This window comes from Pelosinus sp. sgz500959, from assembly GCF_042610375.1.
Lineage (GTDB): Bacteria > Bacillota > Negativicutes > DSM-13327 > DSM-13327 > CTSoil-075.
This window is the reverse complement of sequence record NZ_JBGJZL010000004.1, coordinates 115,343-173,013: the sequence shown is the minus strand read 5'-3', so window position 1 is coordinate 173,013 and position 57,671 is coordinate 115,343. Positions and strand designations below refer to the sequence as shown.

Below are 57,671 nucleotides of genomic sequence, written 5' to 3'. Positions count from 1 at the left end.
GTTCAACAGAAAATTTAGAACCTCGATCTCGACCTATTTTATTTAAAAAATATTTAAATAAAAGGCGAATATCTTTTACGCGGTTACGCAGGGGTGGAATCGTAATCGAGATAACATTTAGACGATAATAAAGATCTTGACGGAAAGATCCTTTTTCTACACCTTGGGATAAATTTTTATTTGTAGCACAAATAACCCTCACATTGACAGGAATCACGCGGTCACTACCGATACGTGTCACACTTTTTTCCTGCAATACTCTAAGGAGGGCAATTTGTTGTTCCAATGGCATATCACCAATTTCATCTAGAAATAAAGTACCGCCTGAAGCCAATTCAAATTTCCCTGGTTTTCCTCCTCGCACTGCACCAGTAAAAGCTCCTTCAACATAACCAAACAACTCGCTACCAACCAATTCTCGCGGTATCACACCGCAATTCAGTGCCACAAAAGGTCCCTTGCGTTGTTCACTGTGATTATGAATGGCTTGAGCAAAGATTTCCTTGCCAGTACCACTTTCACCTTGCAATAGAATGGTAGATGATGTGACAGCAGCCAGAGAAGCCACCCGTATAACCTCTAATATCTCCACACTCTCACCGACGATATCACTAAATTGTAGCGTTGCACAATAGCCACTAAATCGATTCACTAAATTTTGTATCTGTTTAATTGGACGTAAAATAATAACTCCACCGATCACTTTCCCCTGTTCATCAGTCAAGGGTTCACCAGTTGCAAGACAATGAAATGTACATTTATTGGTATTTACCATAATTTCAATATCTTCATAAGGCTCTTTACTAGCTAACATTTCCTTCGTTAAGTATGATTTACCACCGAAAATCCGATCAATCGCCATACCTAATACTTCTCTTTCACTTCGATTGAGAATTTTTTTTGCTGCTGGATTCAACTGATTGACAATGCCTCGTTCATCAACCATCAGAACTCCATCTGACATTGTATTGAATATGTTGGTCAGACGATGGTTAGATAAGGCCAATTCTTGATTTTTCCGCCTTATATCAAGTTGCGCCATAATTGCTTCCGTTGCTGCTACTACCATACCCAAAGTATGTAAATGAGAGGTGGCAGAAGCCCCAGACATATCAAGTATTCCGATCATCTGCCCATTGTGATCAAAAATAGGCGCTGCCGAACACGTTAGGCAGTGGTGTTTTTGACAGTAATGTTCCTCCCCCGAAACTTGGATCGGTGCTTGAATAACAAGAGCAGTCCCAATGGCATTCGTCCCCGCCAATTCTTCACACCAACCAGCACCTTGGAAGAAATTATTTGTCATTGGGTTCTTTAACGTATCTTTATCACCAAATATTTCCATGACATACCCTTGTTCATCTGTTAATACAACAACAAAACCAGACCCTTGTACAAATTGGTATAAATTTCCCATAATTGGTTTGGCAACTTTTATAAGTTCCTCTTTCTCCGCAAGCCTCTTACGAAGATCAATTCCATCTAATCGACTATGAACCGAATTATTATAGGGATTAACATTAGCTTCTTGGCAGCGGACCCAGGATTCAATGATTTGTGGTCTAAGACCATGTACATGATTTTCTCCACCAATGAAAGCTTTCCAATTAGGAAGTACATGATGTTGGCAGCTGTTAATAGCAGTCATGGCGTCCCCCTTTATGATACACAAAAGAATTTGACTTTACCGGGAACAACTTCAATTGATAGGGGTAGCTTTGGACCCAGTTCCCCATCTAGATCACTATCTAATTCTTCTATACATTCAATGCGAATATTTTGTGCTTGTATATAGGTAACATGTTTACTATTATGATGTATACCTTTCAAGAAACTAATAAATAAACTCATCAATTCCGGTAAATTACACTTATTAACAATCAATAAATCAAGTTTACCATCATCAATCTGAGCATAAGGTACTAAGCGGGGAAAACCCCCAACTGTACCGCTATTCATCACTAAAAATAAAAAAACATCCTCTTCAATAACATGCTCATCAGCCGTAATTCGCATTTTTAGTGCTTTAAAATTAGGTAATTCACCCAATCCCTTAAAATAATAGGCCATCTTACCTAAAGTATTTTTAAGCGCTACATCTGCGCTATGAGCAACAGATGTCATGAGTCCTGCACTCGCTACATTAAAAAAGTATTTATCATTTACTTTCCCTACATCAAAAGTCTTAATAATGCCTCTCACAACAACATCTACACACATATCAATGCTTTTTTCAAGTTGTAAATAGGCTGCAAAATCATTTGATGTTCCACTTGGAATAATTCCTAGTGGTAAGTCTAGATTATGATCAACCATAATATTGATGACTTGATGAATAGTTCCATCACCACCTGATACAATGATTCCTTCAACAGCAAATTCCCGAGTCAAAAGAACAAATTCACTTGTATCTTGTTTATTTGTTATCCGAAAGGGAATAACAATACATCCTTTATGTTGAAAATTTTCTATGACATGATCCAATTTGAATTTAAAACTCGCATCACCTGACACAGGATTATATACAAGGATAAACTTTCGCAACATTTATCTCTCCTTAGTGCTTTGACTATCCTATACTTCACACTTCTTTACTTTATTGTATTTCATGATAGACTGAAAAGTCTATATAAATTATATCCCAAAAAAGTCAGCCAGTGACATCCTGTTCCTGGTTGACTTTTATATAAAATCGAATGTAAAAAACAGAGGTGATACACCTCTGTTTTTTACAAAAATATAAGACATTAACCCGCAGTACCGTTCCCCCGATATGTTCAAACCCTGCTAGTTCGCAGGTGGGTGTTCTAGATTATGTTTTTGCCGTCCTCTCAAGGAGGCATGACATCCGCATAAGTTTAAACTCCCTAAGACAATGAGTAGGTTGAACATAAATGAGAGTGACGTATACCTCAGGTATAATGTTCTTTTCCCATTAGTATGATAACATAGAACCTTTTCCAAATCAAGTTTATTTGATTATTTATCCGCTGGCTAAATTTCGCTACGCTTTAGATAAAATTAGAAATCGTTTAAATCTTAATTTTATTTATCAACATCGCTCACTAATAAATAGATTCCACCTTTATTAGGAATAAGAGGATGCTCTTTGACATCAATATGTTTCACAATTTGAAATTGATTCCGCTCATACGCACGCCGCGCTGTGATGTTTTCATTCATAACCATTAAACTCAATTGCTGATAACCATTTTCCTTAGCTTTTTCTTTCGTCAAGGCAATTAATTTGCTACCAACACCTTGTCCTCGAAATTTTTCATCTACATAAATAGAATCCAAAAACAAACTATTCTCTACTCTGGAATTAAAAAAATCCCCTAAAAAATCTAATCTATCCTGAGGGAAAAATTCTCTTGCCTCATCAGTAATTCCGTGATGCTTAGATGGATAAGAATATACGATACCAACAATCTCCCCCTCGCATTCAGCAACGATTGCATTTTCATAGGATTCATAACCAACTCCGTCACGCAAGAAATCTGCCATCACATCTGCAGCACTAGAATCATTAAATAAATCATGAAATAAAAAAGCTACAATACCACCAGAAGCACGATCAATTCCTTCAGCAATCTTAGAACAATCTTCAATTTTACCTTTACGGTATAAAATATTCATACAAAAATTCAGACTCCTTTCCTACAAGATCGATCTATATGTAAAACAATCTATATGATTACGACTTCGTAATTCATTATAAATTCTCATTCTACAAAAATCAATAGTAAAAAGGCATCTAATCCCCCGCACTACGGGTTATCAAATGCCTTTTTACCTATGACTAACTTACCAATAATTGATTATCCTTGAGCAAGTTTTCTGTATGTTGCTAATCGATCTTTAGCATCTTTTTCAGTTTTAGCAAATAAAGCATCTGCTAATTCTGGATATTGTTTCTTAAGTGATGAATAACGAACTTCACCCATCAAGAACTCTTGGAAATCACCGGTTGGTTCTTTTGAATCCATGATGAACGGATTCTTATCTTGCTCTTTAAGCGTAGGATTGTAGCGATACATTCCCCAGTATCCGCATGCAACAGCATTTTTGATTTCAAGTTGGCTTTTACCCATACCACTTCTCAAACCATGGCTGATGCAAGGAGCATAAGCAATAATGAGTGAAGGACCAGGATAAGCTTCTGCTTCTGCAATTGCTTTTAATGTTTGGTTGTGATCAGCACCCATAGCAATTTGCGCTACATAGACATAGCCATAACTCATTGCCATCATACCAAGATCTTTTTTCTTAGTGGCTTTACCGCTAGCAGCAAATTGTGCAATAGCTGCAGCCGGAGTTGATTTAGAAGCTTGACCACCAGTGTTAGAATAAATTTCAGTATCCATAACTAAGACATTAATGTCTTCACCGGATGCAAGAACATGATCAAGTCCACCAAAACCGATATCATATGCCCAGCCATCGCCACCAAAGATCCATTGTGATCTCTTCACTAAGAAATCTTTATTCTTGTAGATCTCATTCAATACAGCGATATCGCCTTTTTCGTTTTCCAAAAGTGCAGTAATCGCAGCAGTTCTTGTACGACTTCCTTCACCATTATCGATATTTTCTAACCAATCTGCAAAAGCAGCTTTAAGTTCAGCACTGATATCTAAAGTCATAGCTTCTTTAATGTCAGTCGCAACTTTTTCTCTTACAGCTTTCACACCCAAATGCATACCAAGACCAAATTCAGCATTATCTTCAAACAAGGAATTTGCCCATGCTGGACCTTGTCCTAAATGATTTTTTGTATATGGTACTGATGGAGCACTACCGCCCCAGATGGATGAACAACCTGTAGCATTTGCAACCATCATGCGATCACCAAACAATTGGGTAACCAATTTAGCATAAGGAGTTTCGCCACAACCTGCGCAAGCACCAGAGAACTCAAGAAGTGGTTGTTCAAATTGACTGCCTTTAACAGTTTTCTTGTTCATTGGATTTGCTTTAGGAGAAATATTAGCTACATGATCCCACAATGGAACTTGGTTCAACTGTGTGTCAAGAGGTTTCATAATCAATGCTTTTTCTTTTGCAGGGCAAACTTGAGCACAATTACCACAACCTGTACAATCTAATGGAGAAATAGCCAATCTGAATTGCAATTCTTTAGCACCAACAGCTGCTTTTGCAATAAAGCCTTCTGGTGCATTAGCCATTTCTTCTTCATTGACAAGTACTGGTCTAATAACAGCATGCGGACATACATAAGAACATTGATTACATTGGATACATTTATCCATTTGCCATTCTGGAACATTGGTAGCAATACCACGTTTTTCGTAAGCAGCAGTACCAAGTGGGAAAGTACCATCTTCCATACCACCAACAAATGCACTAACTGGTAAGGAATCGCCTTCTTGTCTGTTCATTGGTACAAGAATGTTGGTAATAAATTCAGGTACTTCTTTCTTAGGAGCAGTGTCGCTACATGCGCAAGCAAAAGTAGCTTTATCAGCAGCTTTGTCTGCAACAGTTGCCCAGCTAGCTGGAACATCAATTTTCACAATGTTATTAACGCCAACATCAATCGCTGCATTATTCATGTCAAGAACTTTTTGGCCTTTATTACCATAAGAACCAACAACTGCATCTTTAAGATATTTGATAGCATCTTCCAAAGGAATAATGTTAGCAATTTTAAAGAATGCGGACTGCATGATCATGTTAATTCTACCACCCAGGCCGATTTCCTGAGCAATTTTCACAGCATCTAAAGTGTAGAAGTTAATATTGTTTTTAGCAATATAACGTTTCATAGAACTTGGTAATTTTTCTTCTAAATCTTCTGGACTCCAAATACAATTCAAAAGGAAATTACCATTTGGTTTGAGTCCAGCCAATACATCATATTTATCAACATAAGATTGGTTATGACAAGCAACAAAATCAGCCTTATTGATCAAATATGGCGATCTAATTGGTTTCTTACCAAATCTAAGGTGAGAAACAGTAATACCACCAGATTTTTTGGAATCATAAGCAAAATATGCTTGTGCATACATATCTGTTTTATCGCCGATAATTTTGATCGCACTTTTGTTAGCACCAACAGTACCATCTGAACCAAGTCCCCAGAACTTACAAGCTTTAGTTCCTTCTGGAGTAGGATCAATATCTTCACCAGCTGGTAAAGAGTGATTTGTTACATCATCAACAATACCGATTGTAAAACCATCTTTAGGCTCATCAGCTTTCAAGTTATCATAAACCGCAACAATGTGTGCTGGTATTACGTCTTTAGAACCGAGTCCATATCTTCCGCCAACGATAACAGGACGAGTTTCTCTATTATAGAAAGCAGTTTTTACATCAAGGTATAATGGTTCAGCTAAAGAGCCAGGTTCTTTTGTTCTGTCAAGAACGGCAATTTTCTTAACAGTTTCAGGAATATATTTAAAGAAATGCTCAATTGAAAATGGTCTGTATAAACGAACAACAAGTAGACCAACTTTTTCACCATTTGCATTCATATGTTCGACAGTTTCTTGAATGGCTTCACAGGCTGAACCCATAGCGATGATCATTCTTTCAGCATCAGGTGCACCATAGTAGTTAAACAGGTGATATTCTCTGCCTGTCAATTTAGTAATTTGAGCCATGTAATCTTCAACGATTTCTGGCAGAGCTTCATAATACTTATTGGAAACTTCTCTTTCTTGGAAATAAATATCAGGATTTTGTGCAGTACCACGAAGTACTGGATGATCAGGGTTGAGTGCATTTCTTCTGAAAGCATCAACGTCATTCATATCTAACATTTCTGCTAGTTCAGCGTATTCAATTGTTTCAATTTTTTGTATTTCATGAGAAGTTCTAAAACCATCAAAGAAATTGATGAATGGAACTTTTCCTTTAATGGCTGCCAAATGAGCTACAGCGCTTAAATCCATAACTTCTTGTACACTGCTTTCTGCTAGTAAAGCACAGCCAGTTTGTCTAGCCGCCATAACGTCTTGGTGATCACCAAATATATTAAGAGAATTCGCAGCAAGCGCTCTCGCACTCACATGGAAGACGGCTGGTAAAAGTTCGCCAGCAACTTTATACATATTAGGAACCATCAGTAGCAAACCTTGTGATGCAGTATAAGTAGTTGTTAATGCACCAGCTTGCAGAGAACCGTGAACAGCACCAGCTGCACCAGCTTCTGACTGCATTTCCATTACTTTTACAGTTTGACCAAAAAGATTTTTCTTACCTTGAGCAGACCATTCATCAACAGCCTCCGCCATAGGTGAGGATGGGGTAATTGGGAAGATAGCTGCTACATCAGTAAATGCATAAGAAATATATGCTGCCGCAGTATTACCATCCATAGTCTTCATTTTTCTCATAAGTCTCTCCTTCTCTCTCTCTCTTTATGTTACTAAATGCCACCGTAACCATGTATACAGTATTCATTTTAGTAATGTTTCATAATTATAACTTATAATTATGATTTTATCACTAAAAAAATTACTACCCTTAACGTATTCGACAAAAAGAATGATATTCCTACATATTTTTAAAATTTTTTTAGGAAATTTTGTCAATTTTTGCACAATCTTCTGACAACTTTTTAATTCTACTTTTTTTTAGGAATTTAATAGCTCACTTTATTTTTGACGAACCTAATTTGATAGTAAATGATTTTTAGTGACGATAATTTTTGTATTTTACCCCCTTTCGATCCGAATCATACAAGAAATTAGCTATTCATATCTATAATTCCTGCTTTATAGTAATAAGTTAATTTAATAACTTTTTCCTACAATTTTATGTATTCTTTTCGTTCAGTACGTTGTGGTAATCCAAGTGAATCTTTTCCTCTTAAAGTGACTTCTTTAATGGGAATATTTAGCTCTCGTGCAATGACATCTTGTACTCTTCGACGACAAAAACCACCTTGGCATCGCCCCATACCCGCTCTCGTCCGTCTTTTAATGCCATCAATTGATTGAACATGTATCCCCCGATGTAGCGCATCAATAATTTCAGCTTCGGTTACTTGTTCACACCGACAGATCATTTTTTCTTCAGGAGTAGTTCCATTAATATCTCCTTTAAAATTTTCATCTTTAGGCTTAATAATAGGATGGCGATAAGACTCAAAATCAGGATTTGCTATGAAGGTAATGCCAGTTTCTTTTAGTATTTCTACTACCTTCAAAGCGATGGCCGGCGAAGAAGTCAAGCCTGGTGAGTCAATCCCCACCAAATTAATAAATCCTGGTACTCGACTTTCTTCGATTAACCAATCTTTTTGATTAGCAAAAGGACGATTACCTGAAAATGAAGTAATGGCTTTTTTCATATTAAAATCAGGCACAGATTTTCTGGCTGCATTCACAATTTGTTCTAAGGCTTCTGCAGTCGTACCTACATCTTCTTTGTCACCAATATCCTCCGCATTCGGCCCAATCATTAAATTACCATGATAAGTTGTGGTCACCAAAATTCCTTTACCTAGCTCTGTAGGTACTTGAAAAATAACGGTATTTGCCAAATAATTTTCTTCTTTATCTAAGAGGATATACTGACCACGGCGAGGAGTAATATGAAAATCATCAATCCCTACCATACTGGCTACTTTATCACTATAAATACCTGCTGCATTAATCACGCAACGTCCCTGTATCTCTTCTTTATTGGTAGTTAATTTAAAGTAATCATCTATTTTCTCGATCCCAGTCACTGTCGTATTGAGTTTTAACTCAACTCCATTGGTTATGGCATTTTCAGTTAAGGCAATGACAAATTCATAAGGTGAAGTTACACCCGCATTGGCGCAATAGAGAGCTGATTTTACTTCTTTACTTAAATAAGGTTCCATTTTTCTTGCTTCATCACCATCGATGATTTTAAGACCTCCAACTCCATTTTCAATGCCATATTGGTAGAGTTTTTGGAGAGTGATCATATCTTCATCCCGAAAAGCTAATACTAATGATCCTGTTTCACGATAGCCAAAATTTAATTCTTGATTGAGTTGCTCATACATTCGATTACCTTGAACACAAAGCTTTGCTTTTAAGCTACCAGGTTTGTCCGAATATCCACCATGTACAATTCCGCTATTAGCTTTTGAAGCACCACAACTAACATCTTCATCTTTTTCAATCAGACATACTTTTACTTTATACTTTGCCAGTTCTCTCGCAATATTGGCACCGACAACGCCCGCTCCAATAATACAAATATCATACATAGTAAGTCCCCCTCATTTATTAAATTTATACATATAGTTATGAATTATTTTCCGAATAATTCAATACTATCAAAGCCTATCTGAATGTGCAAGATTCATTTTGAGTGTATAATAGTAACAAAGGTCTAAAAAAATATTTGGGGAGGAAGTATGAATCAACAACGTATACGTATACTCAACGATTCCACTCTGACGACTAAGGGCCCTATCGTCTATTGGATGAGTCGTGATCAACGTGCCCAAGACAACTGGGCACTGCTTTATGCTCAAAAACTCGCCATAGAACGTCAAGAGCAACTATTAGTTGTCTTCTGCCTAGTCCCCACTTTTCTCGAAGCCAGCATACGCCAATACGGATTTATGCTGCGCGGTCTTATCGAAACTTTTAAAGTACTTACAAACAAAAATATTCCTTGCTACCTACTACAAGGAGCCCCCCATCAAACTCTACCCCCATGGCTGGCGCAACATAAGGCCAGCCTACTCGTCACAGATTTTGATCCGCTGAAAATAAAAAGACATTGGAAAGATGAAATTCTTGCGACGATCCAGATTCCTTGCCATGAGGTCGATGCTCACAATATTGTTCCGTGCTGGATTGCTTCTCAAAAATTAGAATATGCAGCTTATACTCTTCGCCCTAAGATCAATAAACTTCTACCCCAATTTTTAGAAGATATACCCCAGATCACCCATCACCCTATTTCTGGAATTATCTCTGCCCCCCTTCCAGACCTTGAGCTATTATTTCCTTCTCTACAGATTAATCACAGTATTAAGGAAATAAACTGGTTAACACCAGGCAGTCAAGCTGCACAACTCTTACTTAATTCATTTATCGAAAAAAAACTACCTTACTACGATACACAAAGCAATGATCCGACCAAAGATATGCAGTCAAATCTTTCCCCTTATTTACACTTTGGACAACTATCGCCCCAGCGAGTTGCCTTATCCATTTTGCGCGGACAAAAAATAACGCCTGCCACTGAATCTTTTCTTGAAGAACTCATTGTCAGACGAGAGTTAGCTGATAACTTTTGCTATTACAATCCTCATTATGATAATATTGATGCATTTCATCCTTGGGCACACAAAACTCTTGCTGAGCATTTTGATGACCTTCGCGAGTATTACTACTCATTACATGACTTTGAGCAAGCCCATACCCATGACGAGCTATGGAATGCCGCTCAACGACAAATGATAACTACAGGAAAAATGCATGGTTATGTCCGTATGTATTGGGCAAAAAAAATTCTTGAATGGTCTGAAACTCCCCAGCAAGCCATGAAATTTGCTATTTATCTCAATGACAAATATCAACTCGATGGCCGTGACCCTAACGGTTATGCAGGAATCGCTTGGAGTATCGGCGGAGTTCACGACCGTGCTTGGGGAGAACGCAAAGTTTTCGGCAAAATCCGCTATATGAACTATAATGGCATGAAAAGAAAATTTGATATAAAAAGCTATATAAACGCTTATAGAGAATGATAATAGTAAGGGAAAGTAGTCCAAAAATACAATAAGAAAAGCTCAAGCATTACTTTTTTGCTTGAGCTTTTCGCTACATTGATCAGATTCTTATCCATCATTCTGTTAAGAGTTTAGCATTTGATTAATGATATAAGCGACACCATTAAGATCATTGGAAATGGATACATACTTACAGATTTCTTTTACGTCTTCCTCTGCATTACCAATGGCAACACTAATACCAACTTTCTTTAACATAGAAATATCATTATAGTTATCACCAATCGCCATTACGTCTGACATGGGAATATCCAAATAGCGAGTCAAATCTTCCAAAGCATTCCCTTTGGAGACAGAAGTATGAATCATTTCAAAAATGTCATTACCCGCGACAGTCATGGAAAGTCCCTGATAGTTTTTAAAATATTCTCTTCCAGCTTCCAATTTATCCTGATCAAAAGTAATGGATACAATACTGCCGAAGGTCAAATCTCGCCCAAGAATATCCTCCATCCCAGTAACTCGTGTCCCACCCGCCCTTGGCTGGCAAAGATATTTAATCGCATGTTGAGCCCTCTCCTCTGTTACCTGAGGAATAAGATTCTTTGCCGTTTTAAATTCATTACTAAGAATAGTCTCCGAGCCAAGGGGGATAAAAGAATGAGTATCTGTGGAGATCGTATAAAAATAATTATTCTTACATAACCAAGTTAAAGCGTATCGTATATCTTTTTTATCCACACCTACTCCTAGAATCTTTTCCCCATCTTTGGTATACACAAATGCGCCATGGTTAGAAATAATATGAGGCCTTAGTCCTACACCTTCACATAAAGCCAAGGCATTACCATAATTGCGCCCTGTAGCAATGGCAATTTCTACACCTTTATCTTGAGCTGCTAGCAAGGCAGCCACATTCTCTGCACTTATTTCTCGTTTAGAATTAAGCAACGTTCCATCCATATCAGTTACTATCAATCTCAAAATATCACCTTCAAAAGTTTTTCATTTATTTATAATTTCGCAACGATTAATATATTTGATGATTGTATCATTATAATCACTTCATTTCCAGAGAAAATAATAAGACCATTACGTATCTGCACAAGTAAGATTAAACCATCATCAATAAAAAACACCAAATAGGCCTGCCCCTTTTTCGAGGAACAGACCTGTTTGTATACAGCTTTAAAAAGTCGATCATGCAATGATTCTAACTAAAAATAACTAAGACTTTTGACTCCATCTGAGAGCTTGACACAAGCACAGTCGTATTTCACTATAAATGTTTTCCATTTTCATAGTATCGATCCCGCTCGAGCACAATAAAAAACAGTTCAACATTTTCATAACCTACAGTACCAATATGCTCCGTGATGGCTGCTGCCGTTTTATCTTGTACCTCTTGCCCTCTGTCAAACCAATTAATTTGAACAAAAGGATCTTTCGAAACTTTCTCCCCATCGACAATAAAAGCACTCTCTACAACTTCAAGTGTAAAATATTCTCTTGGGCAGTCAATAATGATCTCAAGTTCATCAATCATTGGTTTGCTTATTTTTTGTACATCAGCAACACTCATTCCTTTGATCATAATATGCGGCATAAAAACAACTCCTTTATTATTTTACTTATTAATAATGGCTGAACGTAAAAGCACGCTCCCCCAAAGAGCTAATAATATCTAAAGAATGGCTTCCATAAATCTTCCTAATTACCATTATATTTCGATTCCAAATTGGGTATGCTAGAAGCCAATCCTATTACAATAACTCCATGAACAAAAGAAGATCTATGATAATTTAAAACCCATTATAGTAAGCAATAAAATCACTCTAATCTCTCGATATTATATCATAAAAGTCAATAAAGGATGTGTATCTATGGAAATTAATGACTTACTCCGTGATATTTGGCAAACCATTCTGATCTTTATTAGTTTACTCATTTTTGCACGTATTCTCGACAAAACGCAGATTGGACAATTAACATTCCATGAATACATTAGTGGTATCACCATAGGTTCAATTGCCGGCAGTCTGGCTTCCGCTGAACCTAATAAATTTTGGAGTCACTACGTTGATCTTTTTCTTTTTTTTCTACTGACTTATCTACTGTCACTAGTTACAATCAAAAATCGTCCCTTGCGCAAAATTATTGAAGGTTCTCCCAGTATAATCATTGAAAATGGACGTATTCTCAAAGAAAATATGAAGAGTCTGCGCTATGATTTAGATGAACTCAATTCTCAACTAAGAGAAAAAGGGGTCCTCGATATCAGTGAAGTGCAATATGCAACGATCGAACCAACTGGACAATTGAGTGTCATCCTCAAACCCGATTTTCAGCCTTTAACTAAAGGAGATATGAATATCCATCTCCCTTACGCTACTTTTCCTGTTGAATTAATTATGGATGGAGAAATTGTTGAGGAAAATTTAGTGAAAAAAAGTCTGACCCACGACTGGTTGGACAAACAGTTAACGGACAGAAATATCAAAAGCGCAGCAAATGTCATGTATGCAGTCATTGATTCTAAGGGACAATTATTCATCAGTTCTAAAGGGAGCCTTCAATAATAATCTCCATCAAAATTCATCTTAATTTTCTGTATTTTTTTCGTTTTTATGCTACAATGAGAGTATCACTTTCAATATGAATTATAAACGGAGGTGTTACTCATGTTAGAAAAAATTTTAGTTCCGATTGATGGCTCAGAAGCAGCATGGCATGCCTTAGAATACGCCTGTAAATTAGGTGAAAAATTTGATAGTATCATTACAGTCATCCATGTAGTTCAACCTCATTATACCCTCCCAAGTATCGCCCTTCATGGAGAAATACCTTTTTTATCAGTAAATATTGAAGAGGTAGAAGAAACAGGTTATAAACTTATTGAATTAGCAAAATCGGAAATTAAAGATTATGATAAAGTTGAGACCCTCTTAGAATTTGGACATCCAGCAGAACGAATACTTTCCCTCGCAAAAGATGATAACTATAATCTGATTGTTATCGGTTCCCGAGGTTTAAGCGCTATTAGCGAATTTTTCTTAGGCAGCATCAGTGCCACAGTTTCTCAATATTCAACAATTCCAGTCATGATCATAAAATAATTTAAGATCTATAGATAAAAACACAATCTTAGACTCTAAATCTAAGATTGTGTTTTTTATTGTGCTCCAAGGGCATAATGATAAATGGCATGAGCCACACCATCGTTTACATTGGTATTCGTCACAAATTTACAGATTGCTTTAATTTCCTCTTTAGCATTTCCCATCGCCACACTATGTTTCACACTCGCGAGCATTGAAATATCATTAGGACTATCACCAATGGCCATGACTTGATCAAAAGGAATATGCAGTTGAGCTGCCAGTAATTCTAGAGCATTCCCTTTTGAAGCCTGCTCATTGAGTAATTCAAAATTGCTCTCAGCAGAAGAAACCATTTCAAGCTGCTTCATTCCACTAAATTGCTTGACCCCAATTTGGTGTTTTGTTTCATTAAAAGAACATCCAAGAATTTTATAGAATCCTTCCTCGCGATTCATAAACTCTTCATGTTTATTGAAAAATACCATCCCAAATTGCCCGTACATAGCCTTCATCAATCTCTCTAATCCAGCTAATTTAGTCTCATTAGGAGTTCCTTTCAGTTCATCCAATTCACGCTGTAATATTTCTTTCCCCACTGACGGTGTATATATTCCAGTATCAGTCGATACTTCATAATAAAAACGATTTTCATCTAACCAGCTGACGATTGTCCTAACGTCCTGCTTATCCATAGGCATAGAATAGATCGATTGACCTTCTTTAGAATGAATGGCTGCGCCCGTATAACTAATAATATAGGGATTCAGTCCTGCCTTCTCACAAATAGAGCGAGCATCAAAATAAGCTCTTCCTGTGGCAATCACAACTTCTATCCCTTGTTCTTTAGCACGCTTGAGCGCACGACTATTTTCTTCACTGATTTGATGTTTTTCATTTAACAATGTACCATCTAAATCGATTGCAATTAGCTTCATTTCTTTTCACCTTTCTTTGATACAGTCCGTATAACAAATTTAAATAATCTTTCTTTATCATAGCAGGAAAAATACTAATGATAAAGAATTATATTAAGTTAAGTGTTCTATTCTAAGAATTGGTAAAGGTGATTATATGAGTGATTTGTTTAATAATATAAATTTTGATAGTGTTAGACCCATCAGAGATGTTGTTTACGACTATTTACGAACAGCCATTATTAATGGGCTAATCAAACCTGGAGAGCGGCTTGTTGAGAAAGATTATGCGGAAAAATTCAACATTAGTCGAACTCCCGTTAGAGAAGCATTACGTAAACTTGAAATTGAAGGACTTGTAGAAAATATTCCTCGTAAAGGTGATATCGTAAAAGGCATCGCCTTACATGATATGCTAGAAATTTTCGCAATTCGCCAAGCCTTAGAACCCCTCATTGTAAAAACCGCAATCGACAATATGACGCCGGAAGCCATTATTAAATTACAGGAAACAGTCGACAATATGACTTCTGCTGCTCACAATGATGATACAGCAGCAGTACTTGATGCCTTCCAAACTTTCCATGACATTTTGATCAACGTGAGTAATATGCCTCGCCTTTCCGCTATCATTTCTCAATTAAAAGATTATCTGGGCCGTTTTCGCACTATGAGTCTCTCTAATCCTACGCGGCGCACCCAAGCAATTAGTGAACATAAAGAAATTCTACAAGCAATCATTGCGAATGATAACGAAACAGCCGAACAATTAATCTCAAGTCATCTATCCTCTGCACGCCAATCACTGCTCAAAAAAATGCAACATACGGAAGAAGCGCTTAAACCTTTATAAAGGTTATCAAATTATTTACCACAACCTCTTTATATAAGCAGAAAAAATATACTTGATCAAAAGACCGTGAAATCTTAAAAATTTCACGGTCTTTTGATCATTTAAAATCCACTCATCCGATTTACTTAAAGGAAAGAACAATCAGAACAGCTATAATAGCAACCACCATTCCTGGAGCAGTGCGTTTAGCAATCTCCATAGGATTTACACCAGCTATTGTAGCACAGACGATAGCGCCGCCCGCTACGGGAGACATTGTACGCCCTAAACCACCAGACATCGTAGCAAGAGACCCCATATCTGTGATTGTAAAACCAAATTGCGCAGCATGTGGAGTCACTGCACCATTGAAAGCGAGAGCGGCAGCATCACCTGAACCACTCAAAACTGCCAGAAAAAACGGACCGAAGGATGCTGCATATCGAGCAATATCCTGTGATTCTTTCATTTTTTCAATCAATGCACCAGTCAGTCCAATGGTATCCATCCCTTGAGTAAATACAGCGGCTGCAATAATAATACCCATTATTTCTCCATAGGAATCACCCATTCCCTTAAAGAAACTCTTGGATATTTCTTGTGCCTTTCCTAAGGTTACAACAAATCCTAGTATGACACCTATAATCATAGCTTGCGGAACTGTAACCGTAGGAATAAGACCAACCATTTTACTACCTAACACTAATAATACAAGGGGAATGATCGGAATTAGTGCTTTTATAAAATTAACCTTAAATTTTTCCTCATGACCAGAAATTTGAGCAGAGCGTTCAACGCTAGCCCCCTCTTTTCGCAAATAAGAAACAATCGTCAACATCGTTGCCGCAACGGCAAGTGAAACTAGAGCAGCCACAGTATGACCAGCGATTACCGTCATCACATCAACATTGGCTAATTTGGCAACAAATGGATTATGAGCAAGACCTGGACTCATAACACTTCCAATTGTGCCAGACATAACACAAGCAGCAGCCATAGCCGGATGTACACCCGTTCCAATCAACGTAGGTATTAATACAGCACCAACAGCAGCCGCACATCCTGCCGTACTAGGTAAAGCAATATTAATCACCCATGTGATAATGACTGCACCTGGTATCAGGATAAATTGCGCCCTCCGTAGCAAGCTCGTTAATAAGTTTACTAGATGGCTATCGCAACCAGTCAATTTCATTACATACGAAAAACCCATCACTGTACAGATCGTCGTTACAAGCCCTTCATTAACCATTGCTTTGGCAAAAGCATCTATGGTTACTAAAGGTTTACCTACGACTAAAGCCATTGCCACACCTGCTACAAATAAGACCAACCGAGTTTCATAACGTTTAATGATAGCGAAGAATGTTAAAGCTACAATTAAAATACCAATCCAAATCATTCATTAACCCTCCTTAAGCTTTTTCCCCTAATAAGAAAATATCTAAAGCATTACATTCATAAAAAAATAAAGAAAATCCTGCAAATTTCTATTTTTTAAACTAACAATATTATTTATTTAATTTATAAAAATTCTATCACCTCACTAATATAAAAACATGAGCATTTCTTCTTGACCAAGCTTTCGAAATTATAGTTAGCCGTACGCTTTATAACTATTTTATTCTCACAGTAGTACTTAATAGAACCGCTGTCCCTTTGAATGAATAATCTAAAAGGCCGTGAAATCTTCTCAACAAAGATTTCACGGCCTTTTAAGGAATTATAGTGGTTTACGAATGACATCCAAGATAGTACCATCGCGATATTCGACAATTCCAACTATCTCATCACTCACTGGAATATCTTCAGGCTTACCAGCTAAATTGTAGGCAATTTCCTGCAATTCTTCAATTGTCTTGAGGAGCAAGCCTTTACCTTTCAGATTTGCTAATACATCTTGGCGTAATGGATTAACCGCTATACCATATTCAGTGACAATAACATCTACTGTTTCTCCAGGTGTAACAATGGTATGCACCCGATCTCGAATCATAGGCAGGCGATTACGCAATAAAGGTACAATAACCACTGCTAAATTAGCTCCTGCTGCAGTATCGGAATGTCCACCTGACGCTCCCATGATGATTCCATTTGAATCCGTAATAACATTAACATTAAAGTTCAAATCCACTTCCGTTGCACTCAATACAACAACATCTAGATTATTCACAATAGCCCCTTTATTATGAGGATTGGCATAAAAAGATGCTGACATTTCAATATGATTTGGATTCTTTTTGATGGATTCAATCGAAGGAATATCAAAACTTTGTACATCATACAAAACTTTAAATAAACCTTGCTCTAACATATCAACAAATACACCAGTAATACCGCCTGTACCAAAACTGCCAACGATACCATCTTTCAGCATCTTTTCTTTAATAAAACGAGCGACAGCAAGAGATGCGCCACCACTTCCTAATTGCAAAGAGAAATCATTCTTAAAGTATCCAGAATGCTCAATCACATTGGCAGCAAACTCTGCTAATAATAATTGTAAAGGATCTTTTGTAATCCGTAGTGCTCCTGATGCAATCTTACTGGAATCACCAATACTATCAACGACAACAATATAGTCAACTTGTGTCTGTGGAATACTGATTGGGAAAACATGACCCTCGATTAAATTATCTGTAACGGCCACTACTTTATCAGCATAAGCAGCATCAATGGTCGCATATCCTAGTGCTCCGCAAGCTGATTTACCATCACGACCATTCATATTACCATTTTTATCACAAGTAGGCGCACCAATAAAAGCAACATCTATTTTAAGTTCACCAGATTCAATCGCCCGTGCTCTGCCGCCATGGGAGCGAATGAGTACTGGTTGTTTCAATTTACCTGAAGTCAAATATTCTCCTAATTTACCACGAACACCACTGGTTTGAATGGCAGTAATAACTCCAGATTCTAGATGTGGAATAATAGCTTCATGAATCGCTGCCAAGGAACTTGTTGCTAATGTAATGCCTTTAATTCCTTTACGAGCAATGGCATCGACAACTAAATTAAGCAAATAATCACCATTACGGAAATGATGATGAAAAGAAATGGTCATACCATCTTGTAACTGAGCGGCATCAATGGCTTGCTCTAATGATGAAAGAACTTTATTAGAATGTGGTTTCGCCATAGAAATTTTTGGACCAACGATCCTGCCCGTCGGACTCTTAGCAAAAGCTCCTGAATAATTGATAACTACCTCATTACTCATGATTGTTTCCTCCTCTATTGCCATTTACTGCAGCCGCATAAGCAAGAACACGTTCTGCCCGATCCACAATTGGAGTATCAATCATTTTTCCATTGAGTGCTACAACGCCAAGATTACGAGCTAAGGCATCTTGATACGCAACAAGTACACGCTCTGCATAATCGATTTCTTTTGCTGTCGGAGTAAATATTTCATGAACAATGCGCATTTGTCGTGGATTAACAATTGACTTACCATCAAAGCCCATTTCTTTAATCATGAGTGTTTCATTATAAAGCCCTTCATCATCATTGACATCGGAAAATACAGTATCAATGGCCTGAATACCAGCCGCTCGCGCTGCTAAAATCAATTGACCTCTCGCAACAAAAAGTTCACGGCCACTTTTAGTACGAGACGTTTTTAAATCTGCAATAAAATCTTCGCCACCAATGGCAAGAGCAACCATTCGCGGACTTGCTGTTGCAATATCATAGGCCTTCATCAAACCTTTTGCAGTTTCAATCGCACCCATCATTCGAATGGATCCTGTGGGGAAATTATTTTTCACTTCCGCTTCACTAATCAGTTCATCCACTCTTTTAATTTCGTCTGCCGTTTCTACTTTTGGTAAACGAATTAAATCAGGCTTGGATGGTAAAATAGCTTTCAAATCAGCCAATCCATAAGGAGTACTCAAGTGATTGGGACGAACGGCGACTTCACATGGACGAGAAATATACTTAATCGCATTTGCTACCAAATGACGAGCGGCATCCTTTTCTCCAATAGAAACAGAATCCTCTAAATCAAAAATGACAGTATCTGAACCATAGATTCCTGCTGCCTGTAACATTCCTGGATTATTGCCTGGCATAAACATCATACTTCTACGCAATTTCATCTGTATTCCTCCCTTCTTTAGGCCATAGCCCTATCAATTGCTGTATCGACTCGTGCATAAATGGTGCAGTCAAGTGCACCCCGATCATTAATATCCACAATGACATCTTGAAGTTCACGTCGTGTTAAAACTTCAAGTACGGCTGCTTCAATTTTTTTACCATATTGTTTTTTTACTGGACTTTGCAAATTAAGAGTAATACCTGAGTTCACTGGTGCAGGAGAAATCATGATCATTACATCATTTGATTCAACTGTTCCTGCCATCCCTACTTTTGTAATACAAGCCATTAAAATCACCATCCTTATATCAATTATTTTTTCACCATAAATTTAGGGAAACAAATTTTCTCCAGATATCATAAAATTTATTTTAGGATACGGGATACCAAAAACTTTTATAAATTATGTTTTCGCTATGAAATCTAAAACTCCTGCTCAAAATATTATTTTTAAAAAATAATGTCAGAGTTTTTGTATTATTATAATAAGAAACAATGCAAGCAGAAAAATAATCCTAACTTGCATGCTTTATGACGACTTTATACAAATTATCTATTCACTAATCAAGAAACCACGCATGGAAATCGAAGCATTTTGAAAACCTTCATAAGAAAAGATGATCTTTTCATTCTCTTCTTGTAGCCCTAAGCTATATAACATGGGCAAATAATGTTCATTTGTTGGTATGGATAGCACTCCATCCTGGCCTAGGTTTTTATATGCAATTAATTTCTCATGATTTTGTTCAATAATATATTTTTTTACAATATCATCAAATTTAACTGCCCACTCATAAGGTTTAGCATCTAAATTCCAGTCAACCATTCTTAAATTATGAACAATATTACCACTGCCAATAATAAGAACTCCCTGCTCACGTAGTGGGGCCAACTTCCGACCTAATTCATAATGTTCTTGTGGTGTTTTTTTATAATCAAGGCTCAATTCCATAACAGGTATATCTCCATTAGGATACATATGTTTTAGTACTGCCCAACCAGCATGATCAATCCCACGTTGATCATCATATTCAATAGCAGCATTTTTAAATACATCTGAATATTTTTCAATCTGATCCAATACTCCAGGGCATGGATAAGTAACATCATATAATTCTTGAGGAAATCCATAAAAATCATAGATGATCTCTGGCACTCTTCCAGTCGTAATATAAGTTCCTTTAGTTTGCCAATGGGCCGAAACCACTAAAATAGCCTTTGGTAGAGGAAGTGTCTTTCCGAGTTTTACTAAACTGTTAGTAAATGCATTTTCTAAGACAATATTCATAGGCGAACCATGTCCTAGAAATAAAACAGGCATTTTTTTCATAGTGAATCCTCCTTCTCATTTGATTTTATCAGCTAAGAATCACTTCAGTTTAAAGCGATGGGTCGGCCTGCCAACTGGCAAATATTCCAATACCATCTCTAGTTTATCTTCGGCAACTAGATATTCGAGATAACGGCGGACCGTGACCCTCGAAATCCCCATCTCAACAGCTATATCATCTGCAGATTGGCTTGTATCCGTACTCCTTAATAAATCCATAATTGAATTTAACGTTTGGATATGTAAATTTTTAGGTATTTTTTTATCATCTCTTGCCATTTTAGTTAATAAAAGAGCATCGAGCTCTACTTGAGTGAAGTTATCATTTTGTAATAACTTATTTTTAAAATCACGATAGTTCTCTAAAGTACTACGATAACGTTCAAATTTAAATGGCTTAATAATATAATCAATGATACCATAACGCATAATCCGCCCAATCACTTCACTATCATTTGCGGCCGTAACCAAAATGATATCCACAGGTATTTCTTGTTTACGCAACAATGCTAATACCTCAACACCATTAATTTCCGGCATATAAATATCAAGTATAATCAAGTCAGGACGTAGTTCGTTCAACATTTTTAATGCATGATTACCATTTGTTGCGATACCAAGAACTGAGAATCCTGCTATCGCCTCAGTAAATCGTTTATTAATATCAGCAACCATGGGATCATCTTCAACAATTAGTACTTTGATTTTACTCATATCGATCACCTCTATTATTCTGAGAAATTAACACTTCGAAAACAACACCGCCTTCTGGCAGGTTATAATGAGAAATTTCTCCATTATTAATATAAACTTTTTCTGCGACTAAGGCTAATCCATATCCTCTGTTCGCCCCTTTACTGGAAAATCCTCTTTGATAGATCCGTTCACCAATTTCATCGTCAATCCAGGCTCCTGAATTTTTTACAATGATTTTTATTTGACTCGTATCTTCAGTAATACTGACAGTAACCAATTTCACAGGACTTTTAGCCACGGCTTCAAGAGCATTTTCAATTAAATTTCCTAAGATAATCACCATATCTCCACTCGTGAGTTGACCGGGCAAAGATGTCAATACGGTTTCAGTTGCAATAACAAAGTCAATTCCAAGTTCCTTAGCACGACTCATTTTACCTACTAATAGACCAAATGTCACCGAATCTTTTACTGTGCAGCGCAATTTTTCAAATTCATCTTGCTTATTTGCATAACCTTCAACAATTAAGTCTACAGCTTCGTCATAAGAACCCAACTGAATTAAACCAGCAATGACATGAAGCTTATTTTTGAATTCATGGGCTTGCGCCCGCATAATATCGACAAATCGATGAACCCCAGTCATTTCTTCTGCCAACCGCGAAATTTCCGTACGGTCACGAAAGGTAATGACAGCCCCTACCACATCGCCTTCAACAATAATAGGGGTAATATTGGCGAGAACAATAATATTATTAATCCTTTGCTCTGTATCATAAATACCAACGCCATTACGGATAACCTCAGCCAAATCCAGTTGTTTTAAAAATTTATCAATCGATTGTCCATAAGCGTCTGCTGATTTTTGCCCCATAATTGCCTTGGCTTCATTATTAATCAAACGAATTTGCTGATCTAAATCAACTGCAATAACCCCTTCACGAATTGAATCTAAGGTAACCTCTTTCTCCCTAAGTATAGTTGCAATTTCATAAGGTTCCAATCCGTAAATAGCCTTTTTAACATTTCTTGCTACAAGCACTGAGCCAATTATACTAAGTATTAATGCAATCGCTAACGCATATAAAACATTTTTAGCACGTGCTATTAATTTTATATAAACATCATTTAAATAGAATCCCACAGATACAAAACCGATTTGCCGACTTCCATTTAATTCAAATATAGGCACATTGGCTCTTATTGATGGATCTAGGCTACCTTTGGCAACATAAAGATATTCCTGGCCTTTTAGAACTGGAGCACGATACAAATCACTAAGAGGTTTACCTATATTTTCAACAATCGGATGTGATAGACGAATTTGATCCATATTCGAAACGACAATAAAAGCAGCCCCTGTTGAAATGCGCCACGCTTCCGCAATTGGTTGTATTTGGGCGGAAGGATTATCTGAAAGAATCGCCCTTTGTATCATTGGTACCTCAGCAATAATTCGACCAATATTCAACGCTCGTTGACTAATATCATCTTCAAGCCGTTGGTGTATGTCATAAATCACCATTGCACCAGCGAGTGTTAATACCAAACATACCATCCCTATTGTTAATGCCATTACTTTATATTGTAATGGAACTCTTCTTACTTTTTTAAACAAAAAACCACCTCATATCAGCAGATTCAATATTATTTCCACGATTCCTGCTTTCATGCACTGATTGTTTGAATGTAGGATTTTTTATTTGTTACAGGTAGGTAAAACTTTAAGACGAGTCGAATGTACTGAATATGAAGAATAAAACCTACTACAAAGCAATCACTTTTTGTAGTAGGCTATACCATGGAGATGATAAATAAATGCTAAGTACCTTAATAATGGAAGGTTATGGAGAAAAAGAAGATCTTAACTGTGCGGAAAAAATATTATATGGGGCCAACCAAGCTTATCATCTAAATTTGGATCAAGAAGTTTTAAAAATTTCTGCAGGTTTTGGTGGTGGAATGGCTATTGAAAGTATTTGCGGAACCTTAACAGCATCGATTATGGTCCTCGGATTGTTATTCGTCAAAAAGAATGCTCATGAAAGTTCAAAAATTAAGGATCTCACGCAGGAATTATTAAATACTTACAAGCAAGAAATGGGCTCTCTTGATTGCGGTCCACTTAAAGCTAACTATCGCACAGAAGAGCTAAAATGTAAAAATGTAATTTTAAAAGCAGCTCAAATCTTAGATACCATTATTAAACGTGAGCTTCACAGCTAATAAGAAAACTGGTACTGACGTAGTAAAACGCCAATACCAGTTTTCTCACTTTATAAACTTCTCAATTAATTCCGGATCAAACTGTACACCAGCATAAGACTTCAACTCTTCAATTGCAGTTTCATGACTCATAGCCCTGCGATAAGGCCGGTCACTCGTCATGGCATCATATGCATCAGCAATTGCCAAAATTCTACACTCAAGAGGAATTTCTGTTCCCGTTAGACCCAAAGGGTATCCTGTACCATCCCACCATTCATGATGTTTTAAAATGAAGTCTGCAATCGGAAGAAGGTCAGGAGATGATCGAGCTATTCGATGACCAATCTCGGAATGGCCACGCATCTCCTGCATTTCTTCCATTGTTAATACCCCTGGTTTTAACAAAATATTATTAAGAATTCCGACTTTGCCAACATCATGAAATTGAGCGAAAAGACGTAAATTAGCCATTTTTTCTTCGGATAATTCATATTTTTGGGCTAAATCTACTACAATTTTCTCCACTCTGTCACCATGGCCTTCTGTAATAAAATCTCGATCTTCTAAAAGTTTCATCATCGTCTGAACGATAGCGCTACGCGCATTTTGTCCATGACTAAGTTTTTCTCGATACATATTATTATCAGCCTGCTTAAAAAGTTCACGCATTGGTGTAGATGGGTCATCACTGACAGCAAATCCAATGGATAAACTAAGTGGAGGATTATTCTCTAAATTTCCAACTAAAATACGTTTTTGAACGCGCTCACAAACAGCTTTCACTGTCGGTATATCAGCATCATGTAACAGTATGGCATACTCATCACCACCAATCCTAGCGATGACATCTCGTTCACGGAAACAACCAGTCAACAATTTGGCGACATTAATCAGTTGTATGTCACCACAATCATGGCCAAATATATCATTCACTAATTTTAGGCCATCAACATCTAAAATAATTAAGCCGACTGACCCTTCACGTCGTTTATCCATCCGACGCATTTCTTCTTCAAAATACCTACGATTATATAACCCTGAAAGAGAGTCACGAAAACTTAAATATTGTAGACGTATCTCATCCTGCTTACGCCGAATCACCATAGCGACTTGATTCGAAACAAAACTAAGAATATCTTTATCCTTTTGAGAATAAGGAATACTTTCTTTATAAGTTTTCACACCTAAAACGCCAAAAACTTCATTTTTAGCGGTTTTAAGAGGTACTCCCAGCCAATTTACGCAGATCGCACCACTCTTGTCAACTTTTCCTTCACGAATCATACGTGCGTGATCAGCCTGAGAAACACACAACGGTTGTCCTGTTTTAATTACATAATTTGTAAGCCCTCTTCCATTTTCTCGCGTCCCAGGATTCACATCTTTTTCATCCACATGATAAGGAAAATGAACTGTATCGGAATTTTCGTCATAAATAGCAATAAAGAAATTTTCTGCCCTAATAAGTTCACCAATAATTCGTTGCAAGGATATATACATTTTTTCTAAATCAGTAGATGAATGTATTGTTTCAGAAATTAAGTACAATGCATTTTGCAATTTTTCTGCAGCTTTTCGTTCTGTAATATCACTAACGACCCCAATAAAAGCACTTTTTCCTTTATACACAATTTTCGTCAGATTTAGCTCAATCACTTTAAGTTGATTTTGTGTATTGATAATTCTAGCTTCGATGGCAGGAAGAATTTTTTCATTATTCGTTTGCTGTCCAATATAATTTTCAATCCGTATTTTATCTTCAAAATGTATATAGTTTAAGAGGTTAATTGTATCAATATTTTGGGATTTAACACCCAGTAATGCACATAATTTATCATTTGCATAGACAATCTTATCTTCACTATATATATATATTCCATCATGACTCTGCTCTACAATAACCCGATACTGTTCTTCACGTTCTCGCAAGGCTTCTTCTGCCCGTTTTCGCTCAACAACCATTGCGACCTGGGTTGAAACAAAAGTAAGAATCTCCTTGTCCATTTGCTCATAACGAATACCTTCAGCATAAGTTTGTACTGCTAAAACACCAATCACCTTACCTTGAGCGGTTTTAAGAGGTACACCCATCCAGTCAATAGCAGGAACTCCAGTCTTTTCAACTTTATCTTGCTCCAATAGTTCTGCATAAACGCTTGGTGAAACAAGAAGAGGTTGACCTGTTTTAATTACATATTCTGTTAATCCCCTCTTCCCCTGACGTTGAATAGGGTTTTTCACAATTTCATCAATATAATAGGGGAAATGAACAGTATCAGTCACTTCATTATAGAGTGCAAAAAATAAATTTTCTGCTGGAATAAGTTCGCCAATAATTTTGTGAATCGCTGGATAAAGTTCATCCAAATTAAGGGCTAAATTTGCAGTTTCAGAAATCAGATAGAGGGCTTTTTGCAATTTATCAGTCTTTTGATATTGACTCACGTCTCCCATCACTGACTCTGAACAATGATGTTCATTCATGACACTCCCCCCCTAAACTAGCAGTACTTTAAATTCAAGTAAATATATTATCATATCTCATATCTTAGTATTATAAATTCGTTACATACTAAGCAAATCCTTCTATTTATAAATATTTTCCATTATATAACTTTTGCTACTATTTTTTATATAAAATCTTCTATTTCACAATTGTTTCAGGATGATCGTTAAAGGGATTCTTCCTCATTGCCAAAGAAAATAAATAAGGATAGTCCTTTTGTAAATGTTGCATATAAGCTAACCATTCATAAATCACTAACCCATATACTCGTTCAATATCGCCTGCAATATGACCATAATCAGAAATTGACAAGTCTTCTACACTCTCACGATGGGCTAATTCTTCTGCCAAATGAAAGACTGCCCATAATAATTCAGTAAAAGAATCATGTTCTAACAGATTAGGGTTTTCCAATAATCCTAACAAGAATTGACGTTTACTGAGTAAATAGTCTCGTATCTTTGTTAAATCTCCCTTTTGCCCATCAATTTTATAATCATGTTTTTGAAGAACTTGGTATGCATGTCGAAATTTTTGTGTACTCCACTCAGCATCTATCATCATACTTTTTTTTAGTTGATCACTATGATGATCAAAATCACAACAAGTTTTCAATAAATCAATTCCAATTTCACTAAAAAACACACCAATGACCATATTCATTTTTTTGAGCATCACACGTTTTTCCCGCATACTTAATAATTGATTCACTAATAAGGTTACTAATAAAATCTGCACCGGCATAAAAGCTAAATCTTGTAGTAAATAAAACAAGGTATCACGTACATTATCAAAAATAATAATTTGCAGATAATAAAGAACGCCTGATAAGATCATTAGTGAACAGCCAACTAATAACTGCCAATTCCAATCACTCATAATTTCACTCCCATTATATTTATATATAGCATTAAAGATTCTTAATGACAATCGTCAACGATGAAAATATATTTCCTAATGATGAATGACTCTCAACAGGAATTCTATTGAAAAAGGTTAATTATATATAAAAATGACATAAAAGGAGTTCTACATCATGCGCATTCTATTTTGGGACATTGATGGCACATTATTAAAAACGGCCAAAGCTGGTCTCTATGCTTTCGAAGAAGTCATCCAAGAAACTTTTCATACTCCCTTTGATTTCAGCACGATCAAGGCAGCTGGTATGACTGACTATTATATTGCTCATCAAGTCATTGAACATGCCACTGGACGAGAACCAGTACTTTCTGAAATCTGCCATCTTATTGCTCGTTATGAGGAAGTTTTGCCCCGCCATCTAGCACTCCGCCAAGGTCATTTAACACCTTCTGTAAAAGATATCTTAGCCCATCTACACACTCAAGAAGATTATGTTTCTCTTCTCTTAACAGGTAATACAGCAATTGGCGCCAACACAAAATTAACTCATTATGGTTTGGCTGATTTTTTTGACTTTACTAAAAGTGCTTTTTGTAGTAATTGCTTTAATCGCACTGAAATATCAACCCAAGCCCTATCCATCGTAAGAGAACATTTTCCTTCTGTGTCCCTAGATGAAATATATGTCATTGGTGACACGCCTAATGATATCCACTGTGGAAAAGCCATTGGTGCACGTACTATTGCAGTGGCTACAGGTACCTATTCTGTGGAAGAACTAGAACTTCACACCCCTTGGTGGCTAGTTCCTTCTTTACCTTCGCCCATAGAATTTATAGAACACATCAATCAGAAATAAAGAAAAGCGCCAGTATATTCTGGTGCTTTTCTTTTGCCCAAATGTATAACCGTTTAAAATAGGATCAGACTTCTTTATTTAAGTTGCAAAACAATATCTTTCAATTTAAGTTTGGGCACATGATGTACTTGATTTTCATCACGCCAATATTTAACATCCTCACCTACATTAATATCTTCAACTACGACTACTTCTTTAGGTTTTCCAAGAGCAATGACTAATAATATTTCATATTGTTCAGGAATCGCAAGAGCTTCTGCTAACTCTGAACGCTTAACACTTGCAATCATACAACCGCCTAGACCTATTTCTACAGCACCTAATACAATACTTTGTGCAGCAATTCCATGATCAACGCCGCCGACCATTTTATTATTTTTATCTTGCAAAATAATTACATACCCAGTCGGTCTTTCACCTTCTACTGGTCCAGGCCAATCAGTAAGATAACCCGCCCAAGCTAAGGTCGAAAAAATAGTCGCATTGAGTTCTTTTTCACAAGAAATTACATATCGTAATGGCTGTTTATTGCCTCCAGAAGCTGAAAGTCTTGCATAATCAACCAAAGACAATAAAGTTTCTTGAGTAATGATTTCATCCTCATAAAATCTACGATAACTCCGATTCTTAGCAATCATGTTTTTGAACATCTGTACTCCTCCTAGTGATTATTATCTATGTATCCGTTAACTAATTCTTCTTTATTATACACTATTTTTTAGACTTTCCTACTTCTTTTCCTCAGGTTTTGCTAGCCTTAAGTTCACATGGCAATATCCGCCTATTGTTTTGTCTAAATACTTTTGGTGATACTCTTCTGCAAGATAAAAATTCATGACAGGTTCAATTTCGACTACAATATCTTCAGTATAATTTTTCTGCATTTCTTTCACAAAATGAAAAATAGTATCACTCTCACCTTCATCGGTATAATATATACCTGTTCGATATTGAGTTCCGTGATCTGGTCCTTGCCTATTTAAAGTTGTGGGATCGATAATACGAAAAAAATGCTCTAATACTTTACCTAAGGATATCATCTCATCATCATAGGTTACTTCACAAACTTCAGTATATCCTGTAGTTCCTGAGCACACTTGCTGATAGGTAGGATTCTCTATATTGCCCTGACCATAGCCCACTTTTGTCTCAATTACCCCTTTAAGTTGTTGAAAATAAGCTTCTACTCCCCAAAAACATCCTCCTGCAAGCCATATTTTTCTCATTCATCATCCCTCTTTTTATTTTTTTATACTATTATCGACTCACTTTCTCTAAAGAATTCACAAATCCTGCAATATAAGGCTCGTTTTTTGATTTGTTTTTACAATCGCTATAAACTAATAATAAAAGGAGCCAAGATGAAACTAACATTTCAACTTGGCCCCTTTATACTTACTTAGCCTCTATCGCCAGGTAATATCTCAATCCAATATCCATCAGGATCAGCAATAAAGTAAATACCCATTGCTTTATTTTCGTAACAAATACAGCCCATTTTTTTGTGCAGTTCATATGCACCATCAAAATCATCTACATTTAAAGCCAAATGGAACTCATTATCACCTAAGTTGTAAGGAGTCGTCTTATCTTTCAACCAAGTAAGCTCCAATTTATGAGTCGTAATGCTATCACCAAGAAATACTAAAGTAAAATCTGGCTTTTCCATGCGACGCACTTCTACAAGTCCTAATGCTTCTTTGTAAAAAGCCACACTTGATTCTAGATTGGATACATTGAAATTATTATGCACAAACTTAAAATTCATATTCTCATCCTCCATTTTTTAAATAAATTTCCTTATTTATACTAGATCAATTCGACAATGCTCTTACTTCCCCTTCTTAAAATTGACTTCTGATTTTTTTAATCATTTCAATATTCCAAGAGAATTACATATTTTTCGCAGCAATAGGTCCCCTTGACAGAGCGATTTTACCAGTACGAGCAATCTCGATGATTCCATAATCCATTAACACTTCACATAAGGCATCAATCTTACTTTCCTCGCCAGTAAGTTCGATGACCATAGTCTCTCGATTTACATCAACAATTTTAGCCCGAAAAATCTCAACAATGTCAACAATGTCCGAACGAGTATCAGGGCTAGCCTTTACCTTGATGAGTGCTAAATCTCTATGAATAGAATCAATATGAGTTAAATTTATAATTTTAATGACATCAATCAATTTTGATAACTGATTGACGACTTGTTCTAGCTGTATTTCATCATCAACCTCAACATCAATGGTAATCCTCGTGGTATCAGCTTCCTCAGTATAACTTGCGGCAATACTTTCAATATTATAGGCCCGGCGGCTAATCAGCCCTGATATATGAGTTAAGACCCCAGGTCTATTTTCAACTAAAACAGCTAACGTATACTTCATGAACTTAACCTCCCAAAACCATTTGATCTAAACGACAATTTGCTGGAACCATAGGTAATACATCCTCGCTACAAGGCAAACAAATATCAACAAGTACTGGACCTTCGATACGTAATGCTTGTTCTATGATCTCTGACAATTCTTTCGAATGAGTTACCCGCAAACCAGTCACCCCCATTGCCTCTGCAAGCTTTACAAAGTCCGTGTGTCCCTTGAGACAGGTGTGAGAGTATCGTTCTTCATAGAACATCCGTTGCCATTGGTTGACCATTCCTAGCACCTGATTATTCATAACAATAATTTTAACTGGTATATTATTATTAGCAGCTGTCGCCATTTCTTGACAATTCATCATAATACTGCCATCTCCAGTAAATAAGATGACTTTTTTTTCTGGCAAACCAAGCTGTGCACCAATAGCAGCTGGTAAACCATATCCCATTGTACCAAGACCACCTGAAGTTAAAAAGGACCGTTGATTAATGAAATTATAGTATTGGGCAGCCCACATCTGATGTTGCCCTACGTCAGTTACAATAATGGCATCGCCCTTGGTCAGTTGACTTACAGTTTCGATCACTGATTGGGGCATGATAACGTCAGGATTACATTGATATGCCAAAGGATTTTCTTGTTTCCATCCCCGCACGGTTTCAGACCATACATTGATCTGCTCATGCCATTCTTTGAAATCATGTCGTTGAGCTTTCTCATATAAAAGTGGTAAAGACCATTGCAAATCTCCAATAACTCGTACATCAGCTATAATATTCTTATTAATCTCAGCAGGATCGATATCAAAATGTACCACCTCAGCGAGAGGTGCAAAATCTTTCACTGATCCTGTAACTCGGTCATCAAAGCGAACTCCAATTCCAAGTAATAGATCACACTCTGTTGTTGCCATATTGGCAGCATACGTGCCATGCATACCAACCATTCCTAAATGTCTAGCATGATCACCCGGCATACAGCCGAGCCCCATCAGACTTGAAATTACTGGAAACCCAGTCCATTCTACAATTTTTCTTAGCATATCTGACGTATCAGAAATATTAACGCCGCCACCTACAAAAAGTAACGGATTTTTGGCTTTGCGCATTTTTTCGACAACTTGCTCAATGACCAAATCATCACCAGCAAAAATGGGTGAATAACCGCGCAGTTTTACATCTTCAGGATATTCATATGCAAGAGTCGCATTAAATACATCTTTAGAAATATCAATCACAACGGGGCCAGGTCTTCCACTACGCGCAATAAAAAAAGCTTCCTTTAGTACTCGCGGTAGATCTGCAATTTTTTTCACCAGATAATTATGTTTTGTAATGGGTGTTGTAATTCCCCGTACATCAGCTTCTTGAAAGGAATCTTTGCCAATCAAGGAAACTCCTACTTGGCCAGTAATGGCAACAAGAGGAACAGAATCCATATAAGCTGTAGCAATACCCGTAATTAGATTAGTCGCTCCTGGGCCAGATGTAGCAATACACACCCCTACTTTACCTGTTGCGCGGGCATATCCATCAGCAGCGTGAATAGCCCCTTGCTCATGACGTGCTAGAATGTGAGGAAAATCAGTTCTATATAAAGCATCATAAAGAGGTAAAACGGCCCCTCCAGGATATCCAAAAACAACTTCAACCCCTTCATTCTTTAAACTTTCAATGACTATGTCAGCTCCTAAAATTTCCACACTAACGTCCTCCTATTCTACCTGTTCCCTTTACAGTATTATAATACATATTATAACTTTTGCATATATGTGTAATTTTACACATATCATATTAAAGTTCTTACAATCGTTACTTCTTGTTTATTACTATTTTTAAAATAATTTAAAAAGTTGATTTTTCTTATGTTTTTAGTTTATGATGATAAAAAAGTAATTTTTCTTGTGAATGATCATATTAATGATTAAATAATACATAGGGTGTGAATGAATGAATTTGGATAACTTACCTCTCCTTATTATTTTAGTATTATCGGTTATCGGCAATAACTACTCTGTGTCCATCGCTGCTTTACTGTTATTATTGATAAAACTCCTCGGCCTTGAAGCTTGGTTTCCTTATATCGAAAGCCATGGTATCAATTTTGGTATTATCATTTTAACTTTAGCAGTGCTGACCCCCATCGCACAAGGACGTATATCAATCAACAGTATGTTTGACTCGTTCAAAAATCCAATTGGTCTTGTAGCGATTATGATCGGCATTTTTGTCGCCTGGGTAGCCGGACAAGGTCTACCATTTATGAGGGAAACACCTGAAACCGTCACAGCACTGGTTTTTGGTACAATCATTGGGGTTTGCTTCTTTCACGGACTGGCTGTCGGACCACTTATTGCTGGCGGAATGGTCTCTTTAGTGATAAGTCTATTAGGTTTATTCAAATAAAAATAAGCTTACAAAAAATTAGTATAACAACAGAAAAGGCTATGGTAAAACTCATAAGGGAGTTCCCATAGCCTCTTTCTCATATTCTTATCTCATAAGCAGAGTCCACCATTACAGTACACGATCTACATTCCTATTAAGTCTGGAACTTACTGACAGCCTCACGAAGATCCATAGATAAATGAGCCAACGCTTGACTAGCAGAAGCAACTTCCTCCATGGATGCTGATTGCTCTTCCGTTGCAGCCGACACGGTCTGTGCTTCACCAGATACCTTCTTGCTTACTTCATCAATTTCCTTTACTGCTCCAACAATCTGTTGACTACCACCAGACATGACCTCCATAGCCATCGATATTTCTTTGGTCTGACCTGATACTTGATTTACAATATTTGCAATTTCTTGAAATGCTTTTCCGGAGGCATTCACAACCTCGGCTCCTAACTTAACTTCACGCGTACCAGCGTTCATAGCAACAACAGCTTTATCAGTATCTCCTTGAATTTCACCAATCAGTACAGCAATTTGCTTAGCTGCATCTTGTGATTGTTCCGCCAGCTTCCGAACTTCTTCTGCAACTACGGCAAATCCACGTCCTTGTTCTCCTGCCCTAGCAGCTTCAATGGCAGCATTGAGAGCCAATAAATTTGTCTGTCCTGCAATTCCAGAAATTGTATCTATAATCTGTCCAATTTCCTTAGACCGCTCTCCTAATTTGCTTACCACTTGAGCAGAAGTGGTTACGGTTTGTTCGATAGAAATCATCTGATTGACCGCTTTATCTACCGACTTATTTCCTTCTGTTGCTTTGTCAGCTGCTTGTGCTGTTTGCCCAGCTACTTCGCTGGCATTAATGGCAACTTGATGAATACGAGTTGACATTTCTTGCACAATCATGGAGGTATTACTCGTTATGTTTAATTGTTGATTTGCACCGCTTGCTACATCTGTAATGGATTGAGCAACTTGATTAGCCGCCTGGGCCGACTGTTCAGCACTCACTGTTAATTCTTCTGCAGATCCCGCTAATTGTTCAGCCGATTCATTAATATTTTTCACTAATTTGCCAAGAGTCATTCGCATATCAGCTAAGGCATCAGCGACTTGACCAATCTCATCTTTCCTCAGTACTTTTCGAGTTTTATTACGGAAATCACCAGCTGCGAGCTCTTTACAAGCTACCACCATTAAGATTAACGGATCTCGTATAATCTTAGTTATGTACCATCCACTCATAACTAGAATGATGAAGGCTAGCACTAGTACACTGATTGTAATTTTCATTGCCTTTTCAAAAGCTGCTTGATTATCCCCATTAGTTTTTTCAGCTAACATCGAATAGTAAGCAGCAAACTCGTTTAAATTGCGTACAAATTCTATAGAGATTGGATATAACTGCGTGGTATATATTGCATATGCTTCCACATTTTTATTTTGAAGTGCTAATTCAATGACCTGCTTTCTAACATCACGGTATTTTCCTCTTATTGCCTCTACTTTTCCAAATAAGTCTTTTCCTTTAGAATCTAAACGAGATTTTGCAAGTTCTGCATAAATAGTATTTGATTGTGTGCCAATTTCATCAATCGTCTGTTTTAATTCTTTATTTCTTTTCCCATCTACTGTAACCATTAATTCTAACGTTGCTGCATTTGCTGTTGCCATATTAGTAATAATTTGATTAGTTAATTTAACTGGAATTAATCGATCTGAATATAACAATTTCATATCCGTATTTGCTTCTTGAAGATAATAATATCCTGTATATCCGATTATCCCCAGCGATAGCAATGCGATTATAATTAATATACTTAGTTTAGAACTTATTTTTAAATTGTCAAAAAAGGTCATTTGACCCTCCCCCTTCTTTATAGTATTGCAAGTTTATTGATTTGTGTTCAAACTTTCGAGATTTGATAGAAGACAAATAAAAGAAGAAGCATTGCAAAACCAATTTTTTTTACTATTCACAGTAAAACCTCCTATACCATCTTCATTTCCATAAATTCGACAAATAACAACCTAATCCTTCCTTTTAATTCAAAATTATTAAATTTTTAAAAAAATTTATTTTAAAGTAATATTAAGAAAATAATATTCTCATGAAAAAACAGCGAGTAAAGGGTTGTATGCTACTTCCTCTCTACTCGCTGTTTTTCTTAGACGGAATCATTATTAAGTATTAAATATTGAATTTATTAATTGTTTGTTGGAGATTTTCTGCTAATTTAGCAAGTTCCTGGCTAGAGGATGCTATTTCTTCAATGGATGCAGATTGTTCCTGAGTTGCAGCGGAAACATTTTCAGCCTCAGAAACTGCAACTTTACTAAAAATTTCAATGTTAGCCACTGTAGTTACAATACGCTGGCTAACGACATCCATATCTTCGATGGCAATCAATATTTCCCTTACTTGATTCGACAATTGATAAATAGCTTGAGAAATATTCTTAAAATCATCCCCAACAGCACTAACAAGAATGATTCCTTTCTCAACATCTTTGCTCCCCTGATCCATAGCCTGTACTGCTTTACTAATACCTGCAGTGTTATTTTTAATTAAAGCAGCAATTTCCCTAGCAGCTTGCTGGGACTGTTCTGCTAATTTCCGTACTTCATCTGCAACAACAGCAAATCCTTTGCCTTGCTCCCCAGCTCTTGCAGCCTCAATGGCAGCATTAAGGGCAAGTAAATTAGTCTGTCCCGCTATACCAGAAATCAAATTGACGATCTCACTAATTTTTTGAGAACTATTTTCTAATTCATTGATAGCATGGCCAACTTCCTTTGTACCTTTTCCAATACTACTGATCTGACTAACTGCACAATCGGCCCCCTCCTGACCAGACTCTGTTAGCTTGACCGTATGATTAGCCGCAGCAGTGACTTCAGCTACATTCACTGAGATTTGTTGCAGCGTGATTGCCATCTGTTTTATTGCCTCTGCCACTTCTGCAATCTCCCTACGCTGTTCTTGGCTACTACAGGCCAATTCTGTTAAAGATCCAGCTACCTGATTGCCGGAAAAAGCTGATTGCTCTGAGCTGGCCGTTAATTCTTCGCTTGCTATTTTTACATGATGAGACTCAACTTGAACTTGCTCAACCAAATCCCTCAGATACTCTGTCATTGTATTGAAACTATTTGCCAACTCCCCTAGCTCATCTTGGCTATGAGTGATAATTTTCTCAATTCTCAGCTCTCCTCCTGCAACTTGTAATGCTCGATCACGCATAAGAATAATTGGTCGAGAAAATTTCCCACTAAAATACATTACAATCATTAATGCAAAAGCAATACAGCCAATGGACATTAGCAATAACTTCCATGTTAAATTTGTAACTTCACGAATCGCTTCATTCTCAGGTGCCGCTACAATCAATGTCCAATTTTGTCCTCCAGCAAGGTGTACAGGAGTAAAAACTGCAACTTGCTTAATCCCATCAATAAAAGAATAAGTCCCACTTATTTGTTGTTTAGATTCCACACTCGTTTTATATAAAGCCATCAAAGAGTCATCAAGTTCTTGTATTGGTAATTGTACTTCAGGATTTATTTTCTTTTCAGTAAGATTTATTTTACTAATAATTTCTGGCCTTTTCCCATCAGCAATAATCATACCTTTACCATCGATCAAAAAGCCATAACCTGATTCTTTTAGTTTAACATCCTTAACCAAAGAACTTACTTTTTCTAATAGATATGTACCAGTTATAATTCCTTTAAGTTCTCCATTATCCATAACAGGTACAGCAATGATAGCGGAAAGCTTACCTGTCGATCGCGAAACCAATATTTCTGATACATAAGATTGTCGGCTGCTTTGGACCTTCTTGAAATACTCTCGATCTGTATAGCCCTTAGATTTTTCTCCCGAAGCCCTAATAGCTGTTCCATCAAGATAAATAAATGTAATCATATCCAATTCTTCAATCCGTTTCAAACTATCTGCCATAGCCTGTTTTTGGTTATTGGAATCCTTTATATTTCTTATTTGTTGACTACTCGCCAACTCTTCAAGTCTGGTTGTTACATCTCTCACTTGCCCTTGAACCCTATGAGAATAGTCAGAACCAATGGATATCGCAGTCTCATCAACACTTTTTGATAAGAACTGACTGGAATAATAATAACTACCTAAAGCAAGAATTCCTAAAGAAAAAAATAAAATAAGACCACCGATAAACATAAGACGAACTCGAATACTTTTAAAACTAAATGACATTTATATTTCCCCCTTTTCCGCTTTATAAGAAAAAAAGTTGGTATATACCAACTCTTCAGATCCAGCAGAACCTTAGTCGCTTTTACCTAGAGTTAGAGTATGTTCTACGTTCTGATTCTATAAAAATATTTATTACTTTAAATCACTTAAAATAGAAATGTTATTTTTTACCGAATCGTATTTATTATAAAACATTATTTTTTTTAAATATAGATTTTGTTCATTATGTTTATTACTATTTGTAATTTCTAAAGACTTCAATACTAATTCATAAAGAAAACTTGACTTCGGCCAAGCCTCAGCATAGACCAAAGTCTTAGTTGCCCTTACTTACAATCAAGAAAGTGTTATGTTTTCTGATTACGTAAAGAAAAGACTCGGCATATTCAGCCAAGTCTTTTCTGATGATATAATGTTCTTATTTCACATAGTTCGTTAATTTTCCAATATGCTCAACTTCTACGCTGACTACATCGCCCGTTTGCATTGCACACGAACCTGATGGTGATCCAAGTGCTAGTACATCGCCAGGCTCTAGTGTCATGATTTGTGAAACCCAGCTAATTAGAAATGGTATACGCAAGGACATTTGAGAAGTATTACCATCTTGTACAACTTTTCCATTTAATGTTGTCACAATTTTCAAGTGAGTTGGATCAATTCCTGTTACGATCCAAGGTCCGATAGGTCCAAATGTATCAAATCCTTTACCACGAGTAAACTGAGGATCACTCTTAGTTAAATCGCGAGCTGTAACATCATTAAAGACAGTATAACCTAAGACATAATCAAGAGCTTCTTCTTCTTTAATGTTTTTCCCGCTTTTACCAATAACAAGTGCAACTTCACCTTCTAACTCAACCTTATTGGTCAAGTCAATAGGGGGCAGACAAATGGTTTCTTGATCTGCAATCAATGCTGACTGCGGCTTTAAAAAAAGAAATGGTTCTTTAAGATTTGCCGTTCCTCCCGTTTCTTTTGCATGACCAGCATATGTCCATCCGAAATTTACAACTTTTGTTGGCTCAACAGGAATCAAAATTTTGACGTCGGTTAGCAGAATCTCTACACCATCATAATTAAATATCCCCTGCGCGATTTCAGCAAACCCACTTTCAAGCTGAAATACTTTTTCCCCATCAATCGTGCCATAATGTATTTTTTCATCCTTACCTTGATACCTTACGATCTTTTGAGAAACTTCTAACGAATTGCTAACACTATCTATTTTTTTTGATGTGGAGATTAAATCTCCACAAGCCATCTCTAATAAATTTTGTTCATTTAACAAAGTTGATTCAACTGTATCTAATACTGTTTCTTTTCCCATGATAATTCTCCTCACTTATATCCATTGATATTTTTTCTAAGTCAATCTCGAATACCAGCATCTTTATCCCTATTATATGCCTATAAGAAACATAATGAAAATACCGAGTAATCATGATACAATAACTATAAGTTATAATTATTATGCCCTTTAACAATCACAACTCGACTTTTAATAATCTTAGTAAGGACATTTTTTCTTATGCCCCCCTCTGCAAGAGATCAAAATCTTTGTAACTCCTACACGAAATTAAAAAATGATTCTATTTTTGATTTCATCTAAAATAATCAACACAATAAAAATCTCAGCTATTTTGACAGTAAATGATCATTTCTAGTTACATAATTCACAACTGGAAAGGCTTGACAGAACGTTGATATAAGACTAGTATGATAACAATAAGTTATGATACAACGGAGTGAACAATACATGGATATACGAGAATTAGAATATTTTGTTACTGTTTCCGAATTAGAAAACTTTACGGCAGCGGCGAAAAGACTGCACATCTCCCAACCTGCTATTTCTAAATCCGTCCACAAATTAGAAGAAGAGCTAGGTTTTCATCTTCTAGACAGAACACAAAAAAGAGTAAGTTTAACTGAAGAAGGTAAGGTGTTTCTTACTTTAGCACAGGATATCTTATCACGTATACTTGATGCGCAAAATACCATGGCAGAATATAAGACTTTGACACGAGGCACGTTTCGAATCGCTGTTCCCCCATTACTAGGAGCTTATGTATTTCCCGATCTATTTGCCGCTTTTAAAGATAAATATCCTTCTCTTGAAATGTTAGTTATTGAAGATGGCTCCTCAGCAGCTATCGATTTAGTCCAAGAAGAAAATGTTCACGTTGGTTTGATTATTTTACCACCTGATTCAACTGACTTCCATTCACACCTGATCACTTCACAACAGATTGTTGTTTGCCTTCCTACTGACCATCCCCTCAGTAAGGAGCCTTTTTTAACTTTTGATCAATTAAAAGATGAGCCTATGATTCTTTACAATGAAGGATTCCTCCTGCGACAAATCATCCTAGATGAATATGCTAAAATTGGCGCAACACCTAAGGTTGCCCTATCCACTAATCAAATTCAGACCATTAAAGCATTCGTTGCCAAAGGAGTTGGAATCTCCTTTCTACCCGTTAATTCAATCAAAGAAGCAAGACATATGACCAAGATTCCACTTTCTCCCCGCCTCTTCCTCGATATGGGTCTCATCTGGAAACCAGATAAAGTCTTACCTCTTGCCTGCAAAGCCTTTATTGATTTTGTAAATAACTATTCTTATAATGACTAGTAAAAAATCCTCCTATTGTAGCTTTTACTACAATAGGAGGATTCTTGCATAAAATAGTACTACAAAAAGATATTTACCAGTTTTACTATATCGGTAGATAACTCCTTTATTATTACTATCCTACAGCTTTTGTCTTGATATTTTTGCTTTCTTCTTCATGCAGAATTTTACCTAGGTGCTGTGCCAGTTCAACAACACGACAAGAATATCCCCATTCATTATCATACCATGCAAGAATTTTTGCTTTTCGTTTTTCAATCACTAATGTTGATAGGGCATCTACAATAGCCGAGTGTTTATTGCCCAAAAAGTCAACGGAAACGAGAGGCTTATCACAGTATTCAAGTATCCCCAACATAGAGCTTTCAGATGCAGTACGCAAAGCGTTATTAATCGTATCAACGGTAACGTCCTGTTCTAGCTCGACAACTAAATCCACCAAAGATACATTTGGTACTGGAACGCGTAAGGAAACTCCGTTTAACTTTCCCTTTAGCTCAGGTATCACAAGACCAATGGCTTTGGCAGCTCCTGTTGATGTTGGAACTATGGATTGCATACAACCTCTTGATCGACGCGGATCTTTATGACTATTGTCTAAGCTTCGTTGATCTGTAGTAAAGGCATGAACGGTTGACATTAAACCATTAGTAATTCCAAAGTTATCATGGATTACTTTGATAATAGGAGCTAAGCAGTTTGTCGTGCAAGATGCATTAGATATAACATGATGGATTTTAGGCTGATAAATATTTTCGTTAACACCTAAAACAATTGTAGGAATAGAGTCGCTGGCCGGCGCAGATATGATAACTTTTTTTGCACCATTTCTCAAGTGAACTTCACAATCTTTACCAGAATTAAATTTTCCTGTAGATTCAATAACAATATCGACTCCAAGTTTACCCCAAGGAAGATTCGCAGGATTACGATCAGAAATTATTTTTATGGGATGTCCATCAATTATGATTTCATCGTTAGTTACTTTAATTTCTTTGTTAAGTCTACCATGTATTGAATCATATTCTAGAAGGCGAGCAGACGCAATAGTATCTGACGTGCTGTTAACAGCAACAACTTCTATATTCTCATTTTCTAACGCTGCTCGTAAACACATTCTCCCAATGCGTCCAAAGCCGTTAATTCCTACTTTTATTATCATGTTCTTCCTCCTGAAGTAAAGTATACGATTAAGCTACAAAAGTTCTTCTATTATTACCCTTTAGGACCAGCCTTAGCAATTTCCTCAGGGATATCTTCCAAAAATCTAGTAAAATTTTCATTAAATAAAGCTGCCAACTCTCTAGCCTGGCGGTCATAGGATACCCCATCGCTCCAAGTGTTGCGCGGCTTAAGTATATTTTCTGGCACTCCAGGGCATGTATCGGGTATATAAACATTAAAAATCGGATCTAGACTATAACGCACATGATCCATATGCCCTTCAATAGCTGCTGTCACCATGGCTCTAGTATAAGCTAAATTCATTCTTTTTCCTATGCCATATGGTCCGCCTGACCATCCAGTATTAATTAAGAAAACATTGGTATTCTGTTGTTCTAACTTTTCGCCTAGCATTTTTGCATAGACCAAAGGCGATAATGGTAAAAAAGGAGCACCGAAACAAGCAGAAAAAGTAGCTTCCGGTTTAGTAACGCCCCTCTCTGTTCCGGCAAGTTTACTTGTATATCCTGATAAGAAATGATACATAGCCTGCTGCTTATTTAACTTGGCAATTGGGGGTAATACTCCAAAGGCATCTGCCGTTAGAAATATCACAGTACTAGGATGTCCTCCTACACCTGGAACCACAACATGCTCAATATAATGAACAGGGTAGGCGGCGCGAGTATTTTCAGTGAAATCTACACTATCATAATTCGCTACACGGCTCTCTTCATCCACAACTACATTCTCTAACACTGTGCCAAAACGAATTGCATCCCAAATCTGCGGCTCATTTTCTTGGCTCAGTTTAATACACTTAGCATAACATCCGCCTTCAATATTAAAGATCCCCTGGTTACTCCAACCATGTTCATCGTCCCCGATCAACCGACGCTTACGATCAGCCGATAACGTCGTTTTACCAGTTCCACTTAAACCAAAAAACAATGCGGTATCTCCTGTTTCTCCCATATTAGCGGAGCAATGCATAGAAAGAATACCTTGTTTAGGCAGTAAAAAATTCATGACCGTAAAGATAGCTTTTTTCATTTCACCAGCATAATGGGTTCCCCCAATTAATATTATCCTCTTCTCAAGGTTTAAGACGATAAAAGCTTCAGAATTTGTACCGTCGATTTCTGGTACCGCTTTAAAGTTAGGCAGACAAATCACCGTAAAATCTGACTTTCCCGTTTCCTGTAATGGCTCAGGACGAATAAACAGTTGATGGACAAAAAGGTTTTGCCAAGCAAATTCATTAATAAACTGTACTTTTACCTGATGCTCTTCATCAGCTCCAGCATATCCAGTAAATATAAAGATCTCCCGATTTTGTAAGTATCCCATCATGCGATTATATAACTGGACAAACTGTTCACCGCTAAAAGCCTTATTGTTGCCCCAGGCAATATCACTATGCACAGCAGGCGAATCCACAATAAATTTATCATTAGGCGAACGTCCAGTATATTTGCCAGTAGTAACCCGCAATGCTCCTGTAGAAGTAAGCAGCCCCTCATTACGGCTGATCGCTTTTTCTACTAGTTGTGCCGGCGGCAGATTATAATACACTTTACTGGCTACCTCTGCAACACCGAGGTAGTTATTTTCTCTTATTCTCTCCATAAGTACCTCCCTATATATTTTTTTGGATACATTACACATTATACCATATCGCGGGACAAAAAACATCCCACAATCCATTGATTTTCATATTTTTTAATTTCTTTAAACATTTCTGTTCATGTTTTCTACGAGATCTAATTTGTTTAGATAATGCAAAATGGCAGTCATTATCACAAATGTATAATGACTGCCGTTTTATTTAATCTTTTAAAAATAGAAGAAAAGCCTTCAAGGTAATTAGCCTTGAAAGCTTGAATTTTCAATGGTGCGCCTGGAGCGATTCGAACGCCCGACCCACGCCTTAGAAGGGCGTTGCTCTATCCAGCTGAGCTACAGGCGCATGTCCTTTTAAAGAAAATGGAGCGGGTGAAGGGAATCGAACCCTCGTAGCTAGCTTGGAAGGCTAGTGCTCTACCATTGAGCTACACCCGCATATGATGAAATTTTCGGATTAGATGGTCGGAGCGGCAGGATTCGAACCTGCGACCCCCTGGTCCCAAGCCAGGTGCTCTACCAAGCTGAGCCACGCCCCGTCAACCACAAGATCTATTATAACATATCTCTTGTTTTACTGTCAAGCATTTTTTTCAAAAGTTTTTTTTAAAAAAAGCAGTTGACTTATAAATTAGCTACAATTAAGTTTTTCACTCAGTTATCGCTAACTCACATAAACTATAATACCATAATGAATTTATTATGTCAAGAAAAAAAATACATTTTTTTCATCACTTATTAGTTCTATTACTTAAAATATTAAATCCTCTAAATTCATAGGAAAAGACTTAGCTTGTATCAAGTCCCCAGATGCAGGCAGAAATCTTAGTCGTTCTTACTTGTAACCCTAGAAAGTGTCATACTTTCTGATTACATAAAGAAAAGACTTGGCCTACACCAAGTCTTTTCTTACCTAGGATAAAGAACACTTTATCCTTTTTATTTATGAAAGCTAAAATAATTATTTATTAAATAAGTCTTTAAGAGCTTTCTTATTTACATCGCGATTGATTCTAGCAATGTAATCTGTTAGTTTAATGTCTTTAGGGCATGCTTCTTTACAGTTTTGGCTATTACCGCAACCTGTAACACCGCCTTTTTCCATCAATGCATCTAGACGCTCATCTTTTTGATATACGCCAATTGGATGCAAGTTAAAGAGATGGGCTTGTGCTACGGCAGATGGTCCAATGAACTCTGAACCACTATTTACGTTTGGACAAGCATGTAAGCAGCAACCGCAAGTCATACACTTTGATATTTCATAAGCAGTAGTTGCAACTTTGGGATCTTGACGCGGAGCATCATTATGAACTTCCCAGGTTCCATCTACCTCTACCCATCCATGTATGCGTTTTAAACTTTCAAACATTACAGAACGGTCAATCATAAGGTCACGAATAACAGGGAAAGTACGAGCTGGCGCTAAGCGGATCGGTTGTTCTAAATGATCAATCAAAGCTGCACAAGCTTGTTGAGCTTTACCATTAACGGTCATCATGCATGCACCGCATACTTTTTCAAGACAATTACATTCCCAAACAACAGCAGTTGTTTTTTTGCCGCTTTTTGTTACAGGATTCTTTTGAATTTCCATAAGAGACGCAACAACATTCAGCGCAGGACGATAATCAACTTCAAATTCTTCTGTGTAAGGTTGAGAATTAGGGCTATCTTGTCTTTCTATAATAAAATGTACTTTTTTCTTTGTTTCTGCCATTATTATTTACCTCCTTCTTATGCTTTCTTAGCAACTGCATAGTTACGAGCGCGTGGTTTAACTAATGAACAATCAAAATCACCATAACTAATCTTAGGTTCTTCGGTTGCTTGTTCAAACTCAACGAGTGTTATTTTCATGAAGCGTTCATCATCACGAGTTGGAAATTCGCGTTTATAGTGAGCCCCACGGCTTTCATCGCGCATACGTGCTGCTTTTGTTACAACTAAAGCGTAAATAATCATATTGCGAAGTTGTCTTGCAAACATAGCTTCTTGGTTTGCCCAAGTTGATTGGTCAACTAAACCGATATTATCCCAACGTTTAAGGATTTTCTTTACTTCATCATAGCAGTAATCAAGGTCTTTATTCACACGTTCAATGGTAACGTATTTGTTCATTAAATCACCAAGTTCGTGGTGAAGCTCATGGGCATTTTCCGTACCATTCATTTTCAAGATAGAGTTATACTCATCTTGGCATTCTTTGGCTGCTTTTGCTAGCTCTGCATCAGTAAGTTCCGAACCTTTTTCGCCTACTTTAGCCCAACGCATAGCTTCTGGACCTGAAACGGTACCAGAATAACAAGCGGAAAGAAGTGAGTTTGCACCAAGACGGTTTGCACCGTGATATTGATAATCACATTCACCAGATGCCATCAAACCAGGAATGTTGGTATTATGTTTTGTATCTACCCAGATACCGCCCATAGAATAATGGACAGATGGATAAATTTGCATTGGAACTTTACGTGGATCTTCACCAACGAATTCCGTATAAATTTCTATAATACCGCCTAATTTGCGTTCAAGGTAATCTGCTGAAATATGGGAAAGATCAAGATATACTTTATTCTCCCCATTAATACCAAGTTTTTGATTCATACATACATCATAAATAGCACGAGAAGCTACGTCACGAGGTACAAGGTTACCATATGCAGGGTACATTTCTTCTAAGAAGTACCATGGTTTACCATCTTTGTATACCCAAACACGTCCACCTTCACCACGACAAGCTTCAGACATCAAGCGGTTTTTATCTGAGCCAGGAATGGCTGTTGGATGAATTTGAATAAATTCAGGGTTACCAATAAGAGCGCCTTGCTGATATACTGCAGATACTGCTGAACCATTACAGATAGTTGAAGCAGTACATCTACCGAACACCATACCAGGACCACCTGTTGCAAGAATAACCGTATCAGCGCGGAAAGCTCTGATTTCCATAGAATTCATGTCTTGTGCTACGATACCGCGACAAATTTGTTCTTTATTTTTAATAATTTTAATGAATTCCCAGAATTCAAATTTCTTAACAGCACCTTTTACTTCCCATGCACGAACTTGTTCGTCAAGTGCGTAAAGAAGTTGCTGACCTGTTGTGGAACCAGAAAACAACGTACGTTTATTTTTCTGACCACCAAAATTACGAAGATCAAGTAAACCTTCTGGTGTACGAGTAAATGTAACACCCATACGGTCAAACATTTTAATTAATTTTGGAGCTTCTTCACACATGCCTTTGATTGCAGTCTGGTCAGCAAGGAAGTCACCACCATAAACAGTATCATCAAAATGTTCATAGGTACTATCCTTTTCACCCTTTGTATCCATACAAGCGTTCATACCGCCTTGTGCACAAAGGGAATGAGAACGTTTTACTGGGCAATATGAAAATAATTCTACTTCTCCGCCAGCTTCACAAATTTTAAGTGTTGCCATAAGGCCTGATAGACCGCCGCCAACAACGATAATCTTCTTTTTCACAGAGTTCTCTCCTTACATTAAGTTATTTTAGTTGAATTTTGTAAGAGCTGCCATTCCTACACATGACATAAGTAAAAATAATCCAATGGTAGCAACACCAACTAAACGTTGTGAACGTGGTCCTGCCACGATACCCCAAGTTACTGCAAAACCCCATAGACCATTTGTGAAATGGAATATAGATGATAGCAAACCAATAATATATGCGCCCATTACGATTGGATTGGACAATACATTATGCATATAGTCAAAACCAACAAAATGTCCTGATGCTTTACCCATAATACGTAAAGTCACTACGTGGTAAATAATGAAAACAAACGCAATGTATGCAGTGACACGTTGCAAATAGAACATCCAGTTATTCCAATAACCATATTGGCTTACATTGTTTTTTGCTTTAAGTGCATAAACCACACCAATGATACCATGCAAAGCAAATGGTACTCCGATAAACAATAGCTCAACTGGCACTAAAAATGGTATGTTACTAATTTCATGTACGGCTTTATCAAAAACCGCTGCACCTTGCATTACATGTGAAATAGTAAATAAATGTTCCAATAGGAAACCACCCAATGCTGCCACGCCTAACAGAGAATGAATACGACGAATCCAAAAATCAAATTTGTTCATGCTTTTACCTCCTGTAATATTCACGGGATTATTTTGTGAGTTTTTTAACTCACTATACAAAATAATGTTTATTCGACATTATTCTGATTTCACCTTCACGAATTAGAAATAAACGTGGATTTCTTTAGTAATTTAATTATTACTAACAATCACTGGTAATCTAACTATTTTGTGAGGTTTATGTTGTTTTGCAGGAGTACTACTTTGTAAATACATCGTGCACTCCCGCATTTAACTGACTAGATTTTACGATAAGGTTTTTGACCTTCTTCATAATAATTATTGCCATCACAGTCAATAGCCACAATGGCTGGGAAATCTTCCACTGTAAGTTTCGCTAAAGCTTCTGGTCCGAGTTCAGGATATGCTAATACTTCATAAGCTTTAATTGATTTCGAGATCAAAGCACCTGCTCCACCAATCGCTACCATATAGACAGTACTATTTTTTTTCATGGAATCAACAACGGCTTGTGAGCGATAACCTTTACCAATAATACCTGATAAACCTTGCTCGATCATTTGCGGTGTGTATGCATCCATACGACCTGCTGTTGTTGGTCCTGCAGACCCAACTGCATCTCCTGGTTTAGCTGGAGTAGGCCCTAAATAATAGACGATTTGATTAGTGAAATCCATAGGCAATTTTTCGCCACGATTTAATGCTTCCGTCATCACTTTGTGAGCTGCATCACGGGCACTAAAAATAGTTCCAGTAATGAGTACACTGTCACCAGCTTTTAATGAGCGAGCCATTTCTTTGGTCAACGGAGTGGTAATACGTTTTATTTCTGCCATTTTTTGTGCACCTCCTACAGTTCAACTTCAGCATGCCGTGTAGCATGACAGTTAATATTCACAGCTACTGGAAGTCCAGCAATATGTGTGGGAAAATATTCAACATTGACTGCTAAAGCCGTAGTAATACCGCCTAAGCCTTGTGGACCTACACCAGTTTTGTTAACCATCTCTAAGAGTTCAGCTTCTAAGTTTTCATAATCTGGATGTGCGTTCCGTTTATTTAATGGACGCAATAATGCTTTTTTAGCTAAAATAGTTGCTTTTTCCATAGTACCGCCTACACCTACGCCGATAACCATTGGAGGACAGGCGTTAGGGCCAGCTAATTTTACCGTATCAAGGACGACTTTTTTAAGTCCTTCCACTCCATCAGCAGGTACAAGCATTTTTAATGCACTTTTGTTTTCGCTACCGAAACCTTTAGGTGCAAGCTTAATTTTTAATTTGTCACCAGGTACGATTGTGGTATGTAAAATAGCTGGTGTATTGTTTGTCGTATTTTTACGATTAAACAATGGCTCAGCCACTACAGATTTACGAAGATATCCTTCAGTATATCCTTTAGCGACCCCTGCATTCACAGCATCTTCTAAACTACCGCCAACGATATGAACATCTTGTCCAACTTCCATGAATACAACAGCCATACCAGTATCTTGACAAATAGGTCTGTCTTCATTTTTAGAAATATTAGCATTTTCTACTATTTTTCCGATAATTTCTTTGCCTAATGAAGATTCTTCTTTGTGTCCAGCTGTTACTAAAGCCTCATACACGTCCTCAGATAGATAATAGCAAGCATCAATGCACATTTTTGCTATCGCCTGAGTAATTTGATCTACTTCAATTGTACGCATGCTCATCCCCCTATTCTAATATCCAAGTGTATTATATCACAAACTTTTCAGATAAACTACTGAATTAGAATTATCAATTTTTTCTGAATAATTAGGAAGAACCCCCTTTGTACCACGGTTTACAAAGGAGATTCTTTTACTCTATAGTACCTATTCTTTATTTAAATCAAGAACTGTTTACCTGCAATTCCAGGTTTAGTCATTTCTGCAGGTGATAAAATAATTTCTAGCTGAGCAGCCGTTAACAATCCTCCTGCAATAACTAATTCTTTAACAGATGTATCTGTTTTAAGAGCTTCTTTTGCAATGGATGAAGCTTGTTCATAACCGATATGAGGTAACAATGCCGTTACAATGCCCACACTCTTTTCAATCATTTCGCGGCAACGTTCTTCATTAGCAACGATACCTTTTACACATTTATAATTGAGTGTATTGACTACATTAGTTAGGATTGTCAAAGAATTAAATAAATTATACGCCATGACTGGTTCCATTACATTTAATTCAAATTGTCCGTTTTCTACTGCTAAACTAATCGCCATGTCATTACCAATCACTTGATATGCAACTTGGTTCACGGTTTCAGGAATGACTGGATTAATTTTTCCGGGCATAATCGAAGAACCTGGCTGACGTTCTGGTAAGGACAGTTCACCGAGTCCACAACGCGGACCCGAGGCCATCAATCGTATATCATTGGCAATTTTACAAAGAGCTAATGCTGTCACCTTCAGAGCACTTGAGAATTCTGCCATTTGATCTGTATTTTGTGTAGCATCAACCAAGTTATCTGCCGATTCAATTTTTTCACCAGTTATTTTTGATAACTCTTCGACAACAAATTGGATATATTCAGGTTCAGCATTCAGTCCTGTGCCGACTGCTGTTGCTCCCATATTCACACAATGCATGTTCTTACTATTTTCGCGAATTCGTTTAATTCCTCGTTTCACGGCTTCGGCATAAGCATAGAACTCTTGTCCCAACGTAATTGGCACTGCATCTTGCAGATGAGTACGCCCCATTTTTAAAATATGATTAAAAGCATCGCCTTTTTCTGTGAAAGTTGCCGCCATATCTTCAAGAGCGATAATTAATTTTTTAGCTTTCGTAATTGCACAAATGCGCATGGCCGTTGGCATAACATCATTTGTTGATTGAGCCATATTTACATGATTATTGGGGGAAATCAGGTTATAATTACCTTTTTTTTCACCAAGTATTTCAAGAGCACGATTAGCAATGACTTCATTTGCATTCATATTCATGGATGTACCTGCCCCACCTTGGATGCAATCAACTACAAACTGGTCATGCCATTTTCCCTCTGCAATTTCTTCGGCTGCTTGTACAATAGCATGACCAATTTTACTTGGCATGCGACCAGTTTTCATATTGGCTTTTGCAGCTGCCGCTTTGACAATACCAAAAGATTTGATAAAATCATCATTTAATTTATGTCCAGTGATCACAAAATTATCTAATGCTCTCGTTGTTTGTACTCCGTAATATATTTCATCGGGTATTTTAATTTCACCTAAAAAATCATGTTCTATACGCATGATTTGGCACCTCCATTGATATTTATACATTTATCATAACATACTATCTGTATTTTGTATACAAAATAGTGTATATTATTTTTGATTATTGAAAAAACTCTGTTTTTATTACCTTATTATATACAAAATTACAATTTGGTAAAAAAACAGAGTTTACTATTCTATTCAATAGGATGACCATTCTCAATGAAAAAACTCAGGAAACTAATGCCATTCCCCTTATCATTTCAATTAAATATGATAAGGAAAATCACCAGTCATAGGATATCGGATTGTAGAGCACTATAGAAGCAACAATGTCCGAATCCCATGACTGGCAGACCATATAAATCTATTTTATCTTTTTATCTAAGGAAACGCATTGATCAATGCCGCGATTGACTGCTTTTAATTTTTTCAATAATTTGTACCGCTTCAAGGGAACGTAAATATTGATAAGTACTATCAGGCACTAGCGTACGAATTTCATCCCACCCATCTTGGCGAATAAGTTCCCGTACACGGGATGCACTGATATATTGTCCATTGACATCAATGCGTGGCATTTCTCGAACATCAATATGATAATCAGGCAGAATTGCAAACATTGCCTGATTGTAAGCCTTAGTAACTGCGCAATAAGGTTCATCACCTACATAACGAGAAGTAATCCCTAAGGCTGGTGCTACATATTTTGCAAAAATACTGATGTCTAGTTGTGTTTGAGCCGTAACTGTTTCATCACCTCTTGTGAAATATCCAGGAAAAGTTGCAGACGATATAATATATTTCCCTCCCGGAACAACAACGACATTATCATAGTGAGCTGTCCCTTCTTGAACTAACCGTTGTCGCACATCAAAGGGAAACAAAGAGCCTTCTTCACTGACTACTAATACAACGACTCCTGGATTTTCCGCAGCGGCCTTAGCAATGACCGCCTGATGCCCTAAGGTAAAAGGATTACAATTCACCACTAGGCTAGCCCGAGCCCCTGGTGGGAGTTTTTCTATTTTTTTAGCCATTTCCCGGCAATAACTTTCAATCGATCCTAGCCCACTTTCAAGTAGTACAGCATAAGGTTCAACGCGAGCAATCTCTTTAAATCCTAAATTGCTAAACAAATGAGCTTTGTCAGGTTTAGTAAAAATAAAATAATGATAGATTCCTCGTTGCCCAGCTTCGCGCATTAGATGGCTAATCACCGCTGAAGTAACGCCTTCTCCTTGCAAAGACTCATCAATTGCAATATTTCGAAGCACTTCGCCTGCGAAGGAGCCGGTAGCCACAATCTTATTTTCTTTGTACAAAGCAACTGTATAATCAACCTGTTCATTAAAAGTTAAGGAAAATGTCTCTAAAAATCTCCTTACTTCAGCAACTTGTCGTGTATTCTTAAGATTGATGACCCGCTCCTCAATCGTGCCCCATAACATGATTATCCCTCCACTTGACGTACGACATCAATGATTGTACCATCACGATATTCGACGACAGCAACAATTTTTTCCCCAGTTTTGATTTGTTTTGGCACGCCAGCAATTTGTTCGGCTAGCTTTTTTAATTCTTGTATATCTTTTACTGGTAAACCCGCTGCGAGCATTTTTTCTTTCAAATCAATGCGGCGCGGATTGACAGCAATCCCTCGTTCAGTAACAAGAACGTCAATAGTTTCTCCTGGCGTGGTGGCAGTTAAAACCTGATCGACAATGATCGGTAAACGGCCACGCAAGAGATTAGCAACAATAATCGTAACTTTGGCACCAGCAGCAGCATCAGCATGACCACCTGATCCTCCCATGATGACGCCATCTGAACCTGTTACCACATTGACATTAAAATCAGTATCCATTTCTGTCGCACCAAGGATGACAGCATCTAATTGATTGACTGCACAACCTGCATTAAAAGGACTGGCATAAAAATCAGCACCAATCTCTAAATGGTTAGGATTTGTTGCAATGGACTTAATCGCTTCCAAATCAAAGCCTTGCACATCCATTAATTTTTTAAAGAGTCCTTTTTCTAGCATATCTACCATATAACCAGTAATACCGCCCAAAGCAAAACTACCTGTTACCTGATCTTTCTCCATCATTTTTCGTACAAAAGAAGCCGTTGCAAGAGAAGCTCCCCCTGCCCCCGTTTGGAAAGAAAATCCGTTTTTAATAAGTCCAGCAGCTTGGATGACTTTTGCTGCCGTTTCAGCAATTTTAAGTCCAACAGGATCTTTTGTAATACGAGTCGTACCTGATACAATTCCTTTAGGATCACCAACTGAGTCCACTTTTACAACATAATCCACACGCGTTTGAGGGATGGATATAGGTGATAATGGGTATTCAGCCATATAATCCGTCACAGCTACTACATGATCAGCATACTGAGCATCAGGAAAGGCATAACCAAGAGAACCACAAGCCGCCGGCCCTTGTACCCCATTAATATTACCATATTCATCAGCTGCAGGAGCCGCAATAAAAGCTACATCTATTTTAAGTTGGCCACATTCAATAGCGCGACCGCGTCCACCATGGGTACGTAGTACTACAGGAGTCTCAAATAACCCTTGCGATACAGCTTTGGCTACTGGTCCTGACATATAATTGGTATCAAGTGCTGTGACTACACCATTTTTAGCATGTTCAATGATCGATGCATGCACAGGAAAAACTGAACTTAATGCCACTTTTAAATTTTTCAGTCCCAATTTAGCCGCAGTAGCCAATACCATATTGACGACACCATCACCATTGCGAAAATGATGATGAAAAGACAAAGTCATACCATCTACCACTGGTATTTTTCTAAAAACTTCTTCTAAAGAATCTATTAATTTGCTATCTGCTGGTCGTACACTTTTTACTTTAGGTGCCTGACGATTCATCATCGGCGGCGTAGTAAAAGCACCTGCAAAAGCTTTAACTTCCCCAATACCAGCGATTTTCTCCGGAATTTCACGACCTAATGTATTTTTCATTATTCTACCCCCTCAATCAAACCTAGTAATCGAGCTAAACGCAAGGTACGCTCCGCCCGATTCACTACTGGCAAATCAACCATTTTTCCATTCAAAGAGGCTACACCTGAGCCTTCTGCTTCAGCTTTGCGAATGGCATGAATGACTTGTTCAGCCCATTCAATATCGTTTTCACTCGGATTAAATACAGTATGAATGACATCAATTTGACGAGGATTTATGGATAATTTCCCTTTAAAGCCAAGTTTTTTAGCAAGTTCAGTATCAGCGAGAAGCCCCTCTTCATCATTAGCATCTGTATAAGGTGTATCAATAGACTGAACGTCAGCCGCCGCAGCAGCATTGACCACAATCGTACGTGCCGTAAAAATCTCAGTGCCCTCCTTTGTCCGGATGGCGCCAAGACCTGCAGTATAGTCTTCAGCTCCTAGAGCTAATCCTACAACGCGCGGATCAGCTTTAGCAATGTTATAAGCCTCTATAATGCCTCGCGGTGTTTCTAATAACGCAATGATTTTAACAGGATTTTGATTGGGCAGTTCCGCTGCTGCAATCATCTGAACAGCAGCATGAATATCAGCCGCGCTCTCGACTTTAGGTACCAAAATAGCATCAGGACCACAAGGCACAATGGCTTTAATATCTTCTGCTGCAAAAGTATCCAATGGGTTAATACGGATGACTTTTTCACTGCATCCATAATCCACAGTTTTTAAAGCATGAGCAATCAAAAAGCGCGCTGCATCTTTTTCTGTTGGTGCAACAGCATCTTCTAAATCTAAAATAACAGAATCGGCACCAAACACACCACCATTTTGTAGCATCCCTGGATTATTTCCTGGAATAAATAACATACTTCTTCGCAATTTTAAATCCATTATAAAATAGCCTCCTTAAGAACAGCGCCAGCGCGGACTAATGCTGTTAATATACGTGCACGAATTGTACAATCCAAAGCACCTCGGTCTAACGCTTTAATATATAAATCTGTACACTCTTGTTCAGCTACAGTTTGTTCTAATGTCAAACGTATATCATCACCATACTGAGCCATCACAATACTTTCTACTTCGATGATAACACCGCTACCTTCAAGACCTGGAGTTACGCTAATCATAATATCACTTGATTCTAAAGTACCTGCCTGAGCAGTTTTTAGTATACTTGCCATTTGTAAAACCTCCTATGGAGTTTGTTATTTTGTTACATAATCAGAAAGTATAACACTTTCTTGATTACAAGTAAGAACGACTAAGACTTCTGCCTGCATCTGAGGACTTGGCACAAGACAAGTCTTTTCGTATGTTCTGATGGGTACTGTCTTCTCCCTGAAGACAGTACCCATTCATTACTTAATTATACTGTTTTAAAGAGTTGCCGCATAGCCTACACCAGCAAATCCATCAAGATTTTCATTTTTAGGACCAACTAAACCAATAATGAGATAACTCTCAGATTTAGCATCAAACTTTATTTCATGCAATAGACGGAAATTTTCAATATCTTCCGTATTACGCACATGGGTCCGCGGTCCAGTACACGCCCAGGAATCTTCACCAATTCGAATATGCCCTTCATCTGAATAGCAGACATTAACCCCTTCATCAATAATACGTTTTACCTTTTTTTCAACATCCTTAAGATCAACGTCAATGAGGGTCGGATATTCTAAAACAAAACCATGATGCACATCTCGATGGCCAAAGGTCAATGTAGCGCCATAATCTTTAAGCAGAATACTAGAAGTCAAATCTTCTGCAGTATGAGCCATTTTGCGATACTGTAATGTTTTCGTCGATACATCAACAATTTCTCCAGGAAAAGGCCCAAATAGATTCGGTCGCACTACAATCACTTCACCACCGATGCCCAATATGACATCAGCATTCATTTCCAGGGCCGGATACAATAAATCAAAATGTTCTACAATGACACGTTTTCCCTGCAATAAGGCACGTTTTACAGCATCTGCCAACACATGAATTTGGGTAAACGCCAATTCAAAACGCATATCCATATGATATGTATGACAGGTAAAAAAACCCTTATCAATATTTTTCAAAAGAGGCAGAGGGCGTAAATTAACACCCTCATCATCATTTGTCAGTTCTAATCCTGGAAACATACCTTTGATCAATGATGACTTACCTGCACCTGCAGCACCAACAACACCAATGAGTCGATCTAATGGAGATAAATAACGCTCACTGATTTGTTGACCAAGAACATACATCCGATTACGTCCCCGCGGTGCAAAATAACTTGCATACATTAATTGCTCATGCATTACAGATTTCATAATCTTATGCCTTAAGCGCTTTGCGTACTGCTAAAATACGTTGCATTTCATTGTACACAATCATAAATCCTTCATCAACACCCATACCAGGTTTTGCTAACATTTGTACTGGTTTGGTTGCCATAGCAAGATGTACACAAACTTGAGCAGAACGATCTGTTTCATTGCATGTACCGCCTTGATATGCGCCAACACCTTTTTCTTTGCAATAAAGTACAGCTTCAATTGTATTGTTAATACCACCTAAGTCAGGGGTTTTAATTTGCAGCATATCACCTGCATTGTTATCTGCAAAATATTTAATATCATCTAATGTATTGCACCATTCATCAGCTACCACTTCTACATTGATATTTTCTTCATGCAAACGTGCAGTAATTTCTTTTAATGCAAGCATTTGTTTTTCACGATCTTCTACGTCCATAGGACCTTCAATACGAAGTTTAATAGGAGCTGCTGCTTTTTCGAGTTCACGGAAATAAGACACCATTTTTTCCGTATCAAGATTGAAAGCTGCACCAATTGTTCCATATACGTCAATATGCATCACTGGGTTATATGCTTCACTTGTGCGTAAGCTCAGAATACGATTTTTTAACCAAGTTACATATTCAACTAACAATTCACCATTTTTACCTAGTTTTTCTTCAACATTATTAATCAAAGCATGAGGCAATACTTGAGCACCTTTAATAATCATTTTATCTGCATTATCATAACGATTGTCACCAGATTGAGTGAAAATATTAATTTCCTCTTCACTGACAACCGTATTATATTCTTCAGCAACGACTTCACACATGAGTTTATGTTTAGCTTTCGCTACAGCATCCAAAATAGCTTGAGTCACACCATAACGTAGTGCAGTATGAATCAATTTTCCAGTTTTCGCATCAACCAGACTATCCACTTCACCTGCTAACTGTCTAAAAGAATCTAGTTCACGGCCAACTAATAAAGGTCTAATTTCTTGTTCGATCACAGGGATAAAATCATCTGCTAAAAATAAAGGATCGCGTCCACCTGCTCCACTATATTGTACCGCTGCGCAATCACCATAAGCAACTTGTCCATCTTCTAAGACAATCATAACAGATACAGCTTCACCGGATTGACGAATAGAATGAAAACCTGGGGTCACGCTTTCACCGACATATGTGAAACCATCATGTTTAGCCCCTGCTTTAATGGCCCGTTGGTCATCAAAATAAAATCCAGTACGACCTTTAGAACATACAACATTTACAATTTTCATTATTACACTCTCCACTCCATTATTTTTATCATGATAGGTAAGAAGCAGATAGCTCCTCACCTACCATACATTATCTATAGTTATCCTTATCTTGGTCTACCCACTAAGCGACCATTGGAAATTGCGTAAATATCATCAATAACCATTTGGAAGCTAGCTTTACGACCTTCTGATTTAGCACGTTCATCGATTTTCCCACGGTGGAAATCAATGATATCTTGTGTGAACGGAAGATTTCCCACATCAAATAAACGTACAGCACCATTATTGTCACGAGCAGGCAGAATTTTATTAAGAGAGAATTTACTTGGAGCAAATGGTACATCAAGTACGCCTGTTTCAAAAGCACGTACGCTACCAACAGCATAGTCACCATTACCGATTTCAAATATTTTATCTAAAATACAACGTGTTTCAGCTTTGATCATGGCAACTTCCACATCAACTTCAGTAGTCATTGGGAAAGGTTGATCAGCTAACATATTGATTAATTGTTTTGTTGTACGAAGTCCCATAGCATTGGCTTCTTTTGTAGGGATACCTAATGCTTCATGAGGTGTTTTTACAATAACTTTTGTAGCTTTTGCAAGCGCTGCTGCCGCTGCGCCCCAAGAAATAACAGCAAATGCTTTTGCTTCATCTTGCGGGAAACCACCCATCCATTGATGGAATACAGTTGTAATTGTGCAATCGTTATAACCATGTTTTGCTAAATATTCTTCAGACAATTGCTCCAAAGCTTTGATTGCAGCAATATCTTGGAATAAGTTACCACATTGTCCATAACCTAGAGTAATATTTTTAACACCTTGTTCAGCTGCTAAAATAGCTTCAATGATCGCAACAGCATGAGAAACGCAAGGCGGTACCAAAGTACCAGTTAATGGTCCAAAAGGTTCCCGATTGATCTCAATACCATGCTCAGCATAAATACCCACTAAACGGTCGTTATACTGCCAATCATAAATAGTTTGTTCTAAGGATACACTTTTTGCGTAAGGAATATTGTAAGAAATACCGCCACCTTCATAAGAAGTAAAACCACCAGCTAAAGTGATTTCAGTCAACAGGCGAGCATCAGGTGTGCCGTGACGTACTTGCACTGGACCATTTACGCGTTCTACTAACTGACGAACACCGCGAACACCATGATTAACTGCTGGGAAACCATTAAGTAATGAACGGCCTGCTTTTGTACTTTCTTCAATGGCATCAGCACAATTTTGATATTGATTTTGACGAGTATAGCTATCAA

Annotated in this window: 48 protein-coding genes, 3 tRNA genes and 1 other RNA gene (2 of these 52 running past the window's edge); 8 read left to right on the top strand and 44 right to left on the bottom strand. The window is 37.3% G+C overall.

The window, feature by feature from the left end; translation table 11 throughout:
- The 6 genes from ACAN52_RS07840 to ACAN52_RS07815 all read right to left on the bottom strand — a co-directional run.
- On the bottom strand, positions 1-1,648 hold the 5' portion of the coding sequence (locus ACAN52_RS07840) for a sigma-54-dependent Fis family transcriptional regulator (protein ID WP_378954047.1). Its footprint begins 362 nt before the window's first position; 1,648 of the gene's 2,010 nt are visible here — the first part of the coding sequence; it begins with the start codon at positions 1,646-1,648; the stop codon falls past the left edge of the window.
- Between the two features lie 11 nt (positions 1,649-1,659).
- Positions 1,660-2,547, bottom strand: coding sequence for a YegS/Rv2252/BmrU family lipid kinase (locus ACAN52_RS07835; RefSeq protein ID WP_378954045.1), 888 nt, complete (start codon positions 2,545-2,547; stop codon positions 1,660-1,662).
- 199 nt (positions 2,548-2,746) lie between these two features.
- Positions 2,747-2,922, bottom strand: a non-coding RNA gene (gene ssrS / locus ACAN52_RS07830) — 6S RNA.
- Positions 2,923-3,045: 123 nt separating this feature from the next.
- Complete coding sequence (locus tag ACAN52_RS07825; protein ID WP_378954044.1) at positions 3,046-3,639, bottom strand: GNAT family N-acetyltransferase; 594 nt, start codon at positions 3,637-3,639, stop codon at positions 3,046-3,048.
- 182 nt (positions 3,640-3,821) lie between these two features.
- Positions 3,822-7,367, bottom strand: a complete 3,546-nt coding sequence (gene nifJ / locus ACAN52_RS07820) for a pyruvate:ferredoxin (flavodoxin) oxidoreductase (RefSeq protein ID WP_378954043.1) — start codon at positions 7,365-7,367, stop codon at positions 3,822-3,824.
- Positions 7,368-7,780: 413 nt separating this feature from the next.
- Positions 7,781-9,220, bottom strand: a complete 1,440-nt coding sequence (locus tag ACAN52_RS07815; protein WP_378954041.1) for an NAD(P)/FAD-dependent oxidoreductase — start codon at positions 9,218-9,220, stop codon at positions 7,781-7,783.
- Positions 9,221-9,370: 150 nt separating this feature from the next.
- Between ACAN52_RS07815 and ACAN52_RS07810 the strand changes: the two genes are divergently transcribed.
- The gene (locus ACAN52_RS07810; RefSeq protein WP_378954040.1) at positions 9,371-10,717 is read left to right on the top strand and encodes a deoxyribodipyrimidine photo-lyase; all 1,347 of its coding nucleotides are present in this window, start codon (positions 9,371-9,373) and stop codon (positions 10,715-10,717) included.
- A gap of 105 nt (positions 10,718-10,822) precedes the next feature.
- Here ACAN52_RS07810 and ACAN52_RS07805 read toward each other — a convergent pair whose 3' ends face one another.
- Positions 10,823-11,683, bottom strand: a complete 861-nt coding sequence (locus tag ACAN52_RS07805; RefSeq protein WP_378954039.1) for a Cof-type HAD-IIB family hydrolase — start codon at positions 11,681-11,683, stop codon at positions 10,823-10,825.
- Between the two features lie 295 nt (positions 11,684-11,978).
- A complete protein-coding gene (locus ACAN52_RS07800) occupies positions 11,979-12,305 on the bottom strand; it encodes a DUF1904 family protein (RefSeq protein WP_378954038.1) in 327 nt (108 codons plus the stop codon).
- A 277-nt stretch (positions 12,306-12,582) separates the two neighbouring features.
- Between ACAN52_RS07800 and ACAN52_RS07795 the strand changes: the two genes are divergently transcribed.
- Together ACAN52_RS07795 and ACAN52_RS07790 are read left to right on the top strand one after the other, a co-directional pair.
- Positions 12,583-13,278: a YetF domain-containing protein gene (locus ACAN52_RS07795; RefSeq protein WP_378954037.1), complete on the top strand. Its 696-nt coding sequence runs from the start codon at positions 12,583-12,585 to the stop codon at positions 13,276-13,278.
- 102 nt (positions 13,279-13,380) lie between these two features.
- The gene (locus ACAN52_RS07790) at positions 13,381-13,815 is read left to right on the top strand and encodes a universal stress protein (RefSeq protein WP_378954036.1); all 435 of its coding nucleotides are present in this window, start codon (positions 13,381-13,383) and stop codon (positions 13,813-13,815) included.
- A gap of 56 nt (positions 13,816-13,871) precedes the next feature.
- Here ACAN52_RS07790 and ACAN52_RS07785 read toward each other — a convergent pair whose 3' ends face one another.
- The gene (locus ACAN52_RS07785) at positions 13,872-14,735 is read right to left on the bottom strand and encodes a Cof-type HAD-IIB family hydrolase (protein ID WP_378954035.1); all 864 of its coding nucleotides are present in this window, start codon (positions 14,733-14,735) and stop codon (positions 13,872-13,874) included.
- Between the two features lie 136 nt (positions 14,736-14,871).
- Here ACAN52_RS07785 and ACAN52_RS07780 point away from each other — a divergent pair, with 136 nt between their 5' ends.
- Entirely contained in the window at positions 14,872-15,567 is a 696-nt protein-coding gene (locus tag ACAN52_RS07780; RefSeq protein ID WP_378954034.1) for a GntR family transcriptional regulator, read from the top strand.
- A 121-nt stretch (positions 15,568-15,688) separates the two neighbouring features.
- Here the strand turns inward: ACAN52_RS07780 and dcuC are convergent, their stop codons facing one another.
- The 7 genes from dcuC to ACAN52_RS07745 form a co-directional block, all read right to left on the bottom strand.
- A complete protein-coding gene (gene dcuC / locus ACAN52_RS07775; RefSeq protein WP_378954033.1) occupies positions 15,689-16,948 on the bottom strand; it encodes a C4-dicarboxylate transporter DcuC in 1,260 nt (419 codons plus the stop codon).
- Between the two features lie 321 nt (positions 16,949-17,269).
- Positions 17,270-18,769: a citrate lyase subunit alpha gene (gene citF / locus ACAN52_RS07770; RefSeq protein ID WP_378954031.1), complete on the bottom strand. Its 1,500-nt coding sequence runs from the start codon at positions 18,767-18,769 to the stop codon at positions 17,270-17,272.
- Positions 18,762-19,652, bottom strand: a complete 891-nt coding sequence (locus ACAN52_RS07765) for an aldolase/citrate lyase family protein (protein WP_378954029.1) — start codon at positions 19,650-19,652, stop codon at positions 18,762-18,764. The genes citF (ACAN52_RS07770) and ACAN52_RS07765 overlap by 8 nt, the downstream gene beginning before the upstream one ends.
- A gap of 17 nt (positions 19,653-19,669) precedes the next feature.
- Positions 19,670-19,942, bottom strand: coding sequence for a citrate lyase acyl carrier protein (citD, locus tag ACAN52_RS07760; protein WP_378954028.1), 273 nt, complete (start codon positions 19,940-19,942; stop codon positions 19,670-19,672).
- A 264-nt stretch (positions 19,943-20,206) separates the two neighbouring features.
- Positions 20,207-20,983 (bottom strand): 4,5-DOPA dioxygenase extradiol, encoded by a 777-nt coding sequence (ygiD, locus tag ACAN52_RS07755; protein ID WP_378954027.1) that lies wholly within the window; start codon positions 20,981-20,983, stop codon positions 20,207-20,209.
- A gap of 39 nt (positions 20,984-21,022) precedes the next feature.
- Positions 21,023-21,697 (bottom strand): response regulator, encoded by a 675-nt coding sequence (locus tag ACAN52_RS07750; RefSeq protein WP_378954026.1) that lies wholly within the window; start codon positions 21,695-21,697, stop codon positions 21,023-21,025.
- Positions 21,690-23,297: an ATP-binding protein gene (locus ACAN52_RS07745; RefSeq protein ID WP_378954025.1), complete on the bottom strand. Its 1,608-nt coding sequence runs from the start codon at positions 23,295-23,297 to the stop codon at positions 21,690-21,692. The genes ACAN52_RS07750 and ACAN52_RS07745 overlap by 8 nt, the downstream gene beginning before the upstream one ends.
- A 200-nt stretch (positions 23,298-23,497) precedes the next feature.
- On the opposite strand from ACAN52_RS07745, the gene ACAN52_RS07740 reads away from it, so the two are divergent.
- Complete coding sequence (locus tag ACAN52_RS07740; RefSeq protein ID WP_378954024.1) at positions 23,498-23,905, top strand: C-GCAxxG-C-C family (seleno)protein; 408 nt, start codon at positions 23,498-23,500, stop codon at positions 23,903-23,905.
- Between the two features lie 45 nt (positions 23,906-23,950).
- Here the strand turns inward: ACAN52_RS07740 and ACAN52_RS07735 are convergent, their stop codons facing one another.
- Both ACAN52_RS07735 and ACAN52_RS07730 read right to left on the bottom strand, forming a co-directional pair.
- Entirely contained in the window at positions 23,951-26,371 is a 2,421-nt protein-coding gene (locus ACAN52_RS07735) for an HD domain-containing phosphohydrolase (protein ID WP_378954022.1), read from the bottom strand.
- Positions 26,372-26,531: 160 nt separating this feature from the next.
- Positions 26,532-27,272 (bottom strand): hypothetical protein, encoded by a 741-nt coding sequence (locus tag ACAN52_RS07730; RefSeq protein WP_378954021.1) that lies wholly within the window; start codon positions 27,270-27,272, stop codon positions 26,532-26,534.
- A gap of 157 nt (positions 27,273-27,429) precedes the next feature.
- Here ACAN52_RS07730 and ACAN52_RS07725 point away from each other — a divergent pair, with 157 nt between their 5' ends.
- A complete protein-coding gene (locus tag ACAN52_RS07725; RefSeq protein ID WP_378954020.1) occupies positions 27,430-28,116 on the top strand; it encodes an HAD family hydrolase in 687 nt (228 codons plus the stop codon).
- Between the two features lie 74 nt (positions 28,117-28,190).
- Here the strand turns inward: ACAN52_RS07725 and ACAN52_RS07720 are convergent, their stop codons facing one another.
- From ACAN52_RS07720 to ilvB, 5 genes are all read right to left on the bottom strand, one after another.
- Positions 28,191-28,766 (bottom strand): nitroreductase family protein, encoded by a 576-nt coding sequence (locus tag ACAN52_RS07720; protein WP_378954018.1) that lies wholly within the window; start codon positions 28,764-28,766, stop codon positions 28,191-28,193.
- A 78-nt stretch (positions 28,767-28,844) separates the two neighbouring features.
- Entirely contained in the window at positions 28,845-29,342 is a 498-nt protein-coding gene (gene msrA / locus ACAN52_RS07715) for a peptide-methionine (S)-S-oxide reductase MsrA (protein ID WP_378954017.1), read from the bottom strand.
- Positions 29,343-29,515: 173 nt separating this feature from the next.
- Positions 29,516-29,884 (bottom strand): VOC family protein, encoded by a 369-nt coding sequence (locus tag ACAN52_RS07710; RefSeq protein ID WP_378954016.1) that lies wholly within the window; start codon positions 29,882-29,884, stop codon positions 29,516-29,518.
- A 124-nt stretch (positions 29,885-30,008) separates the two neighbouring features.
- The gene (gene ilvN / locus ACAN52_RS07705; RefSeq protein ID WP_378954014.1) at positions 30,009-30,506 is read right to left on the bottom strand and encodes an acetolactate synthase small subunit; all 498 of its coding nucleotides are present in this window, start codon (positions 30,504-30,506) and stop codon (positions 30,009-30,011) included.
- Between the two features lie 4 nt (positions 30,507-30,510).
- On the bottom strand, positions 30,511-32,202 hold the full coding sequence (gene ilvB, locus ACAN52_RS07700) for a biosynthetic-type acetolactate synthase large subunit (protein WP_378954013.1): 1,692 nt from the start codon (positions 32,200-32,202) through the stop codon (positions 30,511-30,513).
- 247 nt (positions 32,203-32,449) lie between these two features.
- On the opposite strand from ilvB, the gene ACAN52_RS07695 reads away from it, so the two are divergent.
- The gene (locus ACAN52_RS07695; RefSeq protein WP_378954012.1) at positions 32,450-32,905 is read left to right on the top strand and encodes a DUF441 domain-containing protein; all 456 of its coding nucleotides are present in this window, start codon (positions 32,450-32,452) and stop codon (positions 32,903-32,905) included.
- Positions 32,906-33,041: 136 nt separating this feature from the next.
- On the opposite strand, the gene ACAN52_RS07690 is transcribed toward ACAN52_RS07695, so the two are convergent.
- From ACAN52_RS07690 to ACAN52_RS07680, 3 genes are all read right to left on the bottom strand, one after another.
- Positions 33,042-34,757, bottom strand: coding sequence for a methyl-accepting chemotaxis protein (locus ACAN52_RS07690; protein ID WP_378954011.1), 1,716 nt, complete (start codon positions 34,755-34,757; stop codon positions 33,042-33,044).
- Between the two features lie 331 nt (positions 34,758-35,088).
- Positions 35,089-37,131 carry a methyl-accepting chemotaxis protein gene (locus ACAN52_RS07685; RefSeq protein WP_378954009.1) on the bottom strand — a complete coding sequence of 681 codons (2,043 nt, stop codon included), beginning with the start codon at positions 37,129-37,131 and terminating at the stop codon, positions 35,089-35,091.
- 418 nt (positions 37,132-37,549) lie between these two features.
- Positions 37,550-38,461: a fumarylacetoacetate hydrolase family protein gene (locus tag ACAN52_RS07680; RefSeq protein WP_378954008.1), complete on the bottom strand. Its 912-nt coding sequence runs from the start codon at positions 38,459-38,461 to the stop codon at positions 37,550-37,552.
- Positions 38,462-38,890: 429 nt separating this feature from the next.
- On the opposite strand from ACAN52_RS07680, the gene ACAN52_RS07675 reads away from it, so the two are divergent.
- Positions 38,891-39,769 (top strand): LysR family transcriptional regulator, encoded by an 879-nt coding sequence (locus ACAN52_RS07675; protein ID WP_378954007.1) that lies wholly within the window; start codon positions 38,891-38,893, stop codon positions 39,767-39,769.
- 115 nt (positions 39,770-39,884) lie between these two features.
- Here ACAN52_RS07675 and gap read toward each other — a convergent pair whose 3' ends face one another.
- The 18 genes from gap to ACAN52_RS07585 all read right to left on the bottom strand — a co-directional run.
- Positions 39,885-40,931, bottom strand: coding sequence for a type I glyceraldehyde-3-phosphate dehydrogenase (gene gap, locus ACAN52_RS07670; protein ID WP_378954006.1), 1,047 nt, complete (start codon positions 40,929-40,931; stop codon positions 39,885-39,887).
- 53 nt (positions 40,932-40,984) lie between these two features.
- Positions 40,985-42,562, bottom strand: coding sequence for a phosphoenolpyruvate carboxykinase (ATP) (gene pckA, locus ACAN52_RS07665; RefSeq protein WP_378954005.1), 1,578 nt, complete (start codon positions 42,560-42,562; stop codon positions 40,985-40,987).
- Between the two features lie 263 nt (positions 42,563-42,825).
- Positions 42,826-42,902, bottom strand: a tRNA-Arg gene (locus ACAN52_RS07660).
- A gap of 18 nt (positions 42,903-42,920) precedes the next feature.
- A tRNA-Gly gene (locus ACAN52_RS07655) sits at positions 42,921-42,994 on the bottom strand.
- Between the two features lie 24 nt (positions 42,995-43,018).
- Positions 43,019-43,095, bottom strand: a tRNA-Pro gene (locus ACAN52_RS07650).
- Positions 43,096-43,517: 422 nt separating this feature from the next.
- On the bottom strand, positions 43,518-44,276 hold the full coding sequence (gene sdhB, locus ACAN52_RS07645) for a succinate dehydrogenase iron-sulfur subunit (RefSeq protein ID WP_378954002.1): 759 nt from the start codon (positions 44,274-44,276) through the stop codon (positions 43,518-43,520).
- Positions 44,277-44,293: 17 nt separating this feature from the next.
- The gene (sdhA, locus tag ACAN52_RS07640) at positions 44,294-46,000 is read right to left on the bottom strand and encodes a succinate dehydrogenase flavoprotein subunit (RefSeq protein WP_378954365.1); all 1,707 of its coding nucleotides are present in this window, start codon (positions 45,998-46,000) and stop codon (positions 44,294-44,296) included.
- A gap of 72 nt (positions 46,001-46,072) precedes the next feature.
- Positions 46,073-46,681 carry a succinate dehydrogenase gene (locus tag ACAN52_RS07635; protein WP_378954001.1) on the bottom strand — a complete coding sequence of 203 codons (609 nt, stop codon included), beginning with the start codon at positions 46,679-46,681 and terminating at the stop codon, positions 46,073-46,075.
- Positions 46,682-46,920: 239 nt separating this feature from the next.
- Entirely contained in the window at positions 46,921-47,478 is a 558-nt protein-coding gene (locus ACAN52_RS07630) for a Fe-S-containing hydro-lyase (RefSeq protein ID WP_378954000.1), read from the bottom strand.
- A gap of 14 nt (positions 47,479-47,492) precedes the next feature.
- A complete protein-coding gene (locus ACAN52_RS07625; protein ID WP_378953999.1) occupies positions 47,493-48,338 on the bottom strand; it encodes a fumarate hydratase in 846 nt (281 codons plus the stop codon).
- Positions 48,339-48,499: 161 nt separating this feature from the next.
- The gene (locus ACAN52_RS07620) at positions 48,500-49,903 is read right to left on the bottom strand and encodes an aspartate ammonia-lyase (RefSeq protein WP_378953997.1); all 1,404 of its coding nucleotides are present in this window, start codon (positions 49,901-49,903) and stop codon (positions 48,500-48,502) included.
- Between the two features lie 365 nt (positions 49,904-50,268).
- Positions 50,269-51,318 (bottom strand): [citrate (pro-3S)-lyase] ligase, encoded by a 1,050-nt coding sequence (citC, locus tag ACAN52_RS07615; protein WP_378953994.1) that lies wholly within the window; start codon positions 51,316-51,318, stop codon positions 50,269-50,271.
- A 2-nt stretch (positions 51,319-51,320) separates the two neighbouring features.
- Positions 51,321-52,862: a citrate lyase subunit alpha gene (gene citF / locus ACAN52_RS07610; protein ID WP_378953993.1), complete on the bottom strand. Its 1,542-nt coding sequence runs from the start codon at positions 52,860-52,862 to the stop codon at positions 51,321-51,323.
- Positions 52,862-53,740, bottom strand: coding sequence for an HpcH/HpaI aldolase/citrate lyase family protein (locus ACAN52_RS07605; protein WP_378953992.1), 879 nt, complete (start codon positions 53,738-53,740; stop codon positions 52,862-52,864). Before ACAN52_RS07605 ends, citF (ACAN52_RS07610) begins: the two co-directional genes overlap by 1 nt.
- Positions 53,740-54,033, bottom strand: coding sequence for a citrate lyase acyl carrier protein (gene citD, locus ACAN52_RS07600; RefSeq protein WP_378953990.1), 294 nt, complete (start codon positions 54,031-54,033; stop codon positions 53,740-53,742). Before citD (ACAN52_RS07600) ends, ACAN52_RS07605 begins: the two co-directional genes overlap by 1 nt.
- A 195-nt stretch (positions 54,034-54,228) precedes the next feature.
- Entirely contained in the window at positions 54,229-55,161 is a 933-nt protein-coding gene (locus ACAN52_RS07595) for an alanine-tRNA synthetase second additional domain-containing protein (protein WP_378953989.1), read from the bottom strand.
- 4 nt (positions 55,162-55,165) lie between these two features.
- Entirely contained in the window at positions 55,166-56,416 is a 1,251-nt protein-coding gene (locus ACAN52_RS07590; RefSeq protein ID WP_378953988.1) for a methylaspartate ammonia-lyase, read from the bottom strand.
- A gap of 86 nt (positions 56,417-56,502) precedes the next feature.
- A protein-coding gene (locus tag ACAN52_RS07585; protein WP_378953987.1) for a methylaspartate mutase subunit E crosses the window boundary here: on the bottom strand, positions 56,503-57,671 show its 3' portion. The gene runs 283 nt beyond the window's last position; only the last 1,169 of its 1,452 coding nucleotides appear in the window; the start codon falls outside the window, past its right edge — the gene reads right to left on this strand; its stop codon occupies positions 56,503-56,505.

Coding starts and splice junctions, on each gene's coding strand:
- ACAN52_RS07835 (WP_378954045.1), bottom strand. CDS start 2,547: ATGTTGCGAAAGTTTATCCTTGTATATAATCCTGTGTCAGGTGATGCG.
- ACAN52_RS07825 (WP_378954044.1), bottom strand. CDS start 3,639: ATGAATATTTTATACCGTAAAGGTAAAATTGAAGATTGTTCTAAGATT.
- nifJ (WP_378954043.1), bottom strand. CDS start 7,367: ATGAGAAAAATGAAGACTATGGATGGTAATACTGCGGCAGCATATATT.
- ACAN52_RS07815 (WP_378954041.1), bottom strand. CDS start 9,220: ATGTATGATATTTGTATTATTGGAGCGGGCGTTGTCGGTGCCAATATT.
- ACAN52_RS07810 (WP_378954040.1), top strand. CDS start 9,371: ATGAATCAACAACGTATACGTATACTCAACGATTCCACTCTGACGACT.
- ACAN52_RS07800 (WP_378954038.1), bottom strand. CDS start 12,305: ATGCCGCATATTATGATCAAAGGAATGAGTGTTGCTGATGTACAAAAA.
- ACAN52_RS07795 (WP_378954037.1), top strand. CDS start 12,583: ATGGAAATTAATGACTTACTCCGTGATATTTGGCAAACCATTCTGATC.
- ACAN52_RS07790 (WP_378954036.1), top strand. CDS start 13,381: ATGTTAGAAAAAATTTTAGTTCCGATTGATGGCTCAGAAGCAGCATGG.
- ACAN52_RS07785 (WP_378954035.1), bottom strand. CDS start 14,735: ATGAAGCTAATTGCAATCGATTTAGATGGTACATTGTTAAATGAAAAA.
- ACAN52_RS07780 (WP_378954034.1), top strand. CDS start 14,872: ATGAGTGATTTGTTTAATAATATAAATTTTGATAGTGTTAGACCCATC.
- dcuC (WP_378954033.1), bottom strand. CDS start 16,948: ATGATTTGGATTGGTATTTTAATTGTAGCTTTAACATTCTTCGCTATC.
- citF (WP_378954031.1), bottom strand. CDS start 18,769: ATGAGTAATGAGGTAGTTATCAATTATTCAGGAGCTTTTGCTAAGAGT.
- ACAN52_RS07765 (WP_378954029.1), bottom strand. CDS start 19,652: ATGAAATTGCGTAGAAGTATGATGTTTATGCCAGGCAATAATCCAGGA.
- citD (WP_378954028.1), bottom strand. CDS start 19,942: ATGGCTTGTATTACAAAAGTAGGGATGGCAGGAACAGTTGAATCAAAT.
- ygiD (WP_378954027.1), bottom strand. CDS start 20,983: ATGAAAAAAATGCCTGTTTTATTTCTAGGACATGGTTCGCCTATGAAT.
- ACAN52_RS07750 (WP_378954026.1), bottom strand. CDS start 21,697: ATGAGTAAAATCAAAGTACTAATTGTTGAAGATGATCCCATGGTTGCT.
- ACAN52_RS07740 (WP_378954024.1), top strand. CDS start 23,498: ATGCTAAGTACCTTAATAATGGAAGGTTATGGAGAAAAAGAAGATCTT.
- ACAN52_RS07735 (WP_378954022.1), bottom strand. CDS start 26,371: ATGAATGAACATCATTGTTCAGAGTCAGTGATGGGAGACGTGAGTCAA.
- ACAN52_RS07730 (WP_378954021.1), bottom strand. CDS start 27,272: ATGAGTGATTGGAATTGGCAGTTATTAGTTGGCTGTTCACTAATGATC.
- ACAN52_RS07725 (WP_378954020.1), top strand. CDS start 27,430: ATGCGCATTCTATTTTGGGACATTGATGGCACATTATTAAAAACGGCC.
- ACAN52_RS07720 (WP_378954018.1), bottom strand. CDS start 28,766: ATGTTCAAAAACATGATTGCTAAGAATCGGAGTTATCGTAGATTTTAT.
- msrA (WP_378954017.1), bottom strand. CDS start 29,342: ATGAGAAAAATATGGCTTGCAGGAGGATGTTTTTGGGGAGTAGAAGCT.
- ACAN52_RS07710 (WP_378954016.1), bottom strand. CDS start 29,884: ATGAATTTTAAGTTTGTGCATAATAATTTCAATGTATCCAATCTAGAA.
- ilvN (WP_378954014.1), bottom strand. CDS start 30,506: ATGAAGTATACGTTAGCTGTTTTAGTTGAAAATAGACCTGGGGTCTTA.
- ACAN52_RS07695 (WP_378954012.1), top strand. CDS start 32,450: ATGAATTTGGATAACTTACCTCTCCTTATTATTTTAGTATTATCGGTT.
- ACAN52_RS07690 (WP_378954011.1), bottom strand. CDS start 34,757: ATGACCTTTTTTGACAATTTAAAAATAAGTTCTAAACTAAGTATATTA.
- ACAN52_RS07685 (WP_378954009.1), bottom strand. CDS start 37,131: ATGTCATTTAGTTTTAAAAGTATTCGAGTTCGTCTTATGTTTATCGGT.
- ACAN52_RS07680 (WP_378954008.1), bottom strand. CDS start 38,461: ATGGGAAAAGAAACAGTATTAGATACAGTTGAATCAACTTTGTTAAAT.
- ACAN52_RS07675 (WP_378954007.1), top strand. CDS start 38,891: ATGGATATACGAGAATTAGAATATTTTGTTACTGTTTCCGAATTAGAA.
- gap (WP_378954006.1), bottom strand. CDS start 40,931: ATGATAATAAAAGTAGGAATTAACGGCTTTGGACGCATTGGGAGAATG.
- pckA (WP_378954005.1), bottom strand. CDS start 42,562: ATGGAGAGAATAAGAGAAAATAACTACCTCGGTGTTGCAGAGGTAGCC.
- sdhB (WP_378954002.1), bottom strand. CDS start 44,276: ATGGCAGAAACAAAGAAAAAAGTACATTTTATTATAGAAAGACAAGAT.
- sdhA (WP_378954365.1), bottom strand. CDS start 46,000: ATGGCAACACTTAAAATTTGTGAAGCTGGCGGAGAAGTAGAATTATTT.
- ACAN52_RS07635 (WP_378954001.1), bottom strand. CDS start 46,681: ATGAACAAATTTGATTTTTGGATTCGTCGTATTCATTCTCTGTTAGGC.
- ACAN52_RS07630 (WP_378954000.1), bottom strand. CDS start 47,478: ATGGCAGAAATAAAACGTATTACCACTCCGTTGACCAAAGAAATGGCT.
- ACAN52_RS07625 (WP_378953999.1), bottom strand. CDS start 48,338: ATGCGTACAATTGAAGTAGATCAAATTACTCAGGCGATAGCAAAAATG.
- ACAN52_RS07620 (WP_378953997.1), bottom strand. CDS start 49,903: ATGCGTATAGAACATGATTTTTTAGGTGAAATTAAAATACCCGATGAA.
- citC (WP_378953994.1), bottom strand. CDS start 51,318: ATGTTATGGGGCACGATTGAGGAGCGGGTCATCAATCTTAAGAATACA.
- citF (WP_378953993.1), bottom strand. CDS start 52,862: ATGAAAAATACATTAGGTCGTGAAATTCCGGAGAAAATCGCTGGTATT.
- ACAN52_RS07605 (WP_378953992.1), bottom strand. CDS start 53,740: ATGGATTTAAAATTGCGAAGAAGTATGTTATTTATTCCAGGAAATAAT.
- citD (WP_378953990.1), bottom strand. CDS start 54,033: ATGGCAAGTATACTAAAAACTGCTCAGGCAGGTACTTTAGAATCAAGT.
- ACAN52_RS07595 (WP_378953989.1), bottom strand. CDS start 55,161: ATGAAATCTGTAATGCATGAGCAATTAATGTATGCAAGTTATTTTGCA.
- ACAN52_RS07590 (WP_378953988.1), bottom strand. CDS start 56,416: ATGAAAATTGTAAATGTTGTATGTTCTAAAGGTCGTACTGGATTTTAT.